Genomic DNA, 57,019 nt, shown 5'->3' on the forward strand with positions numbered 1-57,019 from the left:
ACCATAGGAGCTGACGTTTTGGGTGCTGTCTCCGTGATGTGGGGCATACTGGCTGGCGTACACGTTGTAATCAAGGATAAACCCGGCGATACCGGCATCCCAAAACTCTGGTGGCGTCCAGTTTGTTGCCTGGTATTTTAACCATGCCTGGGGAACACTTAGCGATAATATCATCGTAGCTTTATCAAGTCGTGTAGTTAACTCCTGACGTTGGCTTAAATCGAGACATTCGCTGCCAGCTATGTTTTGCAATGATTCAATAAATTCCGTATTAAGACCGAAATTAGTCAAATTTTCTTTGGTTAAGCAGAGTAACGAACCACTTTCATTATCGGCTTTTACCCATTCCAGTATTAACGTTTGTGGCAACATATTTTTATTTATTTGCACACGAACGAGGTATCTACCAGGGGGGATATAGCCTTTTTTCTCAAAACGCGAGATATCAATATTCTCACGGTCTTCTGCGTCAACCATATCGACGTTGAATTCTACGGCGTGGACTGGCAAAACGAAGAGTAGGGAACACACAACGCCAGACAGGGCAATTTTAATTGCATGGGATAACTTATCCCCGGTAAACGTGTTTTTATTGTTCATAAAAATCCATTTCTAAAAAGGCCCAAAGTTGCCGATGAAATTTCATCGGCTTTACCGCCTGACGTTGTGTAGTTACTAATTGCCGCTTACTTGTAGTCGAGTACGTAATTAGCTTGTGCCTGCACGTTACCTGGAGTCGCGGTGCGTCCCAGAGATTCCATACGGGCTTTAAAGTTCAACTCCTGGTAGGAGTTAGTCGTCGGGAAGTTGATAGTGATTGGAGTGCCAAGAGTCACGTTGGTGTTGTCTGATTTCACCAGACGTACGCCTACATCAGTTGCGCCGCCGATGTTACCTTCCAGAGTGTTTTTAAGCAGGTTGGAATCGGTAGCGTCAACACTGGCAGAACTAAAGGTGATTTTGACTTTATCAACAGTGTTCGTGCCGTCAGATAAAATACAATCCTGCAAGTGAATGGTGACATCTACAGGCAGAGATTTCTGACCGCTTTTTAATACGGTATCAGCAACTTCACCGAGGTTTATTGTCTGATCTTCATCACCAGGAGCAATAGAACAAGGTGCATCGATAACTTCACCTTTAAAAGTAATTTTACCGGAACCCTGATTAGCATCGTCAGCAAGAGCGTTAAAAGCAACGCCTGATAACAATGCGGTTGCGAACATAGATAACAATGTTTTTTTTAACATGACTATAATCCTTTATAAATTAGAAAGGCTATGAATGAGGAAAATATAGGTTTGAATCTGATATTAATTCCGCTATGGAGATTACCATAGTTAGAGATGACTTAGCTTGTTATTAATATTAAATACTGATTAAGTAAAACTTAAATCATACACTTTCATTATATATTAAGATGCGTATACCTGGATATTTGTTGTATATCGTTGTGAATAATAATTTTTTTGTATGAGTTGTGGTTAAAAAATGAACATTCATTGACAAAAGTTTACGTATGATATTGTAAGGTGGTAAAGTATGTTTATTAAAACGAGTAGGGACGCAAGAATCGTGAAGATATAATATATATCTAGTGGTGCTTATTAAGTTTTATCATTAATTAGTGATATTTCATCCCAGAATGAGATGCATTAATAGCCTTAGCTGTTCTTTTTTTAATCGGATATGGTATGTAATACAACACTTACTATGATCGAAATCATATACTTGATTCAGAATTATGCGAGTATATGAATATATTCGATGATGGATATGTGAAATTTTAACGCTAAATGTTTAGTAATGTTAAATTTTGAAGGTGAAAAGGATGTTTATTGCCTGGTACTGGATTGTATTAATTGTTCTACTGGCTGGTGGCTATTTTCTTCATCTTAAACGTTACTGTAAAGCTTTTCGCCATGACAGAGATGCGCTGTTAGCTGCCCGAAGTAAATTAGATAAACGCTCCGATAAAGAAGTGTTTGAAAAGCATCAATAATACCTTTAATAACGATACAGATGTTGCCTTTAGCAATGGGCAACATCTGTTATTATCGTCTTTAACCAATTCCCGCCGTTTGTAGCAGCACTAAACTAAATCCCATTACTGACATCCCACACAGCACGCCATAGCTGGGATTATTATTGGGATCAATCTCTTTGGCTAACGGCATTAATTCGTCCACGGAGAGCGCCACCATGATTCCTGCAACCGCCGCCATGATTGCCGCCATGACCACCGGGGAAATCATGCTACCAAGGATTAACCACGCCAGCACGCCGCCGAGAATTTCCGCCAGCCCAGAAATCCCCGCCCACAGAATTGCGGTGCGTTTCGACCCCGTTGCCGCGTAAACCGGCCCCGCAACCGCCAGACCTTCAGGAATATTGTGCAACGCCACGGCCAGTGAGATGCCAAAGCCCAGCTCCAGGTTACTGCTTGCTGTAACAAAGGTGGCAATCCCTTCCGGGAAGTTATGCAGGCTGATTCCAAGAGTGAGCAGAATAGCAGTGCGCCTGATCGATTTGGGCAACGGTTGCACCGATTTTTGCATTAAATCCTGCGGATGCGCATGCGGCAACATGCGGTCCAGACCAAAATAGCCCAGCAGACCAAAGATAAACATCCCGTAGCCCAGAACGGGGGACATTCCTTCGGCGGCTAATGCGGCAGGGAGCATCTCCATCAATGAGATAAGCAACATGATCCCCGCTGCAAACCCTAGCGAAAATGCCAGCAGTCGGTTCGAGGGTTTTTGCCCGAGAACGCCGAGAAACGCGCCAATAAACGTGGCTGCCCCCGCCAGTATGGTCAGAATGAGAGGTACTGACATCGACAACTCCTTATAAATCTTCACCTTCAGGCAGATCGTCAAAATAACTGATGATCATCATCATTGTTATCCGGGTTCTTACTCCGCCGAACAAGCGTATTGTGAGGATATCAAAATGACACCTTTAGTTAAGGATATCATCATGTCTTCAACACGTATGCCAGCATTGTTTTTAGGTCACGGTAGTCCGATGAACGTGCTGGAAGATAATTTGTATACCCGCAGCTGGCAGAAGTTGGGGATGACATTGCCACGCCCGCAAGCGATTGTGGTGGTTTCGGCTCACTGGTTTACCCGTGGAACAGGAGTGACCGCGATGGAGACGCCGCCCACGATTCATGACTTTGGTGGCTTCCCGCAGGCGCTGTACGACACGCATTATCCTGCTCCGGGTTCGCCTGCGCTGGCACAGCATCTGGTTGAGCTGTTAGCGCCGGTCCCGGTGACGCTGGATAAAGAAGCCTGGGGCTTTGACCACGGCTCGTGGGGCGTGCTGATTAAGATGTATCCTGACGCCGATATTCCGATGGTGCAGTTGAGTATCGACAGTAGCAAACCTGCCGCCTGGCATTTCGAAATGGGGCGCAAACTGGCAGCGCTGCGTGATGAAGGGATAATGTTGGTCGCCAGTGGCAACGTGGTGCATAACCTGCGTACAGTGAAGTGGCACGGTGATAGTTCACCGTATCCGTGGGCGACGTCGTTTAATGAGTATGTGAAAGCGAATCTGACGTGGCAAGGGCCGGTGGAACAACATCCTCTGGTGAATTATCTCGACCATGAAGGTGGCGCGTTATCGAACCCAACGCCAGAGCACTATCTGCCGTTGTTGTATGTCTTAGGTGCGTGGGATGGGCAGGAGCCAATTACCATTCCGGTCGATGGTATAGAAATGGGCAGTTTAAGTATGTTGTCGGTGCAGATAGGCTAATAATTACCGGATGGCGAGTGCCATCCGGTATCATGGCTTATTCAACAAAAATATGTGGATAAAACCGAGACATATCCTGGGTGATCAATGCACGGTCTTCACGAATGCCAATTCCGGCAGGTTGATCATTCACCAGCCAGCTACCAATCAGCATATAGCTGTCGCCGAATTTCGGTAACGGGTGGAATTGCTGAACAATCATCCCTTCTTCGCCATACGGACCTTCCGCTGCTTCAATGGTTTTGCCGTTCTCAATGATCGACACGTTTGCGCCTTCACGGGAGAAGATCGGTTTAACCACATATTTTTCCATTTGCGGATGATCATCTTCCGCAAAATAAGCGGGCAGCAGGTTCGGGTGATTCGGGAACATCTCCCACAGTAGCGGCAGAAGCGCTTTGTTGGAGATAATGCTCTTCCACGCCGGTTCCAGCCAGCGTACGCCTGCATCCTCCAGCTTGGTGGAGAACATCTCACGCAGCATAAATTCCCACGGATACAGCTTGAACAGGTTAGAAATCACCTGATCCTGTAAATCCGTGAACTGACCTTTTTCGCCTAAACCGATATCGTCGATGTAGAGGAATTCAGTAGCGATTTCAGCTTCTGTCGCGCAGTCCTGCAAATACTGAATGGTTCCGCGATCTTCCACCGTGTCGCGACAGCAGGTGAGATGCAGCAACTGGAAGCCATACTGTTCACGCAGCTCGACAAAGCGATCGATCAGCTTTTCTTGCAGACTGTTAAACTGGTCGCTGCCTTCCGGCAGGTTACCGGCGTTAAGCTGATCTTCCAGCCAGATCCACTGAAAGAATGCGGCTTCATACAGTGACGTTGGCGTATCGGCGTTATTTTCCAGAAGTTTAGGTTCGCCAGTGCCATCCCACGCCAGATCAAGACGCGAATAAAGCGATGGCTGGTGAGTCAGCCATGACTGGCGCACAAAACTCCAGGTGTGTTTTGGAATGCGGAATTTGGTCATCAGCTCATCGCTGGCGATCACTTTTTCCACCACTTTCAGGCACATCTGGTGCAATTCGGCGGTGACTTCTTCCAGCTTTTCAACCTGGGCGAGGGTCAACTTGTAGTAAGCATCTTCACACCAATACGGTTCGCCGTACATGGTGTGAAAATTGAAACCGTATTCGTGGGCTTTTCCGCGCCAGTCCGGGCGCTCGGTAATACTGACTCTTTCCATCGGTATCAGCCACCCATTGAACGAGAAGAGGTGCCGGTTGCGCTACGTTGCATAGTGCTTTGTTTGGCAACAGATTCACCAAAACCGCCACGAGTAACGGTGGTGGTGGTCGCCGGTTTTGGTGCCATTGCCGTCTTCGGTACGGTCATGGTGCGGCCTGGCTGCGCTGCGCCATAGTTTTTACCCGTCGCGTCGGTATATTTACCGTAAGCCGGGCTGGCTGGGTTTTTCGAGGAGAACAGCGGCTGCTGTGCAAATCCCGCGCCGCCGCCCATCAGACGCCCCATCATGTAACCGGCCATCAGCGGCATCCAGAAACTCCCGCTCGATTGCTGGGCCTGCGCCTGGTTTTCTGGTGCCATACCAGCCTGGGCTGGTGCCTGCTGGCACTGACCTTCGCCAAATTCAGCAATACAGTCTTCACGAGTGGCGTATTTCGGCGCAGTACGTTCGGCTTCTTTCAGCGCATTGTTGTACGCAGTGGTACATTCGGCGCTTTTGCCTGGGTTTGCAGCTGAACAGTCGTCAGCATTTTGATAGAGAGACACTGTTTCATCACTCTTTTCACAGCCAGCCAGCATAAAAACAGTGGCAACCGCGAGAGCGACTGGTGTCAGATGGCGTGCGCTCCAGTTTTTGCGGAACGATGCGTGGCGTATGGATTTTGTCCGTTTCATTTTTGTCTTCCGGGACCAGTGGTAAATACCCATCAGAATAGAGGATGGCTGGTCGAAATTGAAGCGAGAAGGGGGAAGAATGCGGCAGATAACCCGTATCTTTACGTTGCCTTACGTTCAGACGGGGCCGAAGCCCCGTCGTCGTCATCAGTTACGGAAAGGGTTATGACCGTTACTGGTGGTAGTGCGTGCGGATGTTTGCTGAACGACGGGTGCCGGGCTATCAGGTGCATAACCATCAGCAATAGCATTCTGTTCCGGCGTTTGCGGGGCAACGTTTTCCGGGTTAGTGGAAACCGGTTTGCTCAGCGTATTGTTCAGTGCCAGCAGATCCTGCTCGTTCAACGTACCCAGGGCTGACTTAATATTCAGCTGATTAATCAGGTAGTTATAACGCGCATTCGCCAGCTCTTGCTTGGCGTTGTACAGCGTGGTGGTCGCATCCAACACATCAACAATGGTACGCGTACCGACCGAGTAGCCCGCTTCCATCGCGTCTAATGAGCTTTGAGCGGAAACTACGGCTTGTTTGTAGGCGTTAATGCTACTGATAGAAGCATTAATGTTGTTGAAGGAGGAACGTACGGTTTGCACGACGCTACGATGGGCGCTTTCCAGTTGCTCACTGGCACCAACAAAGTTGTACTGGGCCTGTTTCACCTGCGAGTTAACCATTCCGCCCTGATAAATCGGCAGCGAGAAGCTCAGACCAACTTTGTTCTGGCCCATATTGCTATCGTCATACTGGGTACCAGCGGCACCACGGGTTTTCGAACCGCTATATGAGGTGTCAGAAATCCCGGTAGAAGCCGTTAAATCCAGAGTCGGTAAGTGACCATCCTGCGCCTGGCGAATTTGCTCGCGCGCCAGGTCCTGGCTCAAGCGTGCCTGTAACAGCGACAGGTTGCGTTTTTCGGCTTCTTTCAGCAGCGCGTTAACCGGCTGCGGTTTGTCGGTTTTAAAGTTTTCGACATTCAGCGCCGCCAGTTCCGGATAATAGTTACCGGTGATCTGGCGCAGCTGCTCTACCGCGTTATCAAGGTTATTACGTGCGGTCACTTCGTTCGCCAGCACGGTATCGTACTGTGCGCGGGCGTTCTGCACGTCGGTGATCGCTACCAGGCCCACGTTAAAACGTTGGGTGGTTTGATCTAATTGACGGTAGATCGCTTCTTTTTGCGCCTGTGTATAGGAAAGAACGTCAATAGCATTCAACACGTTGAAATAAGCGGTCGCGGTGTTGAGGATCAAGGTTTGTTGATCGGTCTGATACGTGACGTCCTGAATCCCAGCTGCTTTTTCCTGCAGCGTTAACGCACGCCATTTCGACATATCAAAAATGGATTGAGTTAACTGCAGGGACGCACTGGTCGCGTTAGAGTTGATGCCGTTCGCGTCGCGGTAGCCGTTGCTATAGGTGTAATCTGCACCTAAACCTAGCTGTGGCAGTAATGGACTGCGCGCTTCATTAATTTTTTCAAAGGCAGCATCACGATCGGCGGCAGACTTACGCAATTCCGGGTTACTAAGGCGTGCTTGCTGATAAACTTGCATCAGGTTCTCGGCCTGGCTCAACGAACTGAACCCAGAGAGGCTCAGGCCGATAAGAATGGGGAGCAATTTCTTCATTTGCATTCCTTGTGGTGAAGCAGTATTTAGCGCGATCAAACTGTAAAATTATTGCGGATTCTAGCAGAAGCCGCTACCGCAAAAGGTTGGCGTTACGTGCCATAGGGCGTTAATGTGCCTCAATTTAACACATGACTGCTCAAACGGCAGTCAAACGTCGCTGAAATTCACATTTAATTCACTATTAGTGCCAGGACATTAACAATGCTTAAGCCAGACAACCTGCCCGTTACATTTGGCAAAAACGATGTAGAAATTATTGCACGAGAAACACTTTATCGCGGCTTTTTTTCATTAGATCTTTATAGATTTCGTCATCGTCTATTCAACGGGCAAATGAGTCATGAGGTACGGCGGGAAATTTTTGAGCGCGGTCACGCCGCAGTCTTGCTACCCTTTGACCCAGTACGTGATGAAGTTGTGCTGATTGAGCAGATTCGGATTGCCGCGTACGACACCAGCAAAACCCCCTGGCTACTGGAGATGGTTGCCGGGATGATTGAAGAGGGTGAAAGTGTGGAAGATGTTGCCCGTCGCGAAGCGATTGAAGAGGCGGGACTGATAGTCAAACGGACCAAACCGGTGTTAAGTTTCCTGGCAAGCCCGGGGGGCACCAGTGAGCGTTCGTCAATTATGGTGGGCGAAGTGGACGCCACGACCGCAAGCGGTATTCACGGTCTGGCTGATGAAAACGAAGATATTCGCGTTCATGTGGTAAGCCGGGAACAGGCATACCAGTGGGTAGAAGAGGGGAAAATCGACAACGCAGCGTCGGTCATCGCTTTGCAATGGCTGCAGTTGCATCATCAAGCGTTAAAAAATGAGTGGGCATAAATGAAGCGTTACACACCTGACTTTCCTGAAATGATGCGCCTGTGCGAGATGAACTTTTCACAATTGCGCCGTTTGTTGCCGCGCAATGACGCACCCGGCGAAACTGTAAGCTATCAGGTGGCAAACGCACAATATCGGCTGACGATTGTGGAATCGACCCGATACACTACCCTGGTGACAATAGAACAGACTGCGCCCGCGATCAGTTACTGGAGCCTTCCGTCAATGACGGTGCGTCTGTATCATGACGCGATGGTGGCTGAAGTGTGTTCAAGCCAGCAGATTTTTCGCTTCAAAGCGCGGTATGATTATCCTAATAAAAAGTTGCATCAACGCGACGAAAAGCATCAAATTAACCAGTTTTTAGCGGACTGGTTGCGATACTGTTTAGCACATGGAGCGATGGCGATTCCGGTTTACTAGCGTCGTGAAACCTAAGGACACCATTTGGAAAGCCTGTTAACCCTTCCTCTGGCTGGTGAGGCCAGAGTCAGGATTTTACAAATTACCGACACTCACCTGTTTGCACAAAAGCACGAAGCCCTGTTAGGGGTAAACACCTGGGAAAGCTACCAGGCGGTGCTGGAGGCGATTCGTCCACACCAGCACGAATTCGACCTGATTGTCGCGACAGGTGATTTAGCGCAGGATCAATCCTCTGCGGCCTATCAGCATTTCGCTGAAGGCATCGCAAGTTTTCGTGCGCCCTGCGTCTGGCTGCCGGGCAACCACGATTTCCAGCCCGCGATGTACAGCGCGTTACAGGATGCGGGTATCTCCCCGGCGAAGCGGGTGTTTATTGGTGAGCAATGGCAAATCCTGTTGCTGGATAGCCAGGTGTTTGGCGTGCCGCACGGTGAGCTGAGCGAATTTCAGCTTGAGTGGCTGGAACGTAAACTGGCCGATGCGCCAGAACGCCATACGTTGCTGCTGCTGCATCATCATCCGTTACCTGCGGGTTGTAGTTGGCTTGATCAACACAGCCTGCGTAACGCGGGCGAACTGGATACCGTGCTGGCGAAGTTTCCGCATGTCAAATACTTGCTGTGCGGTCATATTCATCAGGAGCTGGATCTCGACTGGAACGGTCGCCGCCTGCTGGCAACGCCGTCGACCTGTGTGCAATTTAAGCCGCACTGTTCCAACTTTACGCTGGACACCATCGCGCCCGGCTGGCGTACTCTCGAGTTACATGCTGATGGCACGCTGACCACCGAGGTGCATCGCCTGGCGGACACACGTTTCCAACCTGATACCGCTTCAGAAGGCTACTGATGTCTACGCTTCTTTATTTACACGGTTTCAACAGCTCGCCGCGCTCTGCAAAAGCGAGCTTGTTAAAAAGCTGGCTTGCGGAACATCACCCTGGCGTTGAGATGATCATCCCGCAGTTGCCGCCGTATCCTTCCGATGCGGCAGAACTGCTGGAATCCATTGTCCTGGAACATGGCGGCGATTCGCTGGGTATTGTCGGTTCGTCACTGGGGGGATATTACGCCACCTGGTTGTCGCAATGTTTTATGCTGCCCGCAGTGGTGGTAAACCCGGCGGTGCGCCCGTTTGAACTGCTGACGGACTATCTCGGTCAGAACGAGAACCCCTACACCGGGCAGCAATATGTGCTAGAGTCACGCCATATTTACGATCTCAAAGTCATGCAGATTGACCCGCTGGAAGCGCCGGATTTGATCTGGCTGCTGCAACAGACGGGAGATGAAGTGCTGGATTACCGCCAGGCGGTGGCGTACTACGCTTCCTGCCGCCAGACTGTCATAGAAGGCGGCAACCACGCATTCACGGGCTTCGAAGATTATTTCAACCCGATCGTCGATTTTCTTGGTCTGCACCATCTCTGACGATCAACTCGAATTGCTAACTTAAACCATGACGCAAACTTATAACGCTGATGCCATTGAGGTACTCACCGGGCTTGAGCCGGTTCGCCGCCGTCCGGGAATGTATACCGATACCACTCGCCCTAACCATTTGGGGCAAGAAGTTATTGATAACAGTGTCGATGAAGCACTGGCGGGTCACGCAAAACGCGTGGATGTAATCTTACATGCTGACCAGTCGTTAGAAGTTATTGACGATGGGCGTGGGATGCCGGTGGATATTCACCCGGAAGAGGGTGTACCGGCGGTTGAACTGATTCTTTGCCGTCTGCATGCAGGCGGTAAATTCTCTAACAAAAATTACCAGTTCTCTGGCGGCCTGCATGGCGTGGGGATTTCGGTAGTTAACGCCCTGTCGAAGCGCGTAGAAGTTAACGTACGCCGCGATGGTCAGGTTTATAACATCGCCTTTGAAAATGGCGAAAAGGTGCAGGATTTACAGGTTGTCGGCACTTGCGGTAAGCGCAATACCGGTACCAGCGTGCACTTCTGGCCGGATGAAACCTTCTTTGACAGCCCGCGTTTTTCTGTTTCACGCCTGACACATGTGCTGAAAGCCAAAGCGGTACTGTGCCCTGGTGTTGAGATCACCTTTAAAGATGAGATCAACAACACCGAACAGCGCTGGTGCTATCAGGACGGTCTGAATGATTACCTGGCGGAAGCGGTAAACGGTTTACCGACGCTGCCGGAAAAACCGTTTATCGGTAATTTCGCTGGTGATACTGAAGCTGTGGACTGGGCGCTACTGTGGCTGCCGGAAGGCGGTGAACTGCTGACCGAAAGCTACGTCAACCTGATCCCAACGATGCAGGGTGGTACGCACGTTAATGGCTTGCGTCAGGGCCTGCTGGATGCGATGCGCGAGTTCTGTGAATATCGCAACATTCTGCCGCGCGGCGTGAAGCTGTCGGCGGAAGATATCTGGGATCGCTGCGCCTATGTGCTGTCAGTAAAAATGCAGGATCCACAGTTTGCCGGGCAGACCAAAGAGCGTCTCTCTTCGCGTCAGTGTGCGGCATTCGTTTCGGGCGTGGTGAAAGATGCCTTCATCCTGTGGCTGAACCAGAACGTTCAGGCGGCGGAGCTGCTGGCAGAGATGGCGATTTCCAGTGCCCAGCGTCGTATGCGTGCGGCTAAAAAAGTGGTGCGTAAAAAGCTAACCAGCGGCCCGGCGCTGCCTGGTAAATTGGCTGACTGTACCGCGCAGGATCTTAACCGTACCGAACTGTTCCTTGTGGAAGGTGACTCCGCAGGCGGATCTGCCAAGCAGGCGCGCGATCGCGAATATCAGGCGATCATGCCACTGAAAGGTAAGATCCTTAACACCTGGGAAGTCTCCTCCGACGAAGTGCTGGCTTCGCAGGAAGTGCACGATATTTCGGTAGCGATCGGTATCGATCCTGACAGCGACGATTTGAGCCAGCTTCGTTACGGCAAGATCTGTATCCTGGCGGATGCTGACTCCGATGGTCTGCACATTGCCACGCTGCTCTGCGCTTTGTTTGTAAAACACTTCCGCGCATTGGTGAAACACGGTCACGTTTACGTTGCACTGCCACCGCTCTACCGTATTGACCTCGGGAAAGAGGTTTATTACGCGCTGACGGAAGAAGAGAAAGAGGGCGTACTTGAGCAATTAAAACGCAAGAAAGGCAAGCCGAACGTTCAGCGTTTTAAAGGTCTGGGGGAAATGAACCCGATGCAATTGCGCGAAACCACGCTTGATCCGAACACTCGCCGTCTGGTGCAGTTGACTATCGATGATGAAGACGATCAGCGTACTGACGCGATGATGGATATGCTGCTGGCGAAGAAACGCTCGGAAGATCGCCGCAACTGGTTGCAAGAGAAAGGCGACATGGCGGAGATTGAGGTCTGATAATCCTCCCGCCAGAAGAATAAAACATAGCCCGGTATACAAGTGTATACCGGGCTTTTTTGATCAAAATTCCATTTTCACCGTGAATTGCACTTCACGCGGATCGCCAATCTGATTCCCCAGATTATTTGTGGCGATGGAAGAGGTGTAATACGTTTTATCAAACAGGTTTTTGACGTTTAATTGCAGTGTGACCGGATACTGCAATTTCATTTTGTATGCGGCGAAGGCATCGGCAACGAAATAGCCTGGCAGATAATAGTCAGCCCCATTGGTTGCCGAACGACGGCTTACGCCATGTCCACCACCGCCAAACGTCAGTGTGTTATTGCCTGGCATGTTATGAATGTCATAGGTCAGGAATAGCGAACCGGTATGACGAGGAACATTCGGCAATGGTTTCCCTGCATAATCAGGATCTTCCAGAACCTTAGCATCGGTATAGCCGTAGCTGGCAATGATATTAATGTTTTCAGTTAATGCTCCCGCAAGGTCGACTTCTACCCCTCTTGAACGAACGCGGCCTGCCGTTTTGGCGATGGTTTCATCACCAATACTTTCGGTATACAACACGTTACGTTTATGGATATCAAACAGCGCAATATCTGCGGTTATACCATCGAACAGCTCGAATTTTGCCCCGACTTCGTAAGCATTAGATGATTCCGGTGGAAGATCTCCGATGTAGCTGGCAATTGACGATTGCGGCATAAATGTTTGCGAATAATTAGCAAATAAGGATACCGATGGCGTCAGTTTGTAGACTAACCCCAGTTTGGGCGTCCATTGTTCATCGCGGCTGTCAGTATTGACATTAAAAGGACGGCCTTTACCCGCATACTGCGTGTAATACTGATAGCGGATCCCGGCGACGGCAATCCAGTTATCGGTCAGATAGAGCGCGTCCTGTGCATACGCTGAGTAGCTCTCCTGTTTGATCGTCTGATCACTGTCCGACGCCGAAACCGTTGTGCATTTGCTGGTATTGCCATAAACGGGGTTGTAAATATTGAAATCTTTAGCGTTTTTACAGCGAATCATATCTGTGCGCAGAAGATCATAATATTCATATGACACCCCACCCAGAATCTCATTATAGAACCCAGCAATATCAACATTCCCTTGCAGATCCGCGCGAGTAGAATGCATACGCTGGGTAGATCCCTGAGTTGCATCAACACGCCGTGTCAGCGTTCCTGTCGTTGCATCATACGCGGTAACGCGAGCCTGATTGTCGCTGTATTTATCCTGGCTGTAGCTGTAATCAAAGCGCGCTGTCCACTGGCTATTGAGATGATATTCTGCGTTGAGTTGCGCCAGATCGGACTGACCATCTGTAATATTAAACGGTTCGTCAAAACGTATTTTTCGATCAACGTTTACGGGCTGTTTCGTCGTAAGGTCGAAAATCGTTCCACGATCGAACGGAGTTTTATAGTCCCGATGGGAATAGAGCATGGTTACTGTTGCATTATCACCAAACCAGGTGAGTGACGGGGCAATAAATGTACTGCGCTCTTTACCGAAGTTTCGCCAGTAATCTTCATCCTGCACTTCCCCCGTCAGGCGGTATGCCAGCTGAGTGCCTTCAATGGGACCTGTGATATCAAGTTGCCCAGTGCCTCCGCCAAAACTGGAGGACGTGGCTGAGACAGAACCATGGAATGTTTTTTCCGGGCGCTTGGTCACGACGTTAATCAATCCACCAGGATCGAGAATGCCATACAGCGTGGAGGCCGGACCTTTTAGCACTTCCACACGTTCTGTGGCGGCGTTGAAACTGCGAGGAAGTACAGTTCGCAGGCCGTTGGTCATGATGGAGCCATCCCGGTTAGCACCAAATCCACGACGTACAAAGGCGTCCTGAGTTCCGCCTAATGTATTGGTCTGTACCACGTTACTGACGTTATAAAGCGCTTCATCCAGCGTCGTCGCATTCTGATCTTCCAGAACCTGATCGCTAACCGTATTGACCACCTGCGGGATATCCAGCATCGGCATATCGGTTAATGTCGCCGTGGAAGTGCTCAGAGGTTGATAACCATCGGTCGCCTCAGTTGCGGTATTTGCATCCGCTGTAACAGTGATTGTTTCGCCATCTTTGGTCGTTGCAGTGTCGGTTGCATGAATCATTGGTGCTGCAAAGAGCAGTGAAAAGAGCGCCCGACCTTTGATTCCTGAGAATGAAGGTGTGAACTTAGCTATTTAGTCTGTTATCCCAAAAACTCACGGATTGTCGTGAGTGAAAATTGTTTCTTGTTGCTCACTAAGCACTATCCGTTTGTTATTTCACCATCGGATATGTAATTGAGAATCATTCAACCATGCGGTGATGTAGTAGTAAATGAGAAATAACAAAAAATTGCTACATGTGTTTTTATGAGAGGTTAATGCAATTCAACTGATGGTAATTTATTAATATTTAATGGTTTTATTTTTATCTTTAAAAATATTTCACCTGTTATTTACCTTGTTTTTGTATGGCTTTTAACTTCTTGACTACTACATTTTGTGGCGTCAAACTCTCAAAGGAGAATGAGTTTTATTTTTGTTTGTCTTTGATTAAGTTGGCGTACACGTGGCACATAACGCAAAAGGGCAGGGGCTGATCCTCGACAATGTTTCTGCCGGGTATCACAAGAAAATCATTGTTGATGGTGTTTCTTTCTCCGTTCCCACAGAAAAAATGACCGTTCTGGTTGGGGCAAACGGCTGTGGAAAGTCGACGTTGCTCAGCACCATTGCACGTATCTTGCAACCTATGGGCGGCTCGATATTGCTGGATGGTAAAGCGATTCACGAGCAACCAACGAAAGCGTTATCCCGTAGACTTGGGATCTTGCCGCAGTCGCCATTATTGCCGGAGGGCTTAACCGTTTATGAACTGGTGTCGCGTGGGCGTTTTCCCTGGCAGAATTTCATTCGTCAATGGAGCGACGCCGACGAGCAGGCGGTAGAAGAGGCCCTGAAATTAACCGGTACGCAGGAGTTTGCACATTTACCTGTTGAAAAACTTTCTGGTGGGCAGCGCCAGCGTTGCTGGATTGCGATGGTGTTGGCGCAAAAGACGCCTTATATCCTGCTGGATGAACCCACAACCTGGCTTGATTTACGTTATCAGGTTGAAATTCTTGAGTTATTACATGATTTAACGCGTCATCACGGGCGTACAGTCGTCGTGGTGTTGCATGATCTGAATTTTGCCGTCAATTATGGTGATACGTTGATATTTTTACGCCAGGGGAAAGTGGTGCGTGTGTTGAATGAGGGGGAGCATTGCACGCCTGAGCTGGTAAAAGCTGTCTTTGACGTTGATGTTCACGCATCAATAAATCCTCTGACGGGAAAGCCGTTCTTCATGCCGTTTCGTGGTGTAGAAAAAGTATGATGCGCACAGGGCTGGTTACTGTAATTTTCCTCGCCTTACTGCTGGTGGGATGCGTGGTATATCCAGGGATTGGTGCCCGATTTATTGCACCACAAACGGTGTTGCAGGCATTTCTTCATTTTGATCCGCAAAACTTCGATCACAACGTAATTGTAAGACTCCGTTTGCCGCGTTTAGCGGCAGCATTGCTTACCGGTGCTTCTCTTGGAGTTGCTGGTGCTTTGTTGCAGGCTGTCATTCGTAACCCATTGGGGGAGCCACATATTTTAGGCTTAAATGCCGGAGCCGCTCTTGCTGTCGTTGCTGCCAGTGCGCTTGGGCTGGCCTTTCCGGTTGGACGCCCACTGCTGGCATCTACGGGCGGCGCGTTATTGTTCCTGTTGATATTGCTGCTTTCCTCCGCAGGGCGTTCAGGGTTAACGCCAATGAAAGTTACTTTATGTGGCGTGGCGCTATCGGCGTTCGTGTCCTCAATAACGGCTGCAATCCTGATTCTTGACGAACAAACACTGCTGGCGATGCGGACATGGCTAGCAGGTGATTTAGCGGGGCAGGATTGGGCGACGCTGGGTACGTCCGCCTGGTTTTCTCTGGGGGGGGTTGTGTTAGCCATTTACCTTGCGCCCTCTCTTAACATGTTGGCACTGGGTGATCGCATGGCGCAGGGGCTGGGCGTCTCGGTACTCCGCACGCGAACATTCACTCTGCTTGCGATCGCGTTGCTCTGTGGCGCAGCCGTATCGATTGCTGGCCCCATTGGTTTTGTCGGTCTGCTAGTACCGCAGATTGTCAGGCGTCTGGTATCAGCGGATCTGCGCGTTCTGCTCCCTCTTTCAGCTTGTGTCGGCGCGCTTTTGTTATTACTGGCAGATATTATTGCTCGGACGCTTTTCACGCCCCATGAGTTAGCGACCGGTGTCATGACGGCGTTAGTTGGTGCGCCTGTTTTTGTCATTATGGCGACGAGGATGTTCAAATGAGTCGGATAATGAACGTCGGGCTACGTCCACTACGTGTTGGTAAGTTTTCGACACTGGTACGCCCTAAAAATCTGGTGTTGCTTGGTGGGCTGTTTCTGTTTGCGGTTGGAATACTGATATTCGGTCTGATGCATGGTTCTTTTTCTGTCCCGGCATCGGAAGTAGGACGAGCGTTGTTTGCTCCAGAAAACGTAAGCACAGACGCACGTTATATTGTGCAGGATATTCGCTTGCCGAGAGTCATCATGGCATTGCTATGCGGAGCCATGTTAGGTATGGCGGGGGCCGCGATGCAATCCATTGCGCGTAACGGCCTTGCCGATCCTGGTTTAATCGGCGTCAAAGAAGGATGTAGCGTGGCGGTGCTGTGGCTGATTTTCCAGTTTCCAATGCTGGGAATGTTCTGGCGTCCAGTGGCTGGTCTTGCTGGTGGCTTGTTGGTGGCTTTAATCGTGATTTTTTGTGCGCGCGATATTTCCCGCCCGCGATTTGTTCTGATTGGTATTGGTGTTTCCTGGTTTTTCGCCGCCGGTATCGGTGTATTTATGACCACTGCAGATGTTCGAGATGTACAAACTGCATTGATGTGGTTATCGGGAAGCCTGCATGCAGCTAACTGGATGTTAGTCGGTATTTCAGCCTGTTGGATGTTGCCAGCCGCTCTTTTATTGCTGTTCACCGCCAGGACGGCGGATATCGCTCTGCTTGGTCATCAGGTTGCAACCGGGTTAGGGGTGAATAGTTCTCGTCTGGCGTTGTTACGTGTCGCCGCACCAATAATCCTGACAGCCGTCTGCGTTTCGTGTGTTGGTAACATCGGTTTTGTCGGATTGATAGCACCCCATATATCACGTTTTATTCTACGTGGCGGGCAGACGACATTACTGCTGGGGAGCGCCGTATCGGGGGCGTTGTTAGTCATCCTGGCGGATAGCATTGGTCGTTTGGCTTTTTTGCCTTTGCAACTGCCTGCCGGAATCATTATTTCATTGATTGGTGGACCATTCTTTTTGCTACTGCTCTGGCAGCGCAGGAACAGTTTTTAATGGGAGTTATATGCGTTTATTTTTTTCTCTGCTGATACTGTTGTCATTCTTTGCCCGCGCGACAGAACCTGTTCAGGTCTTTACTGATGATTTAGGGCGCAAAGTCACTGTTCCTGCTCATCCAAAGAGAATTGTCTCTTTACACGATCTTGATATCACTATTCCTCTGATTGAGCTCGGTGTACCTCCTGTCGCCAGCCACGGGCGAACCCGGCCTGACGGTAGCCATTTCATTCGATCAGGCGCGTTATTGACAGGTGTCGACTTTGATAATTCATCGATCGCTTTTATTGGCACCGCTGATATTGATATTGAAGCGATTGTGGCGGCAAAACCTGACCTGATCATCACAGAACCGACCCGTAATACGCCCATTGAACAACTGGAAAAAATTGCGCCCACGGTGAGCATTGATCATCTCAAAGGCGGCGCGCCAGAAATCTACCGCAAGCTGGCAGAACTTACAGGAACGCAGTCGCAGCTGGCGATACTTGAACGCCGCTATCAGGCACAAATCAATGCGCTGAAGGCGACGCTGGACAGCCAAAAAATAACGGTATCGGTGATTCAGGCAAATCAGGGAAAAATTAATGTGATGCATAGCTATCATTCGCTGGGGCGGGTATTACGCGATGCTGGTTTTCGCTTTCCGCCGCTGATTGAGAGCATTCCTGAAGGTGGGCGAATGGATGTGAGCGCAGAGCGTTTACCTGAACTGGATGCCGATTTTGTTTTTGCAACCTGGCGCGGTGACACCGGTGGTAAACCTCAGGATGAGCTGGCAGCAATGGAAAAAGTCATGCCGGGATGGTGTCAGTTTCTGACGGCCTGTCGTTCCGGGCGCTATGTGCTGATTTCTCGTGAAGAGGCGATTTCTAACTCCTTTGCATCTCTGGGGCTGATGGCTGCGCAGATACAATCACAAATTGCGGGACGACCTCTACCGGAGGCTAAATGATCCAGAAAGACAAAACGCGGGTTGATATTTATGGTGAGCGTTTTCGCACTCGCGCGAGTCAGTTAACGCCTGGGTTAAGAGCTGTCGCAAGCTACATTAATGAGCATCGTGAAGTGGTACTCGAGCAAACGGCGATGGAAATTGCGGCCACGTTGAACACTTCCGATGCCACAGTTATCAGGGCTATACAGGCTCTGGGGTTTGCCGGGCTGCGTGATCTGAAACGCACTCTGGAACAGTGGCTTGGTCCAGCCCTTAGTTCCAGCGAAAAGATGTCTACGACGGTGAGTAACTTGACGAGCGATGTTAACACCGCAATCGACTTTGTTCTTGAAGGGCATTTGTATACTTGTAATGTCCTGTCAGAGCCTGAAAACCGCCACGCGCTTGCGCAAGCTGTAGCGTTGTTGGTGCAGGCACGGCAAGTCGCTATTTTTGGCATTGGCGCTTCGGGTATCCTGGCGGACTATACCGCACGACTATTCAACCGCATAGGTTTGCCTGCCACGGCACTAAACCGTACGGGTATTGGCCTTGCCGAGCAACTGATCGCGCTTCAACGTGGCGATGTTCTGATCATGATGGCGCAAAAATCTGCGCACCGGGAAGGGCTGACAACGCTTCGTGAGGCGAGGCGGCTGGGGATCCCTGTTATTTTGCTGACAAACGCGCTGGATTCACGTTTTAGCAAAGACGCCAGTATCGTGATTCATGTTCCGCGCGGGGATGAAAAGGGGAAAACGCCACTACATGGTACGGTATTGTTGTGCCTGGAAATGATTGTTTGGTCGGTGGCTTCCGCAGTGCCGCAGCGTGCGGTTAAAACCATTAAGCGAATTAACGATTTCCATCGAGGACTGAAAACGGGAAGAAAGAATGGCTAATCTGGGCTGAGACCGGTAGCAGCACCGGCCTCTTTTTAGAAATGTCAAAGCCCCGGCTGCAGGATACGAATATTCATCTCCAGCACGTCACCTTTTACGGCTTCGCTATATGCTTTCATGTGCGGGGTTTGCAGATGCGCTTCAAGATGCGCGATGCTTTCCCACTGCTCAATCATCACGATAGAATCCGGTGCCATAGACTGGAAACTCACGCCAGCAGCGCAATCCACCATTGGCGCATAGCCGTGGCAACCTTCTTCTTTCAGTACGGTTGGAACAATTTTAGCAAACTGATCCAACACTGCCTGACGGTGATGTTGACCAGGACGAGTACGGATTTCTGCGATTACTGTAATCATGGTTAACTCCTTCTAAAGCCAGAGCTCTAGTTAACCAAAAATTTCCACAAGATGCTTGCGATATTCTTCAGTATAGCGGGGAACATCAGGCATTTTTATCACGTCATTAGCGATAAATGTCGGCAGCGGTTCCATGCCAAGGAATTGGTTTGCTTTATGGAACGGCAGATACACACCGTCAACGCCAACGCCGTGGAAGAACTGATCTTTTTCGGTGAAGGCTTCCATTGGTGCGTTCCAGGTCAGAGAAAGCATATATTTTTTGCCCTGTACCAGGCCGCCGGAACCGTATTTTTTCGACGGATCTTTGCGGGTACGACCATCGCTGGCGTACAGCGTGCCGTGACCTTCGGTGAATACATCATCAATGTATTTTTTCACTGTCCACGGCGCGCCCATCCACCAGCCTGGCATCTGCCAGATCACCACATCAGCCCAGAGAAAGTTTTGTACTTCCGCTTTGACATCGTAGTCGCTGTCGGCGCGAACGATGTGGACATCATGCCCGAGGTCGCGCAGCGTGCCATCCGCGACTTCGGTCAGGGTGTCGTTCAGTTGACCATTGGAGTGGGCGAATTTTTTCGCGCCGTTGATAATCAGGATGTTGCTCATTTTTTTAACCTCAAGGTGAGACGTTTGTCGACTATAGTACGTCACAGAGCGGTACGGTGAAATTAGCAAAATGTGCAAAGTCTTTTGCTAATTTAGCAAAAGTCTTACCCTTACCAGCTCACCTTCGCCTCAAATCCACCTTGTTCCGCATTCCCAAACTCAACATTCATGCCATGCAATTTGGCGATTCGCTGGACAATCGATAGCCCAAGTCCACTGCCGGTAGCGGTTTGTCCGGGTGGGCGATAGAAGCGTTCGCCAATTCTCGCCAGTGCCTCTGGCGTCACACCGGGGCCGTTATCCCTCACGATGAAACTATCGGCATTCAGCGTGACGTCCACCACGCTGCCCTGTGGATTGTAACGCACGGCGTTATCCAGAAGGTTTCGTACCAACAAACTTAGCAACAGCGGTTGTCCGGTGCGTTTGATGCCGTGGGCATTGAGTGTCAGTCGTACGTCAATTTTCGCCTGCTGCGCCGTGTGGTAAATATCCATCACCGACGATTGCAGGAGATCTTCAAGCGGGATCTCCGCGACGTCCTGAAGGTTATCCAGTGAGTCCAGCCGCGATAGCGTGAGCAGTTGATCAACCAGACGAGTAGCGCGATCGATTCCGGAATGTAATTGAAGCAGCGCTTTTTTCCGCGCCTGCGGATCATCGTCAGAGAGCTGCGCAACTTCGGTTTGCACTTTCAGCGCCGTTAACGGGCTACGTAGTTCGTGAGCTGCGTCGGAGGTAAAGCGTCGTTCACGAACCATCATCGCATGTGTGCGGGCGAACAGTTGATTCAACGACTCAACCAGTGGACGCACTTCGCTGGGTACGCCCGTCGCGTTTAGTGGTTTTTCCGAGTCAGGGTCACGCATACGTAGTGCCAGCGCCAGTTTGTTCAGCGGCGCGAGTTCACGACCCAGTAGTACCATCATGATGATTAACATAATCGGCAGTGCGACAAGCCACGGGATCAATTGCCCGGCAACAATCGCCAGCGCCATGTCTTCACGGTATTCCCATTCCTGACCAACAACGATGCGATATTTGCCATCAGGTGAGGTCATCCAGACAAAACGCCAGGGATCGTCTTCACCGACCAGTTGCCCGTCAGCAAAACCTTCCCGTTGATAGCTATAGGGAATATCTTCTCCGTTATCGCCATCATTAAGGACCATTCTGCCGTCGTGGGTAAAGATGGCAAAGGTCAGCGCATCGTCATCAACATGACCGTGTTTTAATTTATTTGGCGTCTGTGCCATGCGATCTGCCGCGTTGATTTCGTTGAGATCGAGCGTACTTAACCGCTTGGCAAACAGCATCAGTTGGGTGTCGAACAACTCATCGACGTTATCCGTTGTTTGTTTCCAGGCGACAAAGCTGGAAAGCAGCCAGGTCACTGAGGCCAGAATTAAAAAGATTAGCGTCAGCCTGACTCGCAGACTAAGACGTTGGGTAAATTTCATTTCTCACCTAATGTGTAGCCAATACCATGAACGGTACGAATAAAATCACTGCCGAGTTTGCGTCGCAGATGATGCACATGCACTTCAACGGCATTACTGGTGACCTCTTCGTCCCAGGTATACAGTTTCTCTTCAATCAGTTTGCGCGGCAGTACCCGACCAGCGTTACGCATCAGTAATTCCAGCAGGGCAAATTCTTTTGGTTTCAGCGTTAAGGGTTCACCAGCCAGCGTGGCGATACGTTTGCCGGGGTCGAGCATGACGTTACCGTGGCGCAGTTCGTTGCTGGCCTGGCCGTTGGTTCGGCGCATCAGAGCTTCCAGCCTGGCGGCGACTTCTATCAACGCAAAAGGTTTACACAGATAATCGTCAGCTCCCAGACGCAGCCCCTCTACACGTTCCGCTAACGCATCGCGCGCGGTCAGGATCAGTATCGGCTCACGCTGACCTTTTTCTCGCCATTCGCGCAAAATATCGCGACCATCCATGCCTGGTAAGGTTAAATCCAGGATCACCGCATCATAAGGCGCACTATATAGCGCCTCTTTTCCCTGACGACCTTGTGTAAACCAGTCGACGCTAAAACCCATTTTACTAAGGCCCGTTTTGATGCCGTCGCCAATCAGCATGTCATCTTCTATCAGTAAAATTCGCATTTTTTCATCCCTGCGATAACCGTATTTGCTGCCAGTAAACCGTGTTGTAACGCGCTCTGTACAGCATTAAATTTTATTTTTTTCCCTTAAGAAGTTGTTAAGGACTATCTTGTTAAATGCTCGGAAACAGACATTAAAGGGAGTAATAAACATGAAAAAATTCGCAGCAGTAATCGCAGTAATGGCCCTGTGCAGCGCACCGGTGATGGCAGCAGAGCAGGGCGGTTTTTCTGGCCCATCGGCAACGCAAAGTCAGGCCGGAGGATTCCAGGGGCCGAACGGCAGCGTAACGACCGTAGAAAGCGCAAAATCCCTGCGTGACGACACCTGGGTAACCCTGCGCGGCAATATCGTTGAACGCATCTCTGACGATCTCTACGTGTTCAAAGATGCCAGCGGTACTATCAATGTTGATATCGACCACAAACGCTGGAACGGCGTGACGGTGACGCCGAAAGATACGGTTGAGATCCAGGGGGAAGTCGATAAAGACTGGAACTCTGTTGAAATTGACGTCAAACAGATCCGCAAAGTAAATCCGTAATTGTTACCGCTCCCGGGACGCGTTCCCGGGAATAATTTCGCAGGGAGGCAAAATGACAAACCTGACACTGGATGTAAACATTATCGATTTCCCATCAATCCCTGTGGCGATGTTGCCGCACCGCTGTAGCCCTGAGTTGCTCAACTACAGCGTGGCGAAATTTATCATGTGGCGTAAAGAGACGGGGCTTTCTCCTGTTAACCAAAGCCAGACTTTTGGCGTCGCCTGGGATGACCCTGCCACCACCGCACCGGAAGCGTTTCGCTTTGATATCTGCGGCAGCGTTAGCGAACCGATCCCCGATAATCGTTATGGTGTGAGTAATGGTGAACTTACCGGTGGACGTTATGCTGTGGCCCGCCATGTTGGCGAGCTGGACGATATTTCACACACGATATGGGGCATCATTCGCCACTGGCTACCTGCAAGCGGCGAGAAAATGCGTAAAGCACCGATTCTGTTTCACTACACCAATCTTGCCGAAGGGATGACAGAGCTGCGACTGGAAACGGATGTTTATGTACCGTTAGCGTGATGGAGAATCTTTACCGGAGTGTGAGCCAAATCACTCGCGATAAGTTTGAGCTAACAATGCCACAGGCGTATTGTTGTCGGGCTTATAATTTCTCCGGTAAGGAATACCATGTATACGCGAAATTTATTATCCGGTGCGCCGTAAGCCGTCTCGAGGGTACCCATGAGCAGGCCGCACTTATGGCAGGAGGCGCGGGGCACAGGTGGAGACACTGCTAAGCTGGGCTGAACCGTATACTTACAGACGACTACTTTGATGCTTTAGGCTTCCCTGGACTCGCATAACCTCAACTTCTCGAATCGCCCGGTGCGGACCCGCATGCCGAGTGGTGTGGCATGGGCGCAACCTTGTGTTGCCCCCTATGCCGATCAAGTCTACAGCAAAGAGTTGTATATCAAGGCACATTGATGCCTTTATCGCCGTCGGAGCACGTCCGGCGGCGCTATTCACGCTGATCTCCTGTGACTCGACGCGGCAGATAATGTAGTATCTCCGGCAATATTGCCCCTTTGAAGGCTGGCGAATAAGTTGAGGAATCAGAATTAATGAGCGATATGGCAGAGCGCCTTGCGCTACATGAATTTACGGAAAACGCCTACTTAAACTACTCCATGTACGTGATCATGGACCGTGCGTTGCCGTTTATTGGTGATGGTCTGAAACCTGTTCAGCGCCGCATTGTGTATGCGATGTCTGAGCTGGGCCTGAATGCCAGCGCCAAATTTAAAAAATCGGCTCGTACCGTCGGTGACGTACTGGGTAAATACCATCCGCACGGCGATAGCGCCTGTTATGAAGCGATGGTCCTGATGGCGCAGCCGTTCTCTTACCGTTATCCGCTGGTTGATGGTCAGGGGAACTGGGGCGCGCCGGACGATCCGAAATCGTTCGCAGCAATGCGTTACACCGAATCCCGGTTGTCGAAATATTCCGAGCTGCTATTGAGCGAGCTGGGGCAGGGGACGGCTGACTGGGTACCAAACTTCGACGGCACTTTGCAGGAGCCGAAAATGCTACCTGCCCGTCTGCCAAACATTTTGCTTAACGGCACCACCGGTATTGCCGTCGGCATGGCGACCGATATCCCACCGCATAACCTGCGTGAAGTGGCTCAGGCGGCAATCGCATTAATCGACCAGCCGAAAACCACGCTCGACCAGCTGCTGGATATCGTGCAGGGGCCGGATTATCCGACTGAAGCGGAAATCATCACTTCGCGCGCCGAGATCCGTAAAATCTACGAGAACGGACGTGGTTCAGTGCGTATGCGCGCGGTTTGGAAGAAAGAAGATGGCGCGGTGGTTATCAGCGCATTGCCGCATCAGGTTTCAGGTGCGCGCGTACTGGAGCAAATTGCTGCGCAAATGCGCAACAAAAAGCTGCCGATGGTTGACGATCTGCGCGATGAATCTGACCACGAGAACCCGACCCGTCTGGTGATTGTGCCGCGTTCCAACCGCGTGGATATGGATCAGGTGATGAACCACCTCTTCGCAACCACCGATCTGGAAAAGAGCTATCGTATTAACCTTAATATGATCGGTCTGGATGGCCGTCCGGCGGTGAAAAACCTGCTGGAAATCCTCTCCGAATGGCTGGTGTTCCGCCGCGATACCGTGCGCCGCCGACTGAACTATCGTCTGGAGAAAGTCCTCAAGCGCCTGCATATCCTCGAAGGTTTGCTGGTGGCGTTTCTCAATATCGACGAAGTGATTGAGATCATTCGTAATGAAGATGAACCGAAACCGGCGCTGATGTCGCGGTTTGGCCTTACGGAAACCCAGGCGGAAGCGATCCTCGAACTGAAACTGCGTCATCTTGCCAAACTGGAAGAGATGAAGATTCGCGGTGAGCAGAGTGAGCTGGAAAAAGAGCGCGACCAGTTGCAGGGCATTTTGGCTTCCGAGCGTAAAATGAATAACCTGCTGAAGAAAGAACTGCAGGCAGACGCGCAAGCCTACGGTGACGATCGTCGTTCGCCGTTGCAGGAACGCGAAGAAGCGAAAGCGATGAGCGAGCACGACATGCTGCCGTCTGAACCTGTCACCATTGTGCTGTCGCAGATGGGCTGGGTACGCAGCGCTAAAGGCCATGATATCGACGCGCCGGGCCTGAATTATAAAGCGGGCGATAGCTTCAAAGCGGCGGTGAAAGGTAAGAGCAACCAACCGGTAGTGTTTGTTGATTCCACCGGTCGTAGCTATGCCATCGACCCGATTACGCTGCCGTCGGCGCGTGGTCAGGGCGAGCCGCTCACCGGCAAATTAACGTTGCCGCCTGGAGCGACCGTTGACCATATGCTGATGGAAAGCGACGATCAGAAACTGCTGATGGCTTCCGATGCGGGTTACGGTTTCGTCTGCACCTTTAACGATCTGGTGGCGCGTAACCGTGCAGGTAAAGCTTTGATCACCTTACCGGAAAATGCCCATGTTATGCCGCCGGTGGTGATTGAAGATGCTTCCGATATGCTGCTGGCAATCACTCAGGCAGGCCGTATGTTGATGTTCCCGGTAAGCGATCTGCCGCAGTTGTCGAAGGGCAAAGGCAATAAGATTATCAACATTCCGTCGGCAGAAGCCGCGCGTGGCGAGGATGGTCTGGCGCAACTGTACGTTCTGCCGCCGCAAAGCACGTTGACCATTCATGTTGGGAAACGCAAAATTAAACTGCGTCCGGAAGAGCTACAGAAAGTCACTGGCGAACGTGGACGCCGCGGTACGTTGATGCGCGGTTTGCAGCGTATCGATCGTGTTGAGATCGACTCTCCTCGCCGTGCCAGCAGCGGTGATAGCGAAGAGTAATATGCCGGGGAGGGCGCTGTTTCCTCCCGCTTGCAAGGAACGCCGGATGAAACGTTAAGTCGTCATCCGGCAGCGTATTCAACCCCCGGAAACGATAAAAATTCCCTTGAAACCGTTGTTTATTCATGCGTTGCGATTAACAATACGCTTTTCCAGAGAGCGGCTTTTAACAATGCCCTAACCTGATTTCAGGTGACGTACAATGCCAGTCTCTCAGACCTTCAGAGGGTGTTATGCTATATATCTTTCGTCTTATTATTACCGTGATTTACAGCATCTTAGTCTGTGTATTCGGCTCCATTTACTGCCTTTTCAGCCCGCGTAACCCGAAACATGTGGCCACCTTTGGGCATATGTTTGGTCGTCTTGCGCCGCTGTTCGGCCTGAAAGTTGAGTGCCGCAAACCTGCAGATGCTGAAAGCTACGGCAATGCTATCTATATCGCTAACCACCAGAACAACTATGACATGGTGACAGCATCGAACATTGTGCAACCGCCGACGGTGACGGTAGGTAAAAAGAGCTTGCTGTGGATCCCCTTCTTCGGGCAGTTGTACTGGTTAACCGGCAACTTATTGATCGACAGAAACAATCGCACTAAAGCTCACGGCACTATTGCGGAAGTCGTGAATCACTTCAAAAAACGCCGTATTTCCATCTGGATGTTCCCGGAAGGTACCCGCAGCCGTGGTCGCGGCCTGCTACCGTTCAAGACTGGAGCATTTCACGCGGCAATTGCGGCGGGCGTCCCGATTATTCCCGTGTGCGTCTCTACAACTTCGAATAAGATTAATCTTAATCGACTGCACAACGGTCTGGTGATTGTCGAAATGCTGCCGCCAATTGACGTCAGTCAGTATGGCAAAGATCAGGTTCGTGAGCTGGCTGCCCATTGTCGTTCGATAATGGAACAAAAAATCGCCGAGCTCGATAAAGAAGTCGCAGAACGCGAAGCCGCCGGAAAAGTTTAAGTCGGCAATCTGTATTTTTGCGGGGAACACTTTCCTGCACGGTATTACTTTAGCCAGTTTTACATGGAGCAAATATGTCACTCAGTCGGCGTCAGTTCATTCAGGCATCGGGGATTGCACTTTGTGCAGGCGCTGTTCCCCTGAAGGCCAGCGCAGCCGGGCAACAGCAACCGCTACCCGTTCCGCCGCTGCTTGAATCTCGCCGTGGGCAACCGCTGTTTATGACTGTACAACGTGCGCACTGGTCATTTACGCCAGGGACACGCGCGTCGGTTTGGGGAATCAATGGTCGTTACCTGGGGCCGACTATCCGCGTCTGGAAGGGCGACGATGTTAAGCTTATTTACAGCAACCGCCTGACAGAAAATGTCTCAATGACGGTGGCCGGGCTACAGGTACCTGGCCCGCTGATGGGCGGTCCGGCACGGATGATGTCGCCAAACGCTGACTGGGCACCCGTACTGCCCATTCGCCAGAACGCAGCTACTCTGTGGTATCACGCCAATACTCCCAACCGCACGGCTCAGCAGGTCTATAACGGCCTTGCCGGAATGTGGCTGGTGGAAGATGAAGTCAGTAAATCGCTGCCTATCCCCAACCATTATGGTGTGGATGATTTTCCGGTCATTATTCAGGATAAACGGCTGGATAACTTTGGTACGCCAGAATACAACGAACCGGGAAGCGGCGGCTTTGTTGGTGATACGCTGCTGGTTAACGGTGTACAAAGCCCGTACGTTGAAGTCTCGCGTGGCTGGGTGCGCTTGCGTCTGTTGAACGCGTCGAACTCTCGTCGCTATCAACTACAGATGAGCGATGGTCGCCCGTTACATGTGATTTCTGGCGATCAGGGATTCCTGCCCGCTCCTGTATCGGTGAAGCAACTTTCGCTGGCACCGGGCGAGCGTCGTGAGATTCTGGTGGATATGAGCAACGGTGATGAAGTGTCGATCACCTGTGGCGAAGCGGCGAGCATTGTTGATCGTATTCGTGGCTTCTTTGAGCCATCCAGCATTCTGGTTTCTACCCTGGTGCTAACGCTGCGCCCAACCGGCCTTCTGCCGCTGGTCACAGACAGTCTTCCGATGCGCTTGCTGCCAACTGAAATCATGGCCGGTTCGCCGATTCGTAGTCGCGATATCAGTCTGGGTGATGACCCGGGTATTAATGGACAACTGTGGGACGTCAACCGTATTGATGTCACCGCGCAGCAAGGAACGTGGGAACGCTGGACGGTACGCGCGGACGAGCCGCAAGCGTTCCATATTGAAGGCGTGATGTTCCAGATCCGTAACGTGAATGGCGCGATGCCGTTCCCGGAAGACAGAGGCTGGAAAGATACCGTTTGGGTTGACGGACAAGTGGAGCTGCTGGTTTATTTCGGTCAGCCTTCCTGGGCGCACTTCCCGTTCTACTTCAACAGTCAGACGCTGGAAATGGCGGACCGTGGCTCGATTGGGCAACTGTTAGTCAACCCGGTACCGTAATCTTCATACTCGCCCGAGGAGGGCGAGTATGGAATACCTTTCGATTTCTCTTTCGTTCCGGCTTATAATCCCCGGCCTTTGATTATTTTTTTATCATTTCTGGAAGCAAAATGAGCTCTATCTCCCTGATCCAACCGGATCGCGACCTGTTCTCCTGGCCGCAGTACTGGGCCGCCTGTTTTGGACCGGCACCGTTTTTGCCGATGTCTCGTGAAGAGATGGATCAACTTGGCTGGGATAGCTGCGACATCATTTTGGTTACTGGCGACGCGTATGTCGATCACCCAAGCTTCGGGATGGCGATTTGCGGTCGTATGCTGGAAGCGCAGGGCTTTCGTGTCGGGATCATTGCCCAACCGGACTGGAGCAGCAAAGACGACTTTATGCGTCTGGGTAAACCGAATCTGTTTTTCGGTGTTACTGCTGGCAACATGGACTCGATGATCAACCGCTATACTGCCGATCGCCGTTTACGTCATGATGATGCCTACACGCCGGATAACGTCGCGGGTAAGCGCCCGGATCGCGCCACGCTGGTTTATACCCAGCGTTGTAAAGAGGCGTGGAAAGATGTACCGGTGATCCTCGGCGGTATTGAGGCTAGTCTGCGCCGTACCGCGCATTATGATTACTGGTCCGATACCGTGCGCCGTTCCGTGCTGGTGGATTCCAAAGCCGACATGCTGATGTTCGGTAACGGTGAGCGTCCGTTGGTGGAGGTGGCGCACCGTCTGGCGATGGGCGAGCCGATTAGTGAAATCCGCGATGTGCGTAATACCGCGATTATCGTAAAAGAGGCGTTGCCAGGCTGGAGCGGCGTGGATTCCACCCGTCTTGATACCCCAGGGAAAATCGACCCAATCCCGCATCCGTATGGCGAAGATTTGCCCTGTGCGGATAACAAACCGGTGGCCCCGAAAAAGCAGGAAGCCAAAGCCGTAACCGTGCAGCCGCCGCGCCCGAAACCGTGGGAAAAAACCTACGTATTGCTGCCTTCTTTCGAGAAAGTGAAGGGCGATAAAGTGCTGTACGCCCATGCTTCGCGCATTCTGCACCACGAAACCAACCCTGGCTGCGCCCGCGCATTGATGCAAAAACACGGCGACCGCTATGTGTGGATCAACCCGCCTGCTATCCCGCTTTCTACCGAAGAGATGGACAGCGTTTTTGCGCTGCCGTACAAGCGCGTGCCGCATCCGGCCTATGGCAATGCTCGTATTCCGGCTTACGAAATGATCCGTTTCTCGGTCAACATTATGCGTGGCTGCTTTGGCGGCTGCTCTTTCTGTTCTATCACCGAGCACGAAGGGCGCATTATTCAGAGCCGTTCGGAAGATTCGATCATCAATGAGATCGAAGCGATCCGCGACACCGTTCCAGGTTTTACGGGCGTAATTTCCGATCTCGGTGGGCCAACTGCCAACATGTATATGTTGCGCTGCAAATCGCCACGCGCTGAGCAAACCTGCCGCCGCTTGTCGTGTGTTTACCCGGATATTTGTCCGCATATGGACACTAACCACGAACCGACGATCAACCTCTATCGCCGTGCGCGTGATCTGAAAGGCATTAAAAAGATCCTGATCGCTTCCGGCGTACGTTATGACATCGCCGTGGAAGATCCGCGCTATATCAAAGAGCTGGCGACCCATCACGTCGGCGGTTATCTGAAGATTGCCCCGGAACATACCGAAGAAGGGCCGTTGTCGAAGATGATGAAGCCGGGCATGGGCAGCTATGACCGCTTTAAAGAGTTGTTCGATACCTACTCGAAACAGGCAGGTAAAGAGCAGTATTTGATCCCGTATTTCATCTCGGCACACCCCGGTACGCGCGATGAAGATATGGTGAATCTGGCGCTGTGGCTGAAAAAGCACCGCTTCCGCCTCGACCAGGTACAGAACTTCTACCCGTCGCCACTGGCTAACTCGACCACTATGTATTACACCGGCAAAAACCCGCTGGCGAAGATTGGTTATAAGAGTGAAGACGTCTTTGTACCGAAGGGCGACAAGCAGCGTCGCCTGCATAAAGCGTTGTTGCGTTACCACGATCCGGCAAACTGGCCGTTAATCCGCCAGGCGCTGGAAGCGATGGGTAAAAAGCATCTGATTGGCAGCCGTCGCGATTGCTTAGTGCCTGCGCCAACCATTGAAGAGATGCGTGAGGCTCGTCGCCAGAACCGCAATACCCGTCCGGCGTTGACGAAACATACGCCGATGGCGACCCAGCGTCAGATGCCTGCTACGGCAAAAAAAGCGTCGTCTACGCAATCTCGTCCGGTGAATGCTGGTGCGAAGAAACGCCCTAAAGCGGCGGTTGGACGTTAAAAAATATCCCCGGTAACAGAATGCTGCCGGGGATTTTTTTATCATTCTGCGTACATACGCAAGCAGCGCAGGCAATCAAAATAGTCCTGAGCATCAAGACGCGTATTGGCTCTGTTAGCGTCGGATTTGGCAGCATAGATTTGTGGGCGTAATGCTTTCATATCCTGCTCAAGCCGGGCGATTTTGGCATTTAATGTTTGCACATTGCTCGCCAGCTGATTGACCTTTTGCTCATTGACGCAGCCACTAAGCAAGCAGGTTGCCAGAACAACAGCTCCCACGGTGAAAATCGTTTTCATATAGTGTTCCCTTTTATTTATTGTTCCGGCTAATTGTTATTTAATTCAGCTCATTGCTTTAATCTGGCGGCGGTTTTTGCCTCAATCTGCTTAAGTAGGCTGCCGCTATTCGGGCGGATAAAATCAGCGATTTCCCACTTACCTTCGCGCCGCTGTAAAACCAGTTCTTGCTCTTCATTGTTGCCATTGGTCAGCGTAAAACGAACATGAATGCGGGCGGAATCGGTGGTTTTCTCCAGGACTCGAATTTCATCAACGCGTGAAAATAGCGACTCTTCGCCAAAACAGATCGGATTGTCGTAAATAAATTGCCGTTCTATTTGCATATCTTCATCGGGATTGTTGGCAGTCTTGAAGGTGGTTTTATAGAAGGCATTGACCGCCTGGCGGTAAGAGTCGGAAACCACCCACGTCCACGGCCAGCTATAATCAGCAATATGTTCAAAGAGTTCGGCAACAAAGGCTTCCGGCTGTTCTTTTTGCAACGAAGCTATAGCGGCCAGCGTTTTTTCATTCTCGCTATTAACTGCTTGTAATACGCTGCCATGATTGCTGACAATATCGTCAATGACCCAACGACCATTTTCCGCCACCATTTTCAGTGTCTGCATGGTCTTTTCTTTATCGTCTTTAAAGATACGAAAGCGCACAACGGCATCGGCATGATCGGCGTCAGGTTGGGTTATCGCTACGCTTTCTAACACCAGATCGCCAAAATCCTGACAATCACAAACCGGATCATAATCCAGCCAGCCAATATTGCCCGGCAGCGTAAGATTGTCGTTCAGGGTAAGCGCCTGTTGAATACGCGCAGAAGTTATCGCTCGCTCTCCGGTTTCACCAAAATAAGGCGTACTGGCATCTGATTTATAGTTCTGATAAATCTGCCGGACTGTTTGTTCTACGGTCTGTGAGGGGGGCTGTGCGTGTACGGTAAAACTTGCCAGGGCTGCTAAAAACAGAAGTATTATTTTCATCTGTTTTTCACCTCTCCGTTGCGTTTATCCCGGATATAGATGAGTTGTTCTTTTAAGAGCTTCCGGCTCTGCATGATGATGTCCTTATATTTGGCATTCCTGAACAAGGAAGAGTAACAACGGGCGGGACGCGAGGGGAATAAATGATTTCTGAAAAGTCCGGTAGCGGAACATTACCGCCACCGGCAAAATTTGCATGTTAGCCGCCGAACTGGTCAGGATCGGGACCGAGGCGCTTGCCCTGATCGAGTTTTGCAATTTCGCCGAGTTCGTCTTTGTCGAGACGGAAATCCCAGACGTCAAAGTTTTCGACAATGCGTGAAGGTGTGACCGATTTCGGGATCACCACCAGGCCGCTATCCAGATGCCAGCGGATAACAATCTGCGCCGGGGTTTTGCCGTATTTATCTGCCAGATCGCGAATGACTTTCTGATCGAAAACGCCTTTCCCTCCTTGCGCTAATGGGCTCCAGGATTCGGTCTGGATTTTGTGTGTCGCGTTCCAGGCATGTAGCTGGCGTTGTTGCATCAGCGGGTGAAGTTCGATCTGGTTTATCACAGGCGTCACGCCAGTTTCATCAATCAGGCGTTGCAAGTGATGGATCTGGAAGTTGCACACGCCGATGCTTTTGATTAATCCCTCTTTTTGCAATTCGATCATGCCTTTCCATGCTTCGACATAATGGTCGATAGCGGGAACGGGCCAGTGCATTAAGTAGAGGTCGATATAATCAAGCTGGAGTTTTTTCAGGCTGTCGAGCAGGGCTTCGCGGGGGCGCTTGTGGTCGTCGTTCCACAGCTTAGTGGTGATGAACAGTTCTTCTCTGTTGACTGAGGCATTTTTCAGGGCTTTGCCGACACCTTCTTCGTTCTTATAGGCCGCGGCGGTATCAATCGAGCGATAACCCACTTCTAACGCTTTTTGAATGGCGGTGATTACTTCCTCATTACTTGCTTGCCAGACGCCCAGTCCCAGCTGGGGCATGACATTGCCATCCTGTAGCTTAATAACGGTTGGATTAGCCATACGTTCCTCCTTTATATGAACTCACCGGAGCAGGCTCCGGTGAGGTGTTGTGAACTTAAGTCTGGACGAAATGCCCGAAAACGAAAGTTTGAGGCGTAAAAAGCTTAGCGGGCGGCTTCGTATATACGGCGGCTGACATCCAGCGTAATGTCATGATTTTCGCCCAGTTGGGTCATGCCGTGCTCTTCCAGTTTTTTCAGCAAAGCCGGGATGGAGCTGCCGTCCAGACCGTAGTCGGAGAGGTGGGTCGGCACGCCTAATTGCTCAAAGAAATTGCGGGTTGCGGCAATCGCGGCGTCAATACGCTCATCGTCGGAACCTTCTGTGATGTTCCAGACGCGTTCAGCATATTGCAGCAGCTTAGCGCGCTTGGTATCGCGTTTTTCATTCCACAGTGCAGGCAGGACGATAGCCAGTGTTTGCGCGTGATCCAGACCGTGCATCGCAGTCAGTTCGTGGCCCAGCATATGCGTTGCCCAGTCCTGCGGTACGCCAGCGCCAATCAAACCGTTCAGCGCCTGCGTCGCCGCCCACATGACGTTGGCGCGCACATCGTAGTTTTCTGGCTCTTTCAGGGCTTTCGGACCATCTTCGATCAGCGTCAGCAAAATGCCTTCTGCGAAACGGTCCTGAATTTTGGCATCAACCGGTTTGGTAACATACTGTTCCACGGTGTGCACAAAGGCATCCACTACACCGTTAGCCACCTGACGCGGCGGCAGAGTGTAGGTATAAACCGGATCGAGCACGGCAAATACGGGTTGAACATGGGCAGAATGGAACGCCTGCTTGTCGCCTGTGGTTTTACGGGAGATCACCGCGCCTGCGTTGGATTCTGAACCGGTTGCTGGCAGCGTCAGCACACAGCCCATCGGGATGGCGCTTTTAATCTCTTTACCGCCCGTTTGCAGAATGTGCCACGGATCGATATTTTCCGGATAGTTAGCCGCTGCGGCGATAAATTTGGTGCCGTCCAGTACAGAACCGCCGCCAACCGCCAGCAGGAAAGTCACTTTTTGTTCGCGAACCAGTTTCACGGCGTTCATCAGCGTTTCATAAGCCGGGTTTGGCTCAATACCGCCAAATTCCAGCACGTCCATGCCTTTCAGGGCATCCAGAACTTGATCGAGAACGCCGGTTTTTTTTACGCTGCCGCCGCCGTAGGTAATCAATACGCGAGCATCGTGAGGAATTTGTTCGCGTAAACCAGCGATTGCGCCTTTACCAAACAGAATGCGGGTTGGGGTGTGCAGATTAAAGTTGTTCATTACTTGCTCCCTTTGCTGGGTCAATATGAGGGCAGAGAACGATCTGCCTGTTGTTTTTCATTGTGGTCGCCAGCGCTGTACCTCTCAATGCTCATTTCTGCCAATGTCTTGCCTATTTCTCCAGAGTGCTGGAGAAATGCTACAAAATTGCGCACAATCAAATTGCCGCATTATTCCTAAGAAATTACGCGATATGAAACGTGAAGAGATTTGCCGCTTGCTGGCGGATAAAGTTAATAAACTGAAAAATAAAGAAAATAGTTTGTCAGAACTGTTGCCCGATGTGCGTTTGTTGTATGGCGAGACGCCTTTCGCACGCACACCGGTGATGTACGAGCCTGGCATCATAATTCTCTTTTCCGGACATAAAATCGGTTATATCAATGAACGCGTGTTTCGTTATGATGCCAATGAATACCTGCTGCTGACGGTGCCGTTGCCGTTTGAGTGCGAAACCTATGCCACGTCAGAGGTGCCGCTGGCAGGGTTGCGTCTCAATGTCGATATTTTGCAGTTACAGGAACTGTTGATGGACATTGGCGAAGATGAGCATTTCCAGCCGTCGATGGCAGCCAGCGGGATTAACTCTGCCACGTTATCAGAAGAGATTTTATGCGCGGCGGAGCGGTTACTCGACGTGATGGAGCGACCACTGGATGCGCGTATTCTCGGCAAACAGATCATCCGCGAAATTCTGTACTACGTGCTGACCGGGCCTTGCGGCGGCGCGTTACTGGCGCTGGTCAGTCGCCAGACTCACTTCAGCCTGATTAGCCGCGTGCTGAAACGGATTGAGAATAAATACACCGAAAACCTGAGCGTCGAGCAACTGGCGGCAGAAGCCAACATGAGCGTATCGGCGTTCCACCATAATTTTAAGTCTGTCACCAGCACCTCGCCGTTGCAGTATTTGAAGAATTACCGTCTGCATAAGGCGCGGATGATGATCATCCACGACGGCATGAAAGCCAGTGCGGCAGCGATGCGCGTCGGTTACGAAAGCGCATCGCAATTTAGCCGTGAGTTTAAACGTTACTTTGGTGTGACGCCGGGGGAAGATGCGGCAAGAATGCGGGCGATGCAGGGGAATTAAATACGTTCCCGGTACAGCAACCGGGAACGGGGAAAATCGTCAGGCGTTACAGTATTTTTTTTTTATCACCACAAACAGCGTGCCTAACAAGCCAGCGGTTAACAAGGCAATTGGCAGGATCATCAGGAACGTCATTACCTGATCTTCATGGCGTTTAACGAACGGAATCATACTTAAGGCATAGCCGAAACTGGTTACCACGCTGACCCACAGCAATCCACTTAACCAGTTGAAAAACTGGAAGCGGCGGTTTGGCAGACCGGAAATTCCCGCCATGGTTGGCAGCAGCGTACGGACAAATGCAAGAAAACGTCCAGCCAGCAGCGCCAGCAGACCGTGGCGGTCAAACATGCAGGTGGCGCGCTGGTGATATTTAGCGGGAAGCTGTGCCAGCCAGCCTTTCACCGTTTTGGTATTCCCTAACCAGCGCCCCTGAATGTAACTTAACCAGCAGCCCAGACTTGCTGCGGCGGTCAGAATCGCAATCGTAGGCAGAAAATCCATAACCCCCTGGGCAATCAATGCGCCAGCCAATATCAACAAGCTGTCGCCTGGCAAAAATGAGGCGGGCAGCAGGCCGTTTTCTAAAAACAGCGTGGCAAACATGACAAAGTAAACAACGCTAACAATATGAGGATCCGCCAGCGCGGCAAAGTCGTGTTGCCAGAGCGCAGCGATAATATCTTGAATAACAGCCATGGACTTTCCTGTGGAACAGCGTTTAAGCCTTTATCTGCCTATTGTACTCCTGATTCGTCCGGGACGCCTTGATCCCGGACGCAACAATTTAAGACTTTTCACAATAAAATGTCTGCAAAATTGTCCAAAAGTGGCAATGTTATACAATTCGCGCAAAACCGGCATCCAGATCGGCAATCAGATCGTCGACATCTTCCAGACCAATATGCAGGCGAATCAAGGTCCCGCTAAAATCGATCTCGCCTTGCGGGCGAATGGCGGCGATATGTTCTGGTTGATTTGCCAGGATCAACGATTCATAACCGCCCCACGAGTAGGCCATGCTGAATAAACTGAAGTTATCCAGATAGTTCGCCAGCTCTTCATCATTGAGCTTTTTCTTAAGCACAAAGGAAAATAGCCCGCTGCTACCTGTAAAGTCTCGTTTCCAGAATTCGTGGCCTTTACTGCCAGGCAGAGCAGGATGGTTAACTCGCGCTACTTGCGGATGTTCTGCCAGCCATTCAGCCACTTTCAGACTGCTTTCATGATGTTGACGCAGGCGAACACCCAAAGTGCGCAGGCCACGGCTGGTTATATAGGCGGTATCGGCATCGACCATCTGGCCCATCAGATAGGCATTCTCCCGCAGCTGCTCCCAGCAACGGGCATTGCACACGGCAGTGCCAATCATCGCATCTGAATGCCCCACCAGATATTTGGTAGCGGCCTGAATGGAAACATCGATGCCAAAATCCAGCGCCTTAAACAGCACACCGGCCGCCCAGGTGTTATCGATCATAATGATGGCATCCGGCACCACACTGCGCACGGCGGCAACAATCGCCGGAACGTCGTGGACTTCCATGGTGATGGAGCCTGGGGATTCCAGAAACACGATTTTAGTGTTTGGCTGCACATGTTTAACGATATCTGCGCCAATCAGCGGATCAAACCACGATGTCGTTACGCCCAGTTTGCTGAGGATTTTGCTACAGAAATCCTGACTCGGTTCATAGGCGGTGTTGGTCATCAACACATGATCGCCCTGTTCGACAAAAGCAAGAATAGAATTCGCAACCGCCGCCGCCCCGCAGGGGAACAGCACGCAGCCTGCGCCACCTTCCAGTTCGCACATCGCTTCTTGTAAGGAAAAATGGGTTAACGTTCCGCGCCGTCCATAGAACAACTCGCCATTGGCGCGATTGCGCGTCGCGTGCTTTTTGGCTGCCACACTGTCAAAGACCAGCGAAGAAGCGCGCTGAATCACGCTATTTACCGCGCCGAGAGTGTATTTTTTGCTGCGTCCTGCATTCACCAGTTGAGTATCAAGCTTTTTGTCCGCCATCTCGGGATTCCTGTTTTTATACGTCTGGATGTCTAAACTAGCATGAATATTCGCGGGCGCATCCTGAAGAATTGGCATAAAGCAGAAAATTTTCGCAAATGGCGTGCTGGTAACTTTTTTACTGCGTAAACGCAAGGAAAAGAAAGCAAAGGTACGGCAGTATGCAAATAGTAATGAGAACGACTATCAATTCGACGTCGTTTTGATATTATTATGCGCAGATTTTGTGACTTGCGTCCTGGAGATACACAGTGGGTAATAATTTAATGCAGACGGACCTTTCCGTCTGGGGTATGTATCAGCACGCCGATATTGTCGTTAAGTGCGTGATGATTGGGCTTATTTTGGCCTCCGTAGTCACCTGGGCAATCTTCTTCAGTAAGAGCGTAGAGTTCTTCAATCAGAAGCGTCGCCTTAAGCGCGAGCAGCAACTGCTGGCTGAAGCGCGTTCCTTAAACCAGGCCAACGATATCGCCGCTGATTTTGGTAGCAAAAGCTTAAGCCTGCATTTGCTCAATGAAGCGCAGAATGAGCTGGAACTGTCAGAAGGCAGCGACGATAACGAAGGTATTAAAGAGCGTACCAGCTTCCGCCTGGAGCGTCGGGTCGCCGCTGTGGGCCGTCAAATGGGCCGTGGTAATGGCTATCTCGCGACTATCGGCGCGATTTCGCCGTTCGTTGGTCTGTTTGGTACGGTCTGGGGCATCATGAACAGCTTTATTGGTATCGCGCAAACGCAGACCACTAACCTGGCAGTCGTTGCGCCGGGTATCGCAGAAGCTCTGTTAGCAACGGCAATCGGCCTCGTGGCAGCGATTCCGGCGGTCGTTATCTATAACGTATTTGCACGCCAGATTGGCGGCTTTAAAGCGATGCTGGGTGATGTTGCAGCGCAGGTATTGTTGCTGCAAAGCCGTGACCTGGATCTGGAAGCCAGCGCCGCTGCGCATCCGGTTCGTGTCGCACAAAAATTACGCGCAGGATAATGTCCGATGGCAATGCATCTTAACGAAAACCTCGACGATAACGGCGAAATGCATGATATCAACGTGACGCCGTTTATCGACGTGATGTTGGTTCTGCTGATTATCTTTATGGTGGCGGCACCGTTAGCGACGGTAGATGTGAAGGTGAACTTGCCTGCTTCTACCAGCACGCCGCAGCCGCGCCCGGAAAAACCGGTTTATCTGTCGGTGAAGGCGGACAACTCGATGTTTATCGGTAACGATCCGGTCACCGATGAAACAATGGTTACGGCGCTGAATGCGTTAACTGAAGGTAAGAAAGACACCACCATCTTCTTCCGTGCGGATAAAACCGTCGATTACGAGACGTTGATGAAGGTAATGGATACGCTGCATCAGGCGGGTTATCTGAAGATAGGTCTGGTCGGCGAAGAAACCGCCAAAGCGAAATAAAAATGATGCCCGGTTGCTTTTCACAACCGGGCATTTTTTTAACCTAAATGCTCGCCGCCGCACACACCGTGCACTTCTGCGGTGACGTAGCTCGACTCCTGACTTGCCAGATAAACATATACAGGGGCCAGTTCCGCCGGTTGCCCCGCACGCTTCATCGGCGTTTTCTGACCAAACTGCGGGATCTTATCCTGCGTCTGTCCGCCGGAAATTTGCAGTGCTGTCCAGATCGGGCCTGGCGCGACAATATTCACCCGAATACCTTTCTCTGCGACCTGTTTTGCCAGGCCACGGCTGTAGTTCAGAATCGCCGCCTTCGTAGCCGCATAGTCCAGTAAATGCGGGCTTGGCTGGTATGCCTGGATTGACGAAGTGGTGATGATACTAGCACCTTTCGGTAGCAGGGGGAGCGCTTCCTGGGTTAGCCAGAACAGCGCGAAAACGTTAATGGTAAAGGTCTTTTGAAACTGTTCGCTGGTGAGGTCTGCAATATCAGGAATGGCAACCTGTTTCCCGGCGACCAGCGCCATAATATCCAGCCCGCCTAACGCCTTGTGCGCTTCGTGAACCAGCGAACGGGCGAATTTCTCATCGCTTAAATCGCCTGGCAGCAGGACGGCTTTGCGTCCGCATTCTTCAATGATCTTTTTCACATCCTGAGCGTCTTGTTCTTCTACGGGAAGATAACTGATCGCCACGTCAGCCCCTTCACGCGCGTAAGCAATGGCGGCAGCGCGACCGATTCCGGAATCGCCCCCTGTCACCAGTGCTTTACGATCTTTCAGGCGACCGCTACCAACATAGGTTTTCTCGCCGCAATCCGGCACCGGTGTCATTTTCGCCTGGATGCCTGGCGTCGGTTGTTTCTGTTTGGGATATTCACCAGTGTAATACTGCGTGGTCGGGTCTTTTAAATGAGACATCGTTTTTCTCCCTTCAGGTTCAACGTCCTTTAAGGGTAGACGCTCTCGATGCGTTGATAAGGGAACCAGGAAGATCCCTAAACCTCGGATTTATGCGACAAAGGTTTAACGGATATGTTGATTTGCTGTTGCGCGCTGTTTACTCAATTGCGATATACTGTTGCCCGTTTTAACTACACGACAGGAATGTATGGAACGTTTTCTTGAAAATGCAATGTATGCTTCTCGCTGGCTGCTTGCCCCCGTGTACTTTGGCCTTTCGCTGGCGTTAGTTGCCCTGGCGCTGAAGTTCTTCCAGGAGATTATTCACGTACTGCCGAATATCTTCTCGATGGCGGAATCAGATTTGATCCTCGTGTTGCTGTCGCTGGTGGATATGACGCTGGTTGGCGGTTTGCTGGTGATGGTGATGTTTTCCGGTTATGAGAATTTCGTCTCGCAGCTGGATATCTCCGAGAACAAAGAGAAGCTGAACTGGCTGGGGAAAATGGACGCAACGTCGCTGAAAAACAAAGTAGCAGCGTCGATTGTGGCAATTTCTTCCATTCACTTACTGCGCGTCTTTATGGATGCGAAAAATGTCCCTGATAACAAACTGATGTGGTACGTCATTATCCATCTGACGTTTGTGCTCTCTGCATTTGTGATGGGCTATCTTGACCGACTGACTCGTCATAATCACTGATCTGATTCGGGCGCGGTTCTCGCGCCCGTTATTAACAGGTCATTTATCGGAAGACGCCTGCCACAGATTCAGCTCGCCATCGGCGATATGCTGATCAATCTGCGCCAGCTCCTCGGTGCTAAATGTCAGATTATTCAGCGCCTGCACGTTCTCCTCAAGTTGCTCCGCGCGGCTGGCACCAATCAATACCGACGTCACGCGATCATCTTTCAGCAACCAGCTTAACGCCATTTGCGCCATTGATTGTCCACGCTGCTGTGCCATTTCATGCAATAAGCGCAGGCTGTTGAGGTTGGCTTCGGTGAGCATTTTCGGCGTCAGACCACGAACTTTATTCCCTTCACGATGCATCCGTGAATCTTGCGGAATACCGTTGAGATATTTTCCGGTCAGCAATCCCTGAGCCAGAGGAGTAAAGGCAATGCAGCCCACGCCGTTATTTTGCAGGGTATCCAGCAGGCCGCTTTTATCCACCCAGCGGTTCAGTAAATTGTACGAAGGTTGATGAATTAACAGCGGAATTTTCCACTCGCGCAGTAACTCGACCATTTTTTGCGTCCGCTCTGGCGAGTAAGAGGAGATCCCGACATAAAGCGCCTTACCGCTTTGTACCGCATGAGCCAGCGCAGAGGCGGTTTCTTCCATCGGCGTATTTTCATCGACGCGATGAGAGTAAAAGATATCGACATACTCAAGCCCCATACGCTTCAGGCTTTGGTCGAGGCTGGCGAGCAGGTATTTACGTGAACCGCCAGAGCCGTAAGGGCCGGGCCACATATCGTAGCCAGCCTTGGTAGAGATAATCAGTTCATCGCGATAAGCGGCAAAATCCTCGCGCAGCAGGCGACCAAAGTTCTCTTCTGCACTTCCTGGTGGCGGCCCGTAGTTGTTGGCTAAATCAAAGTGCGTAATGCCCAAATCAAAGGCTTTGCGCAGGATCGCACGTTGTGATTCCAGTGCGTTAACGTGACCGAAATTGTGCCATAAACCGAGCGATAACGCGGGCAGGCGTAAACCACTTTTTCCGCAATAGCGGTATTGCATCTGCCCGTAACGTTCGGGATTCGCTAACCAGACCATGACCTCTCCTTTCCACCATTCAATTTCGAAACAATGTTTCTAGTTTAGCGATTCGCCAGCGCGTATCCCGTAGTCTGGCTCACAGAGTGACGAAAAACTGGGCAAAAACACGCGTTTATGCTTTGATTAAAAAAACACCAGCTGAGGAGTGCAACGATGCCGCGTTTAACCGCCAAAGATTTCCCACAAGAGTTGCTGGATTACTACGACTATTACGCTCACGGGAAAATTTCGAAACGTGAGTTCCTCAATATGGCAGCGAAGTATGCGGTGGGTGGGATGACGGCATTAGCATTGTTTGATTTGCTCAGGCCAAATTACGCATGGGCGACCCAGGTGGAGTTTACCGACCCGGAAATTGTTGCTGAGTACATTACGTATCCTTCGCCAAATGGTCACGGTGACGTACGTGGTTATCTGGTGAAGCCCGCGAAGATGAGCGGCAAAACACCAGCCGTGGTGGTGGTGCATGAGAATCGTGGACTGAATCCGTATATCGAAGATGTGGCACGGCGAGTAGCGAAGGCGGGGTATATCGCCCTGGCACCTGACGGCTTAAGTTCCGTTGGAGGTTATCCGGGTAATGATGATAAAGGTCGTGAGCTGCAACAGCAGGTTGATCCAACCAAACTGATGAATGATTTCTTTGCCGCAATTGAGTTTATGCAACGCTATCCGCAAGCGACAGGCAAAGTGGGTATTACCGGATTTTGCTATGGCGGTGGCGTATCGAACGCGGCGGCTGTCGCGTATCCGGAACTGGCCTGCGCGGTGCCGTTTTATGGTCGACAGGCACCCACCGCCGATGTGGCGAAGATTGAAGCGCCTTTACTACTCCACTACGCGGAACTGGACACCCGAATCAACGAGGGCTGGCCTGCTTACGAGGCGGCGTTGAAAGCCAATAATAAGGTCTATGAGGCGTATATCTATCCGGGGGTTAATCACGGATTCCATAATGATTCCACGCCCCGTTATGACAAATCTGCCGCCGATCTTGCCTGGCAAAGGACGCTGAAATGGTTCGATAAATATCTCTCCTGATAGGTTTATCTCTTACGGGATTACGTCTTAAACAAGCATGAAAAAATAGCGTGCGCAAAAGTCGTTCTTTGCCTAAAATATCGCTATATATAACAATATATAGCGAATGAGGTGAACGATGAATAACCATTTTGGTAAAGGCTTAATGGCGGGATTAAAAGCAACGCATGCCGACAGTGCGGTTAATGTGACAAAATACTGTGCCGATTATAAACGCGGTTTTGTATTAGGCTACTCACACCGGATGTACGAAAAGACCGGAGATCGCCAGCTTAGCGCCTGGGAAGCGGGTATTCTGACGCGCCGCTATGGACTGGATAAAGAGATGGTAATGGATTTCTTTCGTGAGAATAATTCCTGTTCTACGTTGCGCTTTTTTATGGCCGGTTATCGCCTCGAAAATTGATCAAACATACGTATTATCTTGCTTTAATTAATTACACTAATGCTTCTTCCCTTCGTTTTAGCGCCCCGCCGCAGTATCATGATATCGATAACCATAATAAATGTGTGGTAAATGGCGCATCGATCGCATTATTGATTTTGCGATTGAGGCAAAATATATGCCAGGTCTTCGCAACGGAATAACTATAAATGACTGGAGATAACACCCTCATCCATTCTCACGGCATTAACCGTCGTGATTTCATGAAGCTTTGTGCAGCATTAGCCGCCACCATGGGGTTAAGTAGCAAAGCCGCTGCAGAGATGGCCGAATCGGTTACTAACCCGCAGCGTCCGCCAGTTATCTGGATTGGCGCGCAGGAGTGTACCGGTTGTACGGAATCTCTGCTTCGTGCAACGCATCCAACGGTAGAAAATCTCGTGCTGGAGACTATCTCTCTGGAGTATCACGAAGTGCTTTCCGCCGCCTTCGGTCATCAGGTCGAAGAGAACAAACATAACGCTCTCGAGAAGTACAAAGGGCAGTATGTGTTAGTGGTGGATGGTTCCATCCCATTAAAAGATAATGGTATTTATTGCATGGTTGCCGGTGAGCCGATTGTGGATCACATCCGCAAAGCGGCGGAAGGCGCAGCAGCCATTATCGCTATCGGTTCCTGCTCTGCGTGGGGCGGTGTTGCCGCAGCTGGAGTTAACCCAACTGGCGCAGTCAGCCTGCAAGAAGTTCTGCCAGGCAAAACCGTTATCAATATTCCGGGCTGCCCGCCGAACCCGCACAACTTCCTCGCGACCGTTGCGCACATCATCACTTACGGCAAACCACCGAAGCTGGATGATAAAAACCGTCCGACTTTCGCCTACGGTCGTCTGATTCATGAACACTGCGAACGTCGCCCGCACTTCGATGCTGGTCGTTTTGCCAAAGAGTTCGGTGATGAAGGCCACCGCGAAGGCTGGTGCCTGTACCACCTCGGCTGTAAAGGGCCAGAAACTTACGGCAACTGCTCAACGCTGCAATTCTGTGACGTTGGCGGTGTGTGGCCGGTGGCGATTGGTCACCCGTGCTATGGCTGTAACGAAGAAGGTATCGGCTTCCATAAAGGCATCCATCAGCTTGCCAACGTCGAAAACCAGACTCCGCGTTCACAGAAACCGGATGTTAACGCTAAAGAAGGCGGCAACGTCTCTGCGGGCGCTATTGGTTTGCTCGGCGGTGTGGTTGGGCTGGTTGCCGGTGTCAGCGTGATGGCGGTGCGTGAACTGGGTCGTCAGCAAAAGAAAGATAACGCTGACTCACGGGGAGAATAACCGTGAACAGACGTAATTTTATTAAAGCAGCCTCCTGCGGGGCATTGCTGACGGGCGCACTGCCGTCTGTTAGCCATGCGGCTGCCGAAAACCGCCCGCCAATTCCGGGATCGCTGGGGATGTTGTACGACTCGACTTTGTGCGTAGGCTGCCAGGCTTGCGTCACCAAGTGTCAGGATATCAACTTCCCTGAACGTAACCCACAAGGGGAACAGACCTGGTCGAACAACGACAAACTGTCGCCGTACACCAATAACATCATTCAGGTGTGGACCAGCGGCTCGGGGGTCAACAAAGACCAGGAGGAGAACGGCTACGCGTACATTAAGAAACAGTGTATGCACTGCGTCGATCCGAATTGTGTCTCTGTGTGCCCGGTCTCTGCGCTGAAAAAAGATCCGAAAACCGGCATTGTCCATTACGACAAAGATGTGTGCACTGGCTGCCGTTACTGCATGGTCGCCTGCCCATACAACGTGCCGAAGTACGACTACAACAACCCATTTGGTGCGCTGCATAAGTGTGAACTGTGCAACCAGAAAGGTGTGGAACGTCTTGATAAAGGCGGTCTGCCTGGCTGCGTAGAAGTGTGCCCGGCGGGCGCGGTGATTTTTGGTACGCGTGAAGAGCTGATGGCTGAGGCGAAAAAACGTCTGGCGCTGAAGCCAGGCAGCGAATACCACTATCCGCGTCAGACGCTGAAATCTGGCGACACTTACCTGCATACGGTGCCGAAATATTATCCGCATCTGTACGGCGAGAAAGAGGGCGGCGGTACTCAGGTTCTGGTACTGACGGGTGTGCCTTATGAAAATCTCGACCTGCCGAAACTGGACGATCTTTCTACCGGTGCGCGTTCCGAAAATATTCAACACACCCTGTATAAAGGCATGATGCTACCACTGGCTGTGCTGGCGGGCTTAACCGTGCTGGTTCGTCGCAACACCAAAAACGACCATCACGACGGAGGAGACGATCATGAGTCATGATCCACAACCGCTGGGCGGCAAAATCATCAGTAAACCGGTCATGATTTTTGGACCGTTAATCGTCATCTGTATGCTCCTGATTGTGAAGCGTCTGGTGTTCGGTCTGGGCTCTGTCTCTGACCTGAACGGCGGCTTCCCGTGGGGCGTGTGGATCGCGTTTGACCTGCTGATTGGCACCGGCTTTGCCTGTGGCGGCTGGGCGCTGGCGTGGGCGGTATACGTCTTTAACCGTGGGCAATACCATCCGCTGGTGCGTCCGGCACTGTTGGCGAGTCTGTTTGGTTACTCACTGGGTGGCTTGTCGATCACTATCGACGTGGGTCGCTACTGGAACCTGCCGTACTTCTACATTCCGGGTCACTTCAACGTGAACTCGGTACTGTTCGAGACGGCGGTCTGTATGACCATCTACATCGGTGTGATGGCACTGGAGTTTGCTCCGGCACTGTTTGAACGTCTGGGCTGGAAGGTTTCTCTCAAGCGTCTGAACAAGGTGATGTTCTTCATCATTGCACTTGGCGCGCTGTTGCCGACCATGCACCAGTCTTCAATGGGGTCGCTGATGATCTCGGCGGGCTACAAGGTGCATCCGTTGTGGCAGAGCTATGAAATGTTGCCGCTGTTCTCGCTGCTGACGGCGTTCATCATGGGCTTCTCGATTGTCATCTTTGAAGGTTCGCTGGTGCAGGCGGGTCTGCGTGGCAACGGTCCAGATGAAAAGAGCCTGTTCGTCAAGCTGACCAACACCATCAGTGTGTTGCTGGCGATTTTCATCGTGCTGCGCTTTGGCGAGCTTATCTATCGCGACAAGCTGTCGTTAGCGTTTGCCGGTGACTTCTATTCCGTGATGTTCTGGATTGAAGTCCTGCTGATGCTCTTCCCGCTGGTCGTTCTGCGTGTGGCGAAGCTGCGTAATGATTCCCGCATGCTGTTCCTGTCAGCACTGAGCGCGCTGTTAGGTTGTGCAACCTGGCGTCTGACCTATTCGCTGGTGGCATTCAACCCGGGCGGCGGTTACGCCTACTTCCCGACCTGGGAAGAACTGTTGATTTCTATTGGTTTTGTGGCTATTGAGATTTGCGCTTACATCGTACTCATTCGTCTACTGCCGATACTTCCTCCTTTAAAACAAAACGATCATAATCGTCATGAGGCGAGCAAAGCATGAGCCAGAGAATTACTATTGATCCGGTAACCCGTATTGAGGGGCATTTACGCATCGATTGCGAAATCGAAAATGGCGTCGTTTCGAAAGCATGGGCTTCCGGTACCATGTGGCGCGGCATGGAAGAGATCGTGAAAAACCGCGATCCGCGCGATGCATGGATGATTGTGCAACGTATCTGTGGCGTATGTACAACCACTCACGCGCTGTCTTCCGTTCGTGCGGCAGAAAGTGCGCTGAATATCGACGTTCCGGTTAACGCGCAATACATCCGTAACATCATTCTGGCTGCGCACACCACGCATGACCATATTGTTCATTTCTATCAGCTTTCGGCGCTGGACTGGGTGGACATCACTTCTGCACTGCAAGCTGATCCAACCAAAGCCTCCGAAATGCTGAAAGGTGTTTCGACCTGGCATCTGAACAGCCCGGAAGAGTTCACCAAAGTTCAGAACAAGATCAAAGATCTGGTTGCCAGCGGTCAGTTGGGCATTTTCGCCAATGGCTACTGGGGTCACCCGGCAATGAAACTGCCGCCGGAAGTGAACCTGATTGCTGTAGCGCACTACCTGCAGGCGCTGGAGTGCCAGCGTGACGCTAACCGCGTTGTGGCGCTGCTGGGCGGTAAAACGCCGCATATTCAGAACCTGGCGGTAGGTGGGGTCGCGAACCCAATCAACCTCGACGGTCTGGGCGTGCTGAACCTTGAGCGCCTGATGTACATCAAGTCCTTCATCGACAAGCTGAGTGACTTTGTTGAGCAGGTTTACAAGGTTGATACCGCGGTTATCGCCGCGTTCTACCCGGAATGGCTGACGCGTGGTAAAGGTGCGGTGAACTACCTGAGCGTGCCGGAATTCCCGACCGACAGCAAAAACGGCAGCTTCCTGTTCCCGGGCGGCTACATTGAGAATGCGGATCTGTCCTCGTATCGCCCGATCACTTCCCACTCCGATGAATACCTGATTAAAGGCATTCAGGAGAGCGCGAAGCACTCCTGGTATAAAGACGAAGCGCCGCAGGCACCGTGGGAAGGTACCACCATTCCGGCTTATGATGGTTGGTCTGACGACGGTAAATATTCCTGGGTGAAATCACCGACTTTCTACGGCAAAACGGTAGAAGTGGGTCCGCTGGCTAACATGCTGGTGAAACTGGCGGCAGGACGCGAGTCTACCCAGAACAAACTGAATGAAATCGTTGCGATTTATCAGAAACTGACTGGCAATACGCTGGAAGTGGCACAGCTGCACTCCACGTTGGGCCGTATTATTGGTCGTACCGTTCACTGCTGCGAATTGCAGGATATCCTGCAAAATCAATACAGTGCACTGATCACCAATATCGGCAAAGGCGATCACACCACCTTCGTGAAACCGAACATTCCGGCAACGGGTGAGTTCAAAGGTGTTGGCTTCCTCGAAGCGCCGCGCGGTATGCTCTCTCACTGGATGGTGATCAAAGACGGTATCATCAGCAACTACCAGGCAGTTGTTCCATCAACCTGGAACTCTGGCCCGCGTAACTTCAATGATGACGTCGGTCCTTACGAGCAGTCGCTGGTGGGTACACCGGTTGCTGATCCGAATAAACCGCTGGAAGTGGTGCGTACCATTCACTCCTTCGACCCGTGCATGGCCTGTGCGGTACACGTAGTGGATGCCGACGGCAACGAAGTGGTTTCAGTGAAGGTTCTGTAATGCGTATTTTAGTCTTAGGGGTTGGCAATATTTTGCTGACCGATGAAGCCATCGGTGTGCGGATTGTCGAAGCGTTAGAGCAACGATACATTCTGCCGGATTATGTTGAGATCCTCGATGGCGGCACGGCGGGAATGGAGCTGCTTGGCGACATGGCAAATCGCGATCATCTGATTATTGCGGATGCCATTGTGTCGAAAAAGAACGCGCCGGGAACGATGATGATCCTGCGGGATGAAGAAGTTCCGGCGTTGTTTACCAACAAAATCTCTCCGCATCAGCTTGGCTTGGCCGACGTATTGTCGGCCCTGCACTTCACCGGTGAGTTTCCGAAAAAGCTGACGCTGGTCGGCGTGATCCCGGAATCGCTGGAGCCACACATCGGCTTAACGCCGACGGTCGAAGCGATGATTGAACCTGCGCTTGAGCAGGTTCTGGCTGCGCTGCGCGAATCAGGCGTGGAAGCCATCCCACGGGAGGCGACTCATGACTGAAGAGATAGCAGGTTTCCAGACCTCCCCGAAGGCGCAAGTACAGGCAGCTTTTGAAGAAATTGCCCGGCGTTCGATGCATGCTCTCTCTTTTCTGCATCCTTCAATGCCGGTGTATGTTTCTGACTTTACGCTGTTCGAAGGTCAGTGGACGGGGTGTGTGATCACCCCGTGGATGCTGAGTGCAGTTATCTTCCCCGGCCCGGATCAACTCTGGCCGCTGCGCAAAGTGAGTGAAAAAATTGGTCTGCAACTGCCGTATGGCACTATGACCTTTACCGTTGGCGAACTGGACGGTGTTTCTCAATATCTCTCCTGTTCGCTGATGTCACCGCTTTCGCACAGCATGTCGATTGAAGAGGGCCAACGCCTGACGGATGACTGCGCACGAATGATCCTTTCGCTGCCAGTCACGAATCCGGATGTACCACACGCAGGGCGTCGCGCCCTGCTGTTTGGCCGCAGGAGTGGCGAAAATGCATGAGTTGTCGCTTTGCCAGAGCGCCGTTGAAATTATCCAACGGCAGGCGGAGCAGCACGATGTTAAGCGCGTCACCGCCGTGTGGCTGGAAATTGGCGCACTCTCCTGCGTTGAGGAGAGCGCCGTCCGTTTTAGTTTTGAAATTGTCTGCCACGGAACGGTGGCGCAAGGGTGCGATTTACATATCGTCTATAAACCCGCCCAGGCCTGGTGCTGGGATTGCAGCCAGGTGGTGGAGATTCATCAGCACGATGCGCAGTGTCCGCTCTGTCATGGCGAGCGGTTGCGTGTCGATACCGGCGATTCGCTGATCGTCAAAAGTATTGAAGTTGAATAACCGGAGTTAACAATGTGTATTGGCGTTCCAGGCCAGGTGCTGGCTGTCGGTGAGGATATTCACCAGCTTGCGCAGGTTGAAGTATGTGGTATCAAGCGCGACGTGAATATCGCCCTGATTTGTGAAGGTAACCCTGCCGATCTGCTGGGCCAGTGGGTGCTGGTACACGTCGGATTTGCCATGAGCATCATCGACGAAGATGAAGCCAAAGCCACATTAGATGCGCTGCGCCAAATGGATTACGACATTATCAGCGCGTGATGATTAAAGCCGGATGCGGCGTAAATGCTTTATCCGGCTACATAGCGATAAGCCTGCCAATGTTGCGACTTACCCCTGACGCTTATCTTCCGTATTCGTCTCAAAATCACTGGCGTCATGGCGCTCATGCAACTGCTCGTTCAGCGGCCCGTTGGTGCGGTTAACAATACGCCCACGCTTCACCGCCGGACGTTCGCCCACTTCTTTCGCCCAGCGTTGTATGTGTTTATAACTTCCCGCATCCAGAAACTCTGCGGCATCATACACGCCGCCTAACACCACGTTGCCAAACCACGGCCAAATCGCCATATCCGCAATGGTGTACTCATCGCCCGCAACAAACTTATGCTGCGCCAGTTGCTTATCCAGCACGTCGAGCAGGCGCTTGGCTTCCATGGTAAAGCGATTGATGGCGTACTCAATTTTCACCGGCGCGTAATGGTAAAAGTGACCAAAACCACCGCCGAGAAACGGCGCAGCACCCTGTAACCAGAACAACCAGTTCATTGCTTCAGTACGCTTTGCCAGATCCTGCGGCAGGAAGTAGCCAAATTTCTCCGCCAGATAAAGCAGAATCGATCCAGACTCAAACACGCGGATCGGCGGATTATGCGTATGATCGCGCAGCGCCGGGATCTTCGAGTTTGGGTTTACTTCGACAAAACCGCTGGAGAATTGATCGCCATCGCCTATGCGTATCAGCCAGGCATCGTACTCTGCGCCAGTAACGCCCAGCTCCAGCAGCTCCTCAAGCATAATCGTTACTTTCTGACCGTTCGGCGTTCCCAGCGAATAGAGTTGCAGCGGATGTTTGCCCACCGGCAGCGTTTTTTCATGCGTCGGACCAGAAACCGGGCGATTGATATTGGCGAACGCGCCGCCTGCGGATTTATCCCACGTCCAGACTTTCGCGGGCTGATAAGTATTGTCTGTCATAGTGAGTTGCCTTCTCAGTGGTAGTGTTGAAGCAGTGTAGCAGGTCACTTGCTGTACAGAATGTGAATTTTTTAACCCTTTGCGCCAGCCGCTGCGATGAGGTGTATGATTAGTCTGACCTCTGTCCGGTTAATGTCGCTGAGCAGGTAATCAGAGCACAACAATTACGCCAACTGCTTAGGTTGTATTGTTAAAGGTAAAGTGATGAGCAAAGGAACGACCAGCCAGGATGCCCCGTTCGGGACATTATTGGGCTACGCCCCAGGTGGGGTAGCAATCTACTCTTCAGATTACAGTTCTCTCGATCCGCAGGAATACGAAGATGACGCCGTATTCCGTAGCTATATCGACGACGAATATATGGGCCACAAATGGCAATGCGTTGAATTTGCTCGCCGTTTTCTCTTTCTGAACTACGGTGTGGTCTTTACTGACGTGGGTATGGCGTGGGAGATTTTCTCGCTGCGCTTCCTGCGTGAAGTGGTTAATGACAACATCCTGCCATTGCAGGCATTTCCTAACGGCTCGCCGCGTGCGCCGGTCGCGGGTGCGCTTCTTATCTGGGATAAAGGCGGTGAATTTAAAGACACTGGCCATGTCGCCATCATTACCCAATTACATGGCAACAAAGTCCGTATTGCGGAACAGAACGTGATTCATTCCCCGTTGCCGCAAGGGCAACAGTGGACGCGCGAATTGGAGATGGTGGTCGAAAACGGCTGCTATACCCTTAAAGACACTTTTGATGACACCACCATTCTGGGCTGGATGATCCAGACGGAAGATACTGAATACAGCTTACCGCAGCCGGAAATTGCAGGCGAGCTGCTGAAAATCAGCGGAGCGCGTCTGGAAAACAAAGGCCAGTTTGACGGTAAATGGCTGGATGAAAAAGATCCGCTGCAAAACGCCTATGTGCAGGCCAACGGTCAGGTGATCAATCAGGATCCGTATCATTACTACACCATTACCGAGAGCGCCGAGCAGGAGCTGATTAAAGCCACCAACGAGCTGCACCTGATGTATCTTCACGCAACCGACAAGGTGCTGAAAGATGACAACCTGCTGGCGCTGTTCGACATTCCGAAAATCCTCTGGCCACGTTTGCGTCTCTCCTGGCAGCGTCGCCGTCACCATATGATCACTGGTCGTATGGATTTCTGCATGGATGAGCGTGGCCTGAAGGTTTACGAATACAACGCCGACTCCGCCTCCTGCCATACCGAAGCTGGCTTGATCCTCGAACGTTGGGCGGAGCAGGGCTATAAAGGCAACGGCTTCAATCCGGCGGAAGGGCTGATTAACGAACTGGCCGGTGCCTGGAAACACAGTCGTGCACGTCCGTTTGTCCATATCATGCAGGACAAAGATATCGAGGAAAACTATCACGCGCAGTTTATGGAGCAGGCGCTGCACCAGGCGGGCTTTGAAACGCGTATCTTGCGTGGGTTGGATGAACTGGGCTGGGATGCTGCCGGGCAACTGATTGATGGGGAAGGGCGACTGGTTAACTGCGTGTGGAAAACCTGGGCGTGGGAAACCGCGTTTGATCAGATTCGTGAAGTTAGCGACCGTGAGTTTGCTGCGGTGCCAATCCGTACCGGTCATCCGCAAAATGAAGTGCGTCTTATCGACGTATTGCTGCGCCCGGAAGTGCTGGTCTTTGAGCCGCTGTGGACGGTGATCCCCGGCAACAAAGCGATTCTTCCGATCCTCTGGTCGCTGTTCCCGCACCATCGTTACCTACTGGATACCGATTTCACTGTTAATGATGAACTGGTAAAAACAGGTTACGCAGTGAAACCGATCGCCGGTCGCTGTGGCAGTAACATCGACCTGGTCAGCCATCATGAAGAGGTGCTGGACAAAACCAGCGGTAAATTTGCCGAGCAGAAAAACATCTATCAGCAACTGTGGTGTTTGCCGAAAGTGGACGGTAAATACATTCAGGTATGTACCTTCACCGTTGGCGGCAACTACGGTGGGACGTGTTTGCGCGGTGATGAATCACTGGTCATTAAAAAAGAGAGTGATATTGAACCGTTAATTGTGGTGAAAGAGTAATACATGTTGTAGCAACCCCGCACTGATTATGAAGAATAATCAGTGCGGGGATTAATCAAAATATTCAATATTTATATATTCAAATATTTATTCATTTCATGTGTGAATGTATTAACCAGTGGAATACCTGTGTTTTGATTATTTCTAAAGGTTTTGAATGAATGCTTATTATCTGATACACAAGAAATAACACTCTTTTTATCGTTAAAAAATGATATTTCACTTTGCCCACGCCGTTAAAGTCACTGATAATGCGTCCGTTCGTAAATTCAAAATGGCGTAATCTAATATATGCTAAATTTATTTGTTGGCCTTGATATATACACAGGGCTTTTGTTATTACTTGCTCTGGCATTTGTGTTGTTCTACGAAGCAATCAATGGTTTTCATGACACGGCGAATGCGGTGGCAACCGTTATTTATACTCGTGCCATGCAACCACAACTTGCTGTGGTGATGGCGGCATTTTTTAACTTTTTTGGCGTATTGCTAGGCGGACTTAGCGTTGCCTATGCCATTGTCCATATGTTGCCAACCGATTTGTTGCTGAATATGGGGTCAACTCACGGCCTGGCGATGGTCTTTTCCATGCTGCTGGCGGCGATTATCTGGAACCTGGGAACGTGGTTCTTTGGTTTACCGGCCTCCAGTTCGCATACCTTGATTGGTGCGATTATCGGCATCGGTTTAACCAACGCGCTGTTAACCGGCTCATCGGTGATGGATGCGTTAAACCTGCGTGAAGTGACCAAAATTTTCTCCTCGCTGATTGTTTCCCCTATCGTCGGCCTGGTCATTGCGGGAGGCCTGATATTCCTGCTGCGCCGCTACTGGAGCGGGACGAAAAAGCGTGACCGTATTCACCGCATTCCGGAAGATCGCAAAAAGAAAAAAGGCAAACGTAAGCCACCATTCTGGACGCGTATTGCGCTGATTGTTTCCGCTGCGGGCGTGGCGTTTTCGCACGGCGCGAACGACGGGCAGAAAGGGATCGGCCTGGTGATGCTGGTACTGGTGGGGATAGCCCCTGCTGGTTTCGTCGTCAATATGAATGCGTCCGGCTATGAAATTACCCGTACCCGCGATGCCGTCACCAACTTTGAACACTATCTGCAACAGCATCCTGAACTGCCGCAGAAGTTGATTGCGATGGAACCTCCATTGCCTGCGGCATCGACTGATGGCACGCAAGTAACGGAGTTTCATTGTCATCCGGCAAATACCTTTGATGCGATTGCGCGCGTTAAAACGATGTTGCCAGGTAATATGGAAAGCTACGAGCCGTTAAGCGTGAGTCAGCGCAGCCAGCTGCGCCGCATTATGCTGTGCATCTCTGATACCTCTGCGAAGCTGGCGAAACTGCCAGGCGTCAGTAAAGAAGATCAGAACCTGCTGAAAAAACTGCGCAGCGATATGTTAAGCACCATTGAGTACGCTCCGGTGTGGATCATCATGGCGGTAGCACTGGCGCTCGGCATTGGCACCATGATTGGCTGGCGTCGTGTAGCGATGACCATCGGTGAGAAGATTGGTAAGCGCGGCATGACGTATGCGCAAGGCATGGCGGCACAAATGACGGCGGCAGTGTCTATCGGCCTTGCCAGTTATATTGGGATGCCCGTCTCCACAACACACGTCCTCTCGTCTGCGGTAGCAGGGACGATGGTGGTGGACGGCGGTGGGTTACAGCGTAAAACGGTAACCAGCATCCTGATGGCGTGGGTGTTTACTTTACCGGCGGCGATTTTTCTTTCTGGTGGGTTGTACTGGATAGCATTGCAGTTGATTTAACCTTCCTGAAAATGCCCGGTCCTGGCGATCGGGCATTTCCATTTTTGACTAGTGATAACCACGCGCGGTCATAAAATCCGTAATCGCTTTTTCTGCATCAACCAGCACCTTTTCCAGTGGCTGATTAGCATCGATATCAACCAGTTGTGCACCGCCAAAGGTTAACTGTGGCGTTATGGCAATCTTCCTCGCCAGCGATTCCCGTTTATGGTCGGGTTTACGCGCGCAGGCAACTTCAAGGTCAACATTGAGTTTGATGACCAGATCAGGTTTATGGCTCGCCATCCAGTGAAACGCTTTACGTTCCTGGCTTGCCAGCCATGAGACAAACCGGCCGCCTTCAACGTTAGGCGGGAACACTGTACCATCGTAAGCGCCAGGAATTTGGTCCTGAGGATAACGGTCGGTTAGAACAATTAACCCGCGACGACGACAGGCAAGCATATGACGAAAGCGCAGTAAGCGACGGGCGACAAACGCTGTAATTACCAGCGCCGGAACAGGGCCAGGCAATTTTTTTGCTGTTTTCACCTGATTTCGTTCAATTGTTTTATGTAAGGATTTTCCCATCAACGGTAATTTTGTCACTGCACGACCGACATTTCCGGCCTGTTTTCCTAAATGAACTCTTTCGGCAGCATCATATTTTTCGACAACGGTAATGAGATGTTCACACACCGTTGACTTGCCTGAACCATCGCTACCAATAACGGCAATTAATGGAGGTGTTATTGACTGCATGAATATATCCTTTAATTTAAATATCCATTAAAAATATTTATTTGGTTAATATGTTTTTATGAAAGCGTAATTCAGGTCAATGTCACAATTAACCATTATCACAATAAGGTTGAACGGATATTCTGAGCACGGACCACGTAATATTCAATACATTATTTTCTGCCGGGTTTTTCGTGAATCAACGTAATATGTCAATAATTAATTCCACGCCAGTGCGTGTTATTGCCATTGTAGGATGTGATGGTTCAGGTAAATCGACCCTCACGGCAAGCCTGGTAAATGAACTGGCAGCAAGAATGCCAACAGAACACATTTATCTCGGGCAATCGTCCGGGCGAATTGGCGAATGGATTTCACAGCTCTCTGTTATTGGCGCACCTTTTGGGCGTTATCTGCGAAGTAAAGCGGCACATGTGCACGAAAAGCCCTCAACACCGCCTGGCAATATTACTGCGCTGGTTATCTATCTGCTTTCCTGCTGGCGGGCGTATAAGTTTCGCAAAATGTTGTGTAAAAGCCAGCAAGGCTATCTGCTCATCACCGACCGCTACCCGCAGGTTGAAGTGCCGGGTTTTCGCTTTGATGGCCCGCAATTGGCAAAAACCACGGGCGGTAACGGTTGGATAAAAATGTTAAGGCAGCGCGAGCTGAAGCTGTACCAATGGATGGCGTCTTATTTGCCCGTATTGTTGATTCGTCTTGGCATTGATGAACAAACCGCGTTTGCGCGTAAACCTGACCACCAACTGGCAGCGTTACAGGAAAAAATCGCCGTTACGCCGCAACTGACATTCAATGGCGCAAAGATCCTTGAACTGGATGGTCGGCAACCAGCCGATGAAATTCTGCAAGCGTCACTACGCGCAATTCACGCTGCGCTTTCCTGATCACCAAAATGGATAGGGGATGATTTAACGAATGGACGCACTACAAACACAAACTGTTAATAGTACAACCGCGCCGCAGCCCAACTACATTCCGGGGCTGATTGCGGTGGTCGGGTGTGATGGCACCGGTAAATCCACACTGACCACCGACCTGGTGAAATCGCTGCAACAACACTGGCAAACCGAGCGGCGCTATCTGGGGCTGCTCTCGGGCGAAGACGGCGACAAGATCAAACGATTGCCGTTGGTTGGCGTCTGGCTCGAACGGCGACTGGCGGCCAAATCCTCGAAAACCCAAAGCATGAAAACCAAATCTCCAGCGCTATGGGCGGCGGTGATTATGTACTGCTTCTCGCTGCGAAGAATAGCGAATCTACGCAAGGTTCAGCGACTGGCGCAAAGTGGCGTTCTGGTGGTCAGCGATCGCTTCCCGCAGGCTGAAATTTCGGGCTTTTATTATGACGGACCGGGGATCGGCGTCGAACGTGCGACCGGGAAAATCAGCATGTTTCTGGCGCAGCGCGAACGGCGTTTATACCAACAAATGGCGCAATACCGTCCTGAATTAATCATTCGCTTGGGGATTGATATTGATACTGCCATCTCCCGCAAGCCTGACCATGACTATGCCGAGCTGCAGGACAAAATCGGCGTCATGTCGACGATTGGCTATAACGGCACAAAAATTCTTGAGATTGATTCCAGAGCGCCTTACAGCGAGGT

Annotated in this window: 57 protein-coding genes (2 of these 57 only partly in view); 36 read left to right on the plus strand and 21 right to left on the minus strand. The window is 51.1% G+C overall.

Translation table 11 applies throughout. The features are described 5' to 3' along the window. Together ACJHX3_RS03445 and ACJHX3_RS03450 are read right to left on the minus strand one after the other, a co-directional pair. Positions 1-600, minus strand: the 5' end (the start) of a protein-coding gene (locus tag ACJHX3_RS03445; protein ID WP_001060686.1) for a fimbria/pilus outer membrane usher protein. It extends 1,923 nt beyond the left edge of the window; 600 of the gene's 2,523 nt are visible here — the first part of the coding sequence; it begins with the start codon at positions 598-600; its stop codon lies beyond the left edge, outside the window. Between the two features lie 86 nt (positions 601-686). Next, on the minus strand, positions 687-1,250 hold the full coding sequence (locus ACJHX3_RS03450; RefSeq protein ID WP_000915007.1) for a fimbrial-like protein: 564 nt from the start codon (positions 1,248-1,250) through the stop codon (positions 687-689). Between the two features lie 581 nt (positions 1,251-1,831). Between ACJHX3_RS03450 and ACJHX3_RS03455 the strand changes: the two genes are divergently transcribed. Beyond that, entirely contained in the window at positions 1,832-2,002 is a 171-nt protein-coding gene (locus ACJHX3_RS03455; protein WP_001296421.1) for a hypothetical protein, read from the plus strand. A gap of 61 nt (positions 2,003-2,063) precedes the next feature. Here ACJHX3_RS03455 and zupT read toward each other — a convergent pair whose 3' ends face one another. Then, on the minus strand, positions 2,064-2,837 hold the full coding sequence (gene zupT, locus ACJHX3_RS03460) for a zinc transporter ZupT (RefSeq protein ID WP_001600505.1): 774 nt from the start codon (positions 2,835-2,837) through the stop codon (positions 2,064-2,066). Between the two features lie 142 nt (positions 2,838-2,979). On the opposite strand from zupT, the gene ygiD reads away from it, so the two are divergent. Beyond that, positions 2,980-3,768: a 4,5-DOPA dioxygenase extradiol gene (gene ygiD / locus ACJHX3_RS03465; RefSeq protein WP_001469251.1), complete on the plus strand. Its 789-nt coding sequence runs from the start codon at positions 2,980-2,982 to the stop codon at positions 3,766-3,768. Between the two features lie 37 nt (positions 3,769-3,805). Here the strand turns inward: ygiD and ACJHX3_RS03470 are convergent, their stop codons facing one another. From ACJHX3_RS03470 to tolC, 3 genes are all read right to left on the minus strand, one after another. Beyond that, complete coding sequence (locus tag ACJHX3_RS03470) at positions 3,806-4,966, minus strand: glutathionylspermidine synthase family protein (protein ID WP_136159326.1); 1,161 nt, start codon at positions 4,964-4,966, stop codon at positions 3,806-3,808. 5 nt (positions 4,967-4,971) lie between these two features. Then, entirely contained in the window at positions 4,972-5,643 is a 672-nt protein-coding gene (locus ACJHX3_RS03475; RefSeq protein ID WP_000831534.1) for a DUF1190 family protein, read from the minus strand. Between the two features lie 147 nt (positions 5,644-5,790). Then, a complete protein-coding gene (gene tolC, locus ACJHX3_RS03480; protein WP_000735280.1) occupies positions 5,791-7,272 on the minus strand; it encodes an outer membrane channel protein TolC in 1,482 nt (493 codons plus the stop codon). 204 nt (positions 7,273-7,476) lie between these two features. On the opposite strand from tolC, the gene nudF reads away from it, so the two are divergent. Genes nudF through parE form a run of 5 tightly spaced genes read left to right on the plus strand, consistent with a single transcriptional unit; the run spans position 7,477 to position 11,883 of the window. Continuing rightward, positions 7,477-8,106: an ADP-ribose diphosphatase gene (nudF, locus tag ACJHX3_RS03485; protein ID WP_000917124.1), complete on the plus strand. Its 630-nt coding sequence runs from the start codon at positions 7,477-7,479 to the stop codon at positions 8,104-8,106. Beyond that, a complete protein-coding gene (locus ACJHX3_RS03490) occupies positions 8,107-8,529 on the plus strand; it encodes a DUF1249 family protein (protein ID WP_000833393.1) in 423 nt (140 codons plus the stop codon). A gap of 24 nt (positions 8,530-8,553) precedes the next feature. Further along, the gene (gene cpdA, locus ACJHX3_RS03495) at positions 8,554-9,381 is read left to right on the plus strand and encodes a 3',5'-cyclic-AMP phosphodiesterase (RefSeq protein ID WP_000444747.1); all 828 of its coding nucleotides are present in this window, start codon (positions 8,554-8,556) and stop codon (positions 9,379-9,381) included. Continuing rightward, the gene (yqiA, locus tag ACJHX3_RS03500) at positions 9,381-9,962 is read left to right on the plus strand and encodes an esterase YqiA (RefSeq protein WP_000105742.1); all 582 of its coding nucleotides are present in this window, start codon (positions 9,381-9,383) and stop codon (positions 9,960-9,962) included. Before cpdA ends, yqiA begins: the two co-directional genes overlap by 1 nt. 28 nt (positions 9,963-9,990) lie before the next feature. After that, positions 9,991-11,883: a DNA topoisomerase IV subunit B gene (gene parE, locus ACJHX3_RS03505; protein ID WP_000195296.1), complete on the plus strand. Its 1,893-nt coding sequence runs from the start codon at positions 9,991-9,993 to the stop codon at positions 11,881-11,883. Between the two features lie 63 nt (positions 11,884-11,946). Here parE and ACJHX3_RS03510 read toward each other — a convergent pair whose 3' ends face one another. Beyond that, the gene (locus ACJHX3_RS03510; RefSeq protein WP_042097191.1) at positions 11,947-14,088 is read right to left on the minus strand and encodes a TonB-dependent siderophore receptor; all 2,142 of its coding nucleotides are present in this window, start codon (positions 14,086-14,088) and stop codon (positions 11,947-11,949) included. A gap of 373 nt (positions 14,089-14,461) precedes the next feature. Between ACJHX3_RS03510 and ACJHX3_RS03515 the strand changes: the two genes are divergently transcribed. Genes ACJHX3_RS03515 through ACJHX3_RS03535 form a run of 5 tightly spaced genes read left to right on the plus strand, consistent with a single transcriptional unit; the run spans position 14,462 to position 19,139 of the window. Next, a complete protein-coding gene (locus tag ACJHX3_RS03515) occupies positions 14,462-15,271 on the plus strand; it encodes an ABC transporter ATP-binding protein (protein ID WP_000940874.1) in 810 nt (269 codons plus the stop codon). Next, positions 15,268-16,251: a FecCD family ABC transporter permease gene (locus ACJHX3_RS03520; protein ID WP_000986430.1), complete on the plus strand. Its 984-nt coding sequence runs from the start codon at positions 15,268-15,270 to the stop codon at positions 16,249-16,251. The genes ACJHX3_RS03515 and ACJHX3_RS03520 overlap by 4 nt, the downstream gene beginning before the upstream one ends. 8 nt (positions 16,252-16,259) lie before the next feature. Then, positions 16,260-17,297 carry a FecCD family ABC transporter permease gene (locus tag ACJHX3_RS03525; protein ID WP_001490512.1) on the plus strand — a complete coding sequence of 346 codons (1,038 nt, stop codon included), beginning with the start codon at positions 16,260-16,262 and terminating at the stop codon, positions 17,295-17,297. A 10-nt stretch (positions 17,298-17,307) separates the two neighbouring features. Next, complete coding sequence (locus ACJHX3_RS03530; protein ID WP_001305988.1) at positions 17,308-18,255, plus strand: iron-siderophore ABC transporter substrate-binding protein; 948 nt, start codon at positions 17,308-17,310, stop codon at positions 18,253-18,255. Beyond that, a complete protein-coding gene (locus tag ACJHX3_RS03535) occupies positions 18,252-19,139 on the plus strand; it encodes a MurR/RpiR family transcriptional regulator (RefSeq protein WP_000614954.1) in 888 nt (295 codons plus the stop codon). Before ACJHX3_RS03530 ends, ACJHX3_RS03535 begins: the two co-directional genes overlap by 4 nt. A 44-nt stretch (positions 19,140-19,183) precedes the next feature. Here ACJHX3_RS03535 and ACJHX3_RS03540 read toward each other — a convergent pair whose 3' ends face one another. From ACJHX3_RS03540 to qseB, 4 genes are all read right to left on the minus strand, one after another. Next, positions 19,184-19,498 carry a putative quinol monooxygenase gene (locus tag ACJHX3_RS03540; RefSeq protein ID WP_000633738.1) on the minus strand — a complete coding sequence of 105 codons (315 nt, stop codon included), beginning with the start codon at positions 19,496-19,498 and terminating at the stop codon, positions 19,184-19,186. A gap of 30 nt (positions 19,499-19,528) precedes the next feature. Next, entirely contained in the window at positions 19,529-20,110 is a 582-nt protein-coding gene (gene mdaB, locus ACJHX3_RS03545; protein WP_001392669.1) for an NADPH:quinone oxidoreductase MdaB, read from the minus strand. A gap of 110 nt (positions 20,111-20,220) precedes the next feature. Next, the gene (gene qseC / locus ACJHX3_RS03550; RefSeq protein ID WP_024216572.1) at positions 20,221-21,570 is read right to left on the minus strand and encodes a quorum sensing histidine kinase QseC; all 1,350 of its coding nucleotides are present in this window, start codon (positions 21,568-21,570) and stop codon (positions 20,221-20,223) included. Then, positions 21,567-22,226 carry a quorum sensing response regulator transcription factor QseB gene (qseB, locus tag ACJHX3_RS03555; RefSeq protein WP_024216571.1) on the minus strand — a complete coding sequence of 220 codons (660 nt, stop codon included), beginning with the start codon at positions 22,224-22,226 and terminating at the stop codon, positions 21,567-21,569. The genes qseC and qseB overlap by 4 nt, the downstream gene beginning before the upstream one ends. A 151-nt stretch (positions 22,227-22,377) precedes the next feature. Between qseB and ygiW the strand changes: the two genes are divergently transcribed. The 6 genes from ygiW to ACJHX3_RS03585 all read left to right on the plus strand — a co-directional run bounded on the left by ygiW (position 22,378) and on the right by ACJHX3_RS03585 (position 30,897). Then, positions 22,378-22,770 (plus strand): OB fold stress tolerance protein YgiW, encoded by a 393-nt coding sequence (ygiW, locus tag ACJHX3_RS03560; RefSeq protein WP_000712658.1) that lies wholly within the window; start codon positions 22,378-22,380, stop codon positions 22,768-22,770. Positions 22,771-22,822: 52 nt separating this feature from the next. Beyond that, entirely contained in the window at positions 22,823-23,305 is a 483-nt protein-coding gene (locus tag ACJHX3_RS03565) for a GyrI-like domain-containing protein (RefSeq protein WP_000183490.1), read from the plus strand. Between the two features lie 545 nt (positions 23,306-23,850). After that, positions 23,851-26,109, plus strand: a complete 2,259-nt coding sequence (gene parC, locus ACJHX3_RS03570) for a DNA topoisomerase IV subunit A (protein ID WP_001281881.1) — start codon at positions 23,851-23,853, stop codon at positions 26,107-26,109. 233 nt (positions 26,110-26,342) lie between these two features. After that, complete coding sequence (plsC, locus tag ACJHX3_RS03575; protein WP_000965712.1) at positions 26,343-27,080, plus strand: 1-acylglycerol-3-phosphate O-acyltransferase; 738 nt, start codon at positions 26,343-26,345, stop codon at positions 27,078-27,080. A gap of 74 nt (positions 27,081-27,154) precedes the next feature. Continuing rightward, positions 27,155-28,567 carry a cell division protein FtsP gene (gene ftsP, locus ACJHX3_RS03580; protein ID WP_000059395.1) on the plus strand — a complete coding sequence of 471 codons (1,413 nt, stop codon included), beginning with the start codon at positions 27,155-27,157 and terminating at the stop codon, positions 28,565-28,567. A gap of 110 nt (positions 28,568-28,677) precedes the next feature. Next, the gene (locus tag ACJHX3_RS03585; RefSeq protein ID WP_001559954.1) at positions 28,678-30,897 is read left to right on the plus strand and encodes a YgiQ family radical SAM protein; all 2,220 of its coding nucleotides are present in this window, start codon (positions 28,678-28,680) and stop codon (positions 30,895-30,897) included. Between the two features lie 41 nt (positions 30,898-30,938). On the opposite strand, the gene yqhH is transcribed toward ACJHX3_RS03585, so the two are convergent. The 4 genes from yqhH to yqhD all read right to left on the minus strand — a co-directional run bounded on the left by yqhH (position 30,939) and on the right by yqhD (position 34,468). Beyond that, complete coding sequence (yqhH, locus tag ACJHX3_RS03590) at positions 30,939-31,196, minus strand: lipoprotein YqhH (protein WP_000848523.1); 258 nt, start codon at positions 31,194-31,196, stop codon at positions 30,939-30,941. Between the two features lie 50 nt (positions 31,197-31,246). Continuing rightward, positions 31,247-32,173, minus strand: a complete 927-nt coding sequence (locus tag ACJHX3_RS03595) for a YbjP/YqhG family protein (RefSeq protein WP_094308175.1) — start codon at positions 32,171-32,173, stop codon at positions 31,247-31,249. A gap of 199 nt (positions 32,174-32,372) precedes the next feature. Further along, complete coding sequence (dkgA, locus tag ACJHX3_RS03600) at positions 32,373-33,200, minus strand: 2,5-didehydrogluconate reductase DkgA (protein ID WP_000013152.1); 828 nt, start codon at positions 33,198-33,200, stop codon at positions 32,373-32,375. Between the two features lie 104 nt (positions 33,201-33,304). Next, positions 33,305-34,468, minus strand: coding sequence for an alcohol dehydrogenase (gene yqhD, locus ACJHX3_RS03605; RefSeq protein WP_001058802.1), 1,164 nt, complete (start codon positions 34,466-34,468; stop codon positions 33,305-33,307). A gap of 193 nt (positions 34,469-34,661) precedes the next feature. Here yqhD and yqhC point away from each other — a divergent pair, with 193 nt between their 5' ends. Continuing rightward, positions 34,662-35,561, plus strand: coding sequence for a DNA-binding transcriptional regulator YqhC (gene yqhC / locus ACJHX3_RS03610; RefSeq protein ID WP_001298382.1), 900 nt, complete (start codon positions 34,662-34,664; stop codon positions 35,559-35,561). Positions 35,562-35,600: 39 nt separating this feature from the next. Here yqhC and yghB read toward each other — a convergent pair whose 3' ends face one another. Both yghB and metC read right to left on the minus strand, forming a co-directional pair. Next, positions 35,601-36,260, minus strand: coding sequence for a DedA family general envelope maintenance protein YghB (yghB, locus tag ACJHX3_RS03615; RefSeq protein WP_000268419.1), 660 nt, complete (start codon positions 36,258-36,260; stop codon positions 35,601-35,603). Positions 36,261-36,399: 139 nt separating this feature from the next. Further along, positions 36,400-37,587 carry a cystathionine beta-lyase gene (metC, locus tag ACJHX3_RS03620; RefSeq protein ID WP_087890880.1) on the minus strand — a complete coding sequence of 396 codons (1,188 nt, stop codon included), beginning with the start codon at positions 37,585-37,587 and terminating at the stop codon, positions 36,400-36,402. A gap of 251 nt (positions 37,588-37,838) precedes the next feature. On the opposite strand from metC, the gene exbB reads away from it, so the two are divergent. Together exbB and exbD are read left to right on the plus strand one after the other, a co-directional pair. Next, a complete protein-coding gene (gene exbB / locus ACJHX3_RS03625; protein ID WP_000527844.1) occupies positions 37,839-38,573 on the plus strand; it encodes a tol-pal system-associated acyl-CoA thioesterase in 735 nt (244 codons plus the stop codon). A gap of 6 nt (positions 38,574-38,579) precedes the next feature. Continuing rightward, positions 38,580-39,005 (plus strand): TonB system transport protein ExbD, encoded by a 426-nt coding sequence (gene exbD, locus ACJHX3_RS03630; protein WP_001240714.1) that lies wholly within the window; start codon positions 38,580-38,582, stop codon positions 39,003-39,005. Positions 39,006-39,043: 38 nt separating this feature from the next. Here the strand turns inward: exbD and yghA are convergent, their stop codons facing one another. After that, a complete protein-coding gene (gene yghA, locus ACJHX3_RS03635; RefSeq protein ID WP_001559948.1) occupies positions 39,044-39,928 on the minus strand; it encodes an NADP(+)-dependent aldehyde reductase in 885 nt (294 codons plus the stop codon). A 190-nt stretch (positions 39,929-40,118) separates the two neighbouring features. Between yghA and ACJHX3_RS03640 the strand changes: the two genes are divergently transcribed. Next, positions 40,119-40,613 carry a TIGR00645 family protein gene (locus tag ACJHX3_RS03640; protein WP_000439331.1) on the plus strand — a complete coding sequence of 165 codons (495 nt, stop codon included), beginning with the start codon at positions 40,119-40,121 and terminating at the stop codon, positions 40,611-40,613. Positions 40,614-40,652: 39 nt separating this feature from the next. On the opposite strand, the gene gpr is transcribed toward ACJHX3_RS03640, so the two are convergent. Next, positions 40,653-41,693 carry an L-glyceraldehyde 3-phosphate reductase gene (gene gpr, locus ACJHX3_RS03645; RefSeq protein ID WP_000262168.1) on the minus strand — a complete coding sequence of 347 codons (1,041 nt, stop codon included), beginning with the start codon at positions 41,691-41,693 and terminating at the stop codon, positions 40,653-40,655. Between the two features lie 156 nt (positions 41,694-41,849). Here gpr and yghX point away from each other — a divergent pair, with 156 nt between their 5' ends. The 10 genes from yghX (at position 41,850) to hybG (ending at position 49,877) form a co-directional block, all read left to right on the plus strand. Next, on the plus strand, positions 41,850-42,737 hold the full coding sequence (gene yghX, locus ACJHX3_RS03650; protein WP_001137771.1) for a YghX family hydrolase: 888 nt from the start codon (positions 41,850-41,852) through the stop codon (positions 42,735-42,737). Positions 42,738-42,855: 118 nt separating this feature from the next. Then, the gene (gene yghW, locus ACJHX3_RS03655) at positions 42,856-43,143 is read left to right on the plus strand and encodes a DUF2623 family protein YghW (RefSeq protein ID WP_001059139.1); all 288 of its coding nucleotides are present in this window, start codon (positions 42,856-42,858) and stop codon (positions 43,141-43,143) included. 188 nt (positions 43,144-43,331) lie between these two features. Beyond that, positions 43,332-44,450 carry a hydrogenase 2 small subunit gene (hybO, locus tag ACJHX3_RS03660; protein WP_000145410.1) on the plus strand — a complete coding sequence of 373 codons (1,119 nt, stop codon included), beginning with the start codon at positions 43,332-43,334 and terminating at the stop codon, positions 44,448-44,450. Positions 44,451-44,452: 2 nt separating this feature from the next. After that, a complete protein-coding gene (gene hybA, locus ACJHX3_RS03665; RefSeq protein ID WP_001081860.1) occupies positions 44,453-45,439 on the plus strand; it encodes a hydrogenase 2 operon protein HybA in 987 nt (328 codons plus the stop codon). Next, the gene (gene hybB, locus ACJHX3_RS03670) at positions 45,429-46,607 is read left to right on the plus strand and encodes a Ni/Fe-hydrogenase cytochrome b subunit (protein WP_000017694.1); all 1,179 of its coding nucleotides are present in this window, start codon (positions 45,429-45,431) and stop codon (positions 46,605-46,607) included. Before hybA ends, hybB begins: the two co-directional genes overlap by 11 nt. Continuing rightward, positions 46,604-48,307 carry a hydrogenase 2 large subunit gene (gene hybC / locus ACJHX3_RS03675; RefSeq protein ID WP_000083065.1) on the plus strand — a complete coding sequence of 568 codons (1,704 nt, stop codon included), beginning with the start codon at positions 46,604-46,606 and terminating at the stop codon, positions 48,305-48,307. Before hybB ends, hybC begins: the two co-directional genes overlap by 4 nt. Next, positions 48,307-48,801, plus strand: a complete 495-nt coding sequence (locus ACJHX3_RS03680) for a HyaD/HybD family hydrogenase maturation endopeptidase (protein ID WP_001221936.1) — start codon at positions 48,307-48,309, stop codon at positions 48,799-48,801. Before hybC ends, ACJHX3_RS03680 begins: the two co-directional genes overlap by 1 nt. After that, positions 48,794-49,282 carry a hydrogenase-2 assembly chaperone gene (gene hybE / locus ACJHX3_RS03685; RefSeq protein ID WP_000134002.1) on the plus strand — a complete coding sequence of 163 codons (489 nt, stop codon included), beginning with the start codon at positions 48,794-48,796 and terminating at the stop codon, positions 49,280-49,282. The genes ACJHX3_RS03680 and hybE overlap by 8 nt, the downstream gene beginning before the upstream one ends. Next, a complete protein-coding gene (gene hypA / locus ACJHX3_RS03690; RefSeq protein WP_000544953.1) occupies positions 49,275-49,616 on the plus strand; it encodes a hydrogenase maturation nickel metallochaperone HypA in 342 nt (113 codons plus the stop codon). Before hybE ends, hypA begins: the two co-directional genes overlap by 8 nt. 12 nt (positions 49,617-49,628) lie before the next feature. After that, the gene (gene hybG / locus ACJHX3_RS03695) at positions 49,629-49,877 is read left to right on the plus strand and encodes a hydrogenase maturation factor HybG (RefSeq protein ID WP_000334895.1); all 249 of its coding nucleotides are present in this window, start codon (positions 49,629-49,631) and stop codon (positions 49,875-49,877) included. A gap of 69 nt (positions 49,878-49,946) precedes the next feature. On the opposite strand, the gene yghU is transcribed toward hybG, so the two are convergent. Next, a complete protein-coding gene (yghU, locus tag ACJHX3_RS03700; protein ID WP_001377061.1) occupies positions 49,947-50,813 on the minus strand; it encodes a glutathione-dependent disulfide-bond oxidoreductase in 867 nt (288 codons plus the stop codon). A 204-nt stretch (positions 50,814-51,017) separates the two neighbouring features. Between yghU and gss the strand changes: the two genes are divergently transcribed. Together gss and pitB are read left to right on the plus strand one after the other, a co-directional pair. Further along, a complete protein-coding gene (gss, locus tag ACJHX3_RS03705) occupies positions 51,018-52,877 on the plus strand; it encodes a bifunctional glutathionylspermidine amidase/synthase (RefSeq protein WP_001295514.1) in 1,860 nt (619 codons plus the stop codon). 291 nt (positions 52,878-53,168) lie between these two features. After that, positions 53,169-54,668, plus strand: a complete 1,500-nt coding sequence (gene pitB, locus ACJHX3_RS03710) for an inorganic phosphate transporter PitB (RefSeq protein ID WP_000933296.1) — start codon at positions 53,169-53,171, stop codon at positions 54,666-54,668. Positions 54,669-54,716: 48 nt separating this feature from the next. Here pitB and ACJHX3_RS03715 read toward each other — a convergent pair whose 3' ends face one another. Next, a complete protein-coding gene (locus tag ACJHX3_RS03715; RefSeq protein WP_001190757.1) occupies positions 54,717-55,409 on the minus strand; it encodes a dTMP kinase in 693 nt (230 codons plus the stop codon). Between the two features lie 173 nt (positions 55,410-55,582). Between ACJHX3_RS03715 and ACJHX3_RS03720 the strand changes: the two genes are divergently transcribed. After that, positions 55,583-56,296, plus strand: a complete 714-nt coding sequence (locus ACJHX3_RS03720; RefSeq protein WP_001076256.1) for a dTMP kinase — start codon at positions 55,583-55,585, stop codon at positions 56,294-56,296. A 31-nt stretch (positions 56,297-56,327) separates the two neighbouring features. Next, positions 56,328-57,019, plus strand: the 5' portion of a protein-coding gene (locus ACJHX3_RS03725; RefSeq protein WP_000339522.1) for a hypothetical protein. 67 nt of this gene lie beyond the right edge of the window; the window shows 692 of its 759 coding nt (coding positions 1-692); it begins with the start codon at positions 56,328-56,330; its stop codon lies off the right edge, out of view.

Origin of the sequence: Escherichia sp. WS1265 (genome assembly GCF_046487585.1) — a bacterium.
GTDB lineage: Bacteria > Pseudomonadota > Gammaproteobacteria > Enterobacterales > Enterobacteriaceae > Escherichia > Escherichia coli.

What these genes read in the sequence shown, in the direction of transcription:
- ACJHX3_RS03450 (WP_000915007.1), bottom strand. Translation starts at nt 1,250, where the DNA reads ATGTTAAAAAAAACATTGTTATCTATGTTCGCAACCGCATTGTTATCA.
- ACJHX3_RS03455 (WP_001296421.1), top strand. Translation starts at nt 1,832, where the DNA reads ATGTTTATTGCCTGGTACTGGATTGTATTAATTGTTCTACTGGCTGGT.
- zupT (WP_001600505.1), bottom strand. Translation starts at nt 2,837, where the DNA reads ATGTCAGTACCTCTCATTCTGACCATACTGGCGGGGGCAGCCACGTTT.
- ygiD (WP_001469251.1), top strand. Translation starts at nt 2,980, where the DNA reads ATGTCTTCAACACGTATGCCAGCATTGTTTTTAGGTCACGGTAGTCCG.
- ACJHX3_RS03470 (WP_136159326.1), bottom strand. Translation starts at nt 4,966, where the DNA reads ATGGAAAGAGTCAGTATTACCGAGCGCCCGGACTGGCGCGGAAAAGCC.
- ACJHX3_RS03475 (WP_000831534.1), bottom strand. Translation starts at nt 5,643, where the DNA reads ATGAAACGGACAAAATCCATACGCCACGCATCGTTCCGCAAAAACTGG.
- tolC (WP_000735280.1), bottom strand. Translation starts at nt 7,272, where the DNA reads ATGAAGAAATTGCTCCCCATTCTTATCGGCCTGAGCCTCTCTGGGTTC.
- nudF (WP_000917124.1), top strand. Translation starts at nt 7,477, where the DNA reads ATGCTTAAGCCAGACAACCTGCCCGTTACATTTGGCAAAAACGATGTA.
- ACJHX3_RS03490 (WP_000833393.1), top strand. Translation starts at nt 8,107, where the DNA reads ATGAAGCGTTACACACCTGACTTTCCTGAAATGATGCGCCTGTGCGAG.
- yqiA (WP_000105742.1), top strand. Translation starts at nt 9,381, where the DNA reads ATGTCTACGCTTCTTTATTTACACGGTTTCAACAGCTCGCCGCGCTCT.
- parE (WP_000195296.1), top strand. Translation starts at nt 9,991, where the DNA reads ATGACGCAAACTTATAACGCTGATGCCATTGAGGTACTCACCGGGCTT.
- ACJHX3_RS03520 (WP_000986430.1), top strand. Translation starts at nt 15,268, where the DNA reads ATGATGCGCACAGGGCTGGTTACTGTAATTTTCCTCGCCTTACTGCTG.
- ACJHX3_RS03525 (WP_001490512.1), top strand. Translation starts at nt 16,260, where the DNA reads ATGAACGTCGGGCTACGTCCACTACGTGTTGGTAAGTTTTCGACACTG.
- ACJHX3_RS03530 (WP_001305988.1), top strand. Translation starts at nt 17,308, where the DNA reads ATGCGTTTATTTTTTTCTCTGCTGATACTGTTGTCATTCTTTGCCCGC.
- ACJHX3_RS03535 (WP_000614954.1), top strand. Translation starts at nt 18,252, where the DNA reads ATGATCCAGAAAGACAAAACGCGGGTTGATATTTATGGTGAGCGTTTT.
- ACJHX3_RS03540 (WP_000633738.1), bottom strand. Translation starts at nt 19,498, where the DNA reads ATGATTACAGTAATCGCAGAAATCCGTACTCGTCCTGGTCAACATCAC.
- mdaB (WP_001392669.1), bottom strand. Translation starts at nt 20,110, where the DNA reads ATGAGCAACATCCTGATTATCAACGGCGCGAAAAAATTCGCCCACTCC.
- qseC (WP_024216572.1), bottom strand. Translation starts at nt 21,570, where the DNA reads ATGAAATTTACCCAACGTCTTAGTCTGCGAGTCAGGCTGACGCTAATC.
- qseB (WP_024216571.1), bottom strand. Translation starts at nt 22,226, where the DNA reads ATGCGAATTTTACTGATAGAAGATGACATGCTGATTGGCGACGGCATC.
- ygiW (WP_000712658.1), top strand. Translation starts at nt 22,378, where the DNA reads ATGAAAAAATTCGCAGCAGTAATCGCAGTAATGGCCCTGTGCAGCGCA.
- ACJHX3_RS03565 (WP_000183490.1), top strand. Translation starts at nt 22,823, where the DNA reads ATGACAAACCTGACACTGGATGTAAACATTATCGATTTCCCATCAATC.
- parC (WP_001281881.1), top strand. Translation starts at nt 23,851, where the DNA reads ATGAGCGATATGGCAGAGCGCCTTGCGCTACATGAATTTACGGAAAAC.
- plsC (WP_000965712.1), top strand. Translation starts at nt 26,343, where the DNA reads ATGCTATATATCTTTCGTCTTATTATTACCGTGATTTACAGCATCTTA.
- ftsP (WP_000059395.1), top strand. Translation starts at nt 27,155, where the DNA reads ATGTCACTCAGTCGGCGTCAGTTCATTCAGGCATCGGGGATTGCACTT.
- ACJHX3_RS03585 (WP_001559954.1), top strand. Translation starts at nt 28,678, where the DNA reads ATGAGCTCTATCTCCCTGATCCAACCGGATCGCGACCTGTTCTCCTGG.
- yqhH (WP_000848523.1), bottom strand. Translation starts at nt 31,196, where the DNA reads ATGAAAACGATTTTCACCGTGGGAGCTGTTGTTCTGGCAACCTGCTTG.
- ACJHX3_RS03595 (WP_094308175.1), bottom strand. Translation starts at nt 32,173, where the DNA reads ATGAAAATAATACTTCTGTTTTTAGCAGCCCTGGCAAGTTTTACCGTA.
- dkgA (WP_000013152.1), bottom strand. Translation starts at nt 33,200, where the DNA reads ATGGCTAATCCAACCGTTATTAAGCTACAGGATGGCAATGTCATGCCC.
- yqhD (WP_001058802.1), bottom strand. Translation starts at nt 34,468, where the DNA reads ATGAACAACTTTAATCTGCACACCCCAACCCGCATTCTGTTTGGTAAA.
- yqhC (WP_001298382.1), top strand. Translation starts at nt 34,662, where the DNA reads ATGAAACGTGAAGAGATTTGCCGCTTGCTGGCGGATAAAGTTAATAAA.
- yghB (WP_000268419.1), bottom strand. Translation starts at nt 36,260, where the DNA reads ATGGCTGTTATTCAAGATATTATCGCTGCGCTCTGGCAACACGACTTT.
- metC (WP_087890880.1), bottom strand. Translation starts at nt 37,587, where the DNA reads ATGGCGGACAAAAAGCTTGATACTCAACTGGTGAATGCAGGACGCAGC.
- exbD (WP_001240714.1), top strand. Translation starts at nt 38,580, where the DNA reads ATGGCAATGCATCTTAACGAAAACCTCGACGATAACGGCGAAATGCAT.
- yghA (WP_001559948.1), bottom strand. Translation starts at nt 39,928, where the DNA reads ATGTCTCATTTAAAAGACCCGACCACGCAGTATTACACTGGTGAATAT.
- ACJHX3_RS03640 (WP_000439331.1), top strand. Translation starts at nt 40,119, where the DNA reads ATGGAACGTTTTCTTGAAAATGCAATGTATGCTTCTCGCTGGCTGCTT.
- gpr (WP_000262168.1), bottom strand. Translation starts at nt 41,693, where the DNA reads ATGGTCTGGTTAGCGAATCCCGAACGTTACGGGCAGATGCAATACCGC.
- yghX (WP_001137771.1), top strand. Translation starts at nt 41,850, where the DNA reads ATGCCGCGTTTAACCGCCAAAGATTTCCCACAAGAGTTGCTGGATTAC.
- yghW (WP_001059139.1), top strand. Translation starts at nt 42,856, where the DNA reads ATGAATAACCATTTTGGTAAAGGCTTAATGGCGGGATTAAAAGCAACG.
- hybO (WP_000145410.1), top strand. Translation starts at nt 43,332, where the DNA reads ATGACTGGAGATAACACCCTCATCCATTCTCACGGCATTAACCGTCGT.
- hybB (WP_000017694.1), top strand. Translation starts at nt 45,429, where the DNA reads ATGAGTCATGATCCACAACCGCTGGGCGGCAAAATCATCAGTAAACCG.
- hybC (WP_000083065.1), top strand. Translation starts at nt 46,604, where the DNA reads ATGAGCCAGAGAATTACTATTGATCCGGTAACCCGTATTGAGGGGCAT.
- ACJHX3_RS03680 (WP_001221936.1), top strand. Translation starts at nt 48,307, where the DNA reads ATGCGTATTTTAGTCTTAGGGGTTGGCAATATTTTGCTGACCGATGAA.
- hybE (WP_000134002.1), top strand. Translation starts at nt 48,794, where the DNA reads ATGACTGAAGAGATAGCAGGTTTCCAGACCTCCCCGAAGGCGCAAGTA.
- hypA (WP_000544953.1), top strand. Translation starts at nt 49,275, where the DNA reads ATGCATGAGTTGTCGCTTTGCCAGAGCGCCGTTGAAATTATCCAACGG.
- hybG (WP_000334895.1), top strand. Translation starts at nt 49,629, where the DNA reads ATGTGTATTGGCGTTCCAGGCCAGGTGCTGGCTGTCGGTGAGGATATT.
- yghU (WP_001377061.1), bottom strand. Translation starts at nt 50,813, where the DNA reads ATGACAGACAATACTTATCAGCCCGCGAAAGTCTGGACGTGGGATAAA.
- gss (WP_001295514.1), top strand. Translation starts at nt 51,018, where the DNA reads ATGAGCAAAGGAACGACCAGCCAGGATGCCCCGTTCGGGACATTATTG.
- pitB (WP_000933296.1), top strand. Translation starts at nt 53,169, where the DNA reads ATGCTAAATTTATTTGTTGGCCTTGATATATACACAGGGCTTTTGTTA.
- ACJHX3_RS03715 (WP_001190757.1), bottom strand. Translation starts at nt 55,409, where the DNA reads ATGCAGTCAATAACACCTCCATTAATTGCCGTTATTGGTAGCGATGGT.